This window comes from Natronococcus sp. (assembly GCF_047921035.1).
Classification (GTDB): Archaea; Halobacteriota; Halobacteria; order Halobacteriales; family Natrialbaceae; genus Natronococcus.
The window spans coordinates 14,594-60,172 of record NZ_JBLRWX010000008.1; the positions used below are offsets into that span (position 1 = coordinate 14,594).

Annotated in this window: 41 protein-coding genes; 19 read left to right on the forward strand and 22 right to left on the reverse strand. The window is 64.7% G+C overall.

Annotation, left to right across the window (positions count from 1 at the left end; genetic code table 11):
- Positions 1-316: 316 nt before the first annotated feature.
- Positions 317-1,393: a DNA primase regulatory subunit PriL gene (priL, locus tag ACNA7R_RS03130; protein WP_416282076.1), complete on the reverse strand. Its 1,077-nt coding sequence runs from the start codon at positions 1,391-1,393 to the stop codon at positions 317-319.
- Positions 1,394-1,558: 165 nt separating this feature from the next.
- Here priL and ACNA7R_RS03135 point away from each other — a divergent pair, with 165 nt between their 5' ends.
- Positions 1,559-2,419: an alpha/beta fold hydrolase gene (locus tag ACNA7R_RS03135; RefSeq protein ID WP_416282077.1), complete on the forward strand. Its 861-nt coding sequence runs from the start codon at positions 1,559-1,561 to the stop codon at positions 2,417-2,419.
- A gap of 15 nt (positions 2,420-2,434) precedes the next feature.
- Here ACNA7R_RS03135 and ACNA7R_RS03140 read toward each other — a convergent pair whose 3' ends face one another.
- From ACNA7R_RS03140 to ACNA7R_RS03160, 5 genes are all read right to left on the reverse strand, one after another.
- Complete coding sequence (locus ACNA7R_RS03140) at positions 2,435-2,749, reverse strand: HalOD1 output domain-containing protein (protein ID WP_416282078.1); 315 nt, start codon at positions 2,747-2,749, stop codon at positions 2,435-2,437.
- Between the two features lie 134 nt (positions 2,750-2,883).
- Positions 2,884-3,627, reverse strand: coding sequence for a DNA polymerase sliding clamp (locus ACNA7R_RS03145; RefSeq protein WP_416282079.1), 744 nt, complete (start codon positions 3,625-3,627; stop codon positions 2,884-2,886).
- 152 nt (positions 3,628-3,779) lie between these two features.
- Positions 3,780-4,775, reverse strand: a complete 996-nt coding sequence (locus ACNA7R_RS03150) for a response regulator (RefSeq protein WP_416282080.1) — start codon at positions 4,773-4,775, stop codon at positions 3,780-3,782.
- A 126-nt stretch (positions 4,776-4,901) separates the two neighbouring features.
- A complete protein-coding gene (locus ACNA7R_RS03155) occupies positions 4,902-6,014 on the reverse strand; it encodes an ATP-binding protein (RefSeq protein ID WP_416282081.1) in 1,113 nt (370 codons plus the stop codon).
- A 50-nt stretch (positions 6,015-6,064) separates the two neighbouring features.
- Entirely contained in the window at positions 6,065-6,967 is a 903-nt protein-coding gene (locus ACNA7R_RS03160) for a winged helix-turn-helix transcriptional regulator (protein ID WP_416282082.1), read from the reverse strand.
- A 193-nt stretch (positions 6,968-7,160) separates the two neighbouring features.
- Here ACNA7R_RS03160 and ACNA7R_RS03165 point away from each other — a divergent pair, with 193 nt between their 5' ends.
- Positions 7,161-8,423, forward strand: coding sequence for a DUF2334 domain-containing protein (locus tag ACNA7R_RS03165; protein WP_416282083.1), 1,263 nt, complete (start codon positions 7,161-7,163; stop codon positions 8,421-8,423).
- Complete coding sequence (locus tag ACNA7R_RS03170) at positions 8,420-9,964, forward strand: glycosyltransferase family 2 protein (protein WP_416282084.1); 1,545 nt, start codon at positions 8,420-8,422, stop codon at positions 9,962-9,964. Before ACNA7R_RS03165 ends, ACNA7R_RS03170 begins: the two co-directional genes overlap by 4 nt.
- 235 nt (positions 9,965-10,199) lie before the next feature.
- Here ACNA7R_RS03170 and ACNA7R_RS03175 read toward each other — a convergent pair whose 3' ends face one another.
- Together ACNA7R_RS03175 and ACNA7R_RS03180 are read right to left on the reverse strand one after the other, a co-directional pair.
- Positions 10,200-10,688: a hypothetical protein gene (locus tag ACNA7R_RS03175; protein ID WP_416282085.1), complete on the reverse strand. Its 489-nt coding sequence runs from the start codon at positions 10,686-10,688 to the stop codon at positions 10,200-10,202.
- Positions 10,688-10,981 (reverse strand): UPF0175 family protein, encoded by a 294-nt coding sequence (locus ACNA7R_RS03180; RefSeq protein ID WP_416282086.1) that lies wholly within the window; start codon positions 10,979-10,981, stop codon positions 10,688-10,690. The genes ACNA7R_RS03175 and ACNA7R_RS03180 overlap by 1 nt, the downstream gene beginning before the upstream one ends.
- Before the next feature lie 208 nt (positions 10,982-11,189).
- Here ACNA7R_RS03180 and ACNA7R_RS03185 point away from each other — a divergent pair, with 208 nt between their 5' ends.
- Positions 11,190-11,975 carry a 23S rRNA (uridine(2552)-2'-O)-methyltransferase gene (locus ACNA7R_RS03185; RefSeq protein WP_416282087.1) on the forward strand — a complete coding sequence of 262 codons (786 nt, stop codon included), beginning with the start codon at positions 11,190-11,192 and terminating at the stop codon, positions 11,973-11,975.
- On the opposite strand, the gene ACNA7R_RS03190 is transcribed toward ACNA7R_RS03185, so the two are convergent.
- From ACNA7R_RS03190 to ACNA7R_RS03200, 3 genes are read right to left on the reverse strand one after another with little or no spacing between them, the layout of a single operon-like run.
- On the reverse strand, positions 11,976-12,230 hold the full coding sequence (locus ACNA7R_RS03190) for a hypothetical protein (RefSeq protein WP_416282088.1): 255 nt from the start codon (positions 12,228-12,230) through the stop codon (positions 11,976-11,978). It lies immediately after the preceding gene.
- Positions 12,231-12,285: 55 nt separating this feature from the next.
- Positions 12,286-12,474: a CopG family transcriptional regulator gene (locus ACNA7R_RS03195; RefSeq protein WP_416282089.1), complete on the reverse strand. Its 189-nt coding sequence runs from the start codon at positions 12,472-12,474 to the stop codon at positions 12,286-12,288.
- Positions 12,475-12,523: 49 nt separating this feature from the next.
- On the reverse strand, positions 12,524-14,899 hold the full coding sequence (locus ACNA7R_RS03200) for a twin-arginine translocase subunit TatC (RefSeq protein WP_416282090.1): 2,376 nt from the start codon (positions 14,897-14,899) through the stop codon (positions 12,524-12,526).
- Positions 14,900-15,042: 143 nt separating this feature from the next.
- On the opposite strand from ACNA7R_RS03200, the gene ACNA7R_RS03205 reads away from it, so the two are divergent.
- On the forward strand, positions 15,043-16,059 hold the full coding sequence (locus ACNA7R_RS03205; protein WP_416282091.1) for a twin-arginine translocase subunit TatC: 1,017 nt from the start codon (positions 15,043-15,045) through the stop codon (positions 16,057-16,059).
- A 348-nt stretch (positions 16,060-16,407) separates the two neighbouring features.
- Complete coding sequence (locus ACNA7R_RS03210; protein WP_416282092.1) at positions 16,408-18,180, forward strand: nitrite/sulfite reductase; 1,773 nt, start codon at positions 16,408-16,410, stop codon at positions 18,178-18,180.
- A gap of 38 nt (positions 18,181-18,218) precedes the next feature.
- On the opposite strand, the gene ACNA7R_RS03215 is transcribed toward ACNA7R_RS03210, so the two are convergent.
- The 3 genes from ACNA7R_RS03215 to larE all read right to left on the reverse strand — a co-directional run bounded on the left by ACNA7R_RS03215 (position 18,219) and on the right by larE (position 20,938).
- Positions 18,219-18,578: a hypothetical protein gene (locus ACNA7R_RS03215; protein WP_416282093.1), complete on the reverse strand. Its 360-nt coding sequence runs from the start codon at positions 18,576-18,578 to the stop codon at positions 18,219-18,221.
- A 153-nt stretch (positions 18,579-18,731) separates the two neighbouring features.
- The gene (locus tag ACNA7R_RS03220; protein WP_416282094.1) at positions 18,732-19,976 is read right to left on the reverse strand and encodes a glycosyltransferase; all 1,245 of its coding nucleotides are present in this window, start codon (positions 19,974-19,976) and stop codon (positions 18,732-18,734) included.
- 98 nt (positions 19,977-20,074) lie between these two features.
- Complete coding sequence (gene larE / locus ACNA7R_RS03225) at positions 20,075-20,938, reverse strand: ATP-dependent sacrificial sulfur transferase LarE (RefSeq protein ID WP_416282095.1); 864 nt, start codon at positions 20,936-20,938, stop codon at positions 20,075-20,077.
- A 146-nt stretch (positions 20,939-21,084) separates the two neighbouring features.
- On the opposite strand from larE, the gene ACNA7R_RS03230 reads away from it, so the two are divergent.
- Together ACNA7R_RS03230 and ACNA7R_RS03235 are read left to right on the forward strand one after the other, a co-directional pair.
- Positions 21,085-21,654: a DUF6789 family protein gene (locus ACNA7R_RS03230; protein ID WP_416282096.1), complete on the forward strand. Its 570-nt coding sequence runs from the start codon at positions 21,085-21,087 to the stop codon at positions 21,652-21,654.
- Between the two features lie 132 nt (positions 21,655-21,786).
- Positions 21,787-22,629 carry an ABC transporter permease gene (locus ACNA7R_RS03235; RefSeq protein ID WP_416282097.1) on the forward strand — a complete coding sequence of 281 codons (843 nt, stop codon included), beginning with the start codon at positions 21,787-21,789 and terminating at the stop codon, positions 22,627-22,629.
- Here ACNA7R_RS03235 and ACNA7R_RS03240 read toward each other — a convergent pair.
- Positions 22,626-23,720: a glutamate-cysteine ligase family protein gene (locus ACNA7R_RS03240; RefSeq protein ID WP_416282098.1), complete on the reverse strand. Its 1,095-nt coding sequence runs from the start codon at positions 23,718-23,720 to the stop codon at positions 22,626-22,628. The genes ACNA7R_RS03235 and ACNA7R_RS03240 overlap by 4 nt on opposite strands.
- Positions 23,721-24,234: 514 nt before the next feature.
- On the opposite strand from ACNA7R_RS03240, the gene ACNA7R_RS03245 reads away from it, so the two are divergent.
- Both ACNA7R_RS03245 and ACNA7R_RS03250 read left to right on the forward strand, forming a co-directional pair.
- The gene (locus ACNA7R_RS03245) at positions 24,235-25,173 is read left to right on the forward strand and encodes a metallophosphoesterase family protein (RefSeq protein ID WP_416282099.1); all 939 of its coding nucleotides are present in this window, start codon (positions 24,235-24,237) and stop codon (positions 25,171-25,173) included.
- A gap of 96 nt (positions 25,174-25,269) precedes the next feature.
- A complete protein-coding gene (locus ACNA7R_RS03250) occupies positions 25,270-25,434 on the forward strand; it encodes a hypothetical protein (protein ID WP_416282101.1) in 165 nt (54 codons plus the stop codon).
- A 6-nt stretch (positions 25,435-25,440) separates the two neighbouring features.
- Here the strand turns inward: ACNA7R_RS03250 and ACNA7R_RS03255 are convergent, their stop codons facing one another.
- The 4 genes from ACNA7R_RS03255 to ACNA7R_RS03270 form a co-directional block, all read right to left on the reverse strand.
- Positions 25,441-25,674: a hypothetical protein gene (locus ACNA7R_RS03255; RefSeq protein WP_416282103.1), complete on the reverse strand. Its 234-nt coding sequence runs from the start codon at positions 25,672-25,674 to the stop codon at positions 25,441-25,443.
- A gap of 74 nt (positions 25,675-25,748) precedes the next feature.
- Positions 25,749-26,561 (reverse strand): TrmB family transcriptional regulator, encoded by an 813-nt coding sequence (locus ACNA7R_RS03260; protein ID WP_416282104.1) that lies wholly within the window; start codon positions 26,559-26,561, stop codon positions 25,749-25,751.
- A 261-nt stretch (positions 26,562-26,822) separates the two neighbouring features.
- The gene (locus ACNA7R_RS03265) at positions 26,823-27,290 is read right to left on the reverse strand and encodes a response regulator (RefSeq protein WP_416282105.1); all 468 of its coding nucleotides are present in this window, start codon (positions 27,288-27,290) and stop codon (positions 26,823-26,825) included.
- 37 nt (positions 27,291-27,327) lie between these two features.
- Positions 27,328-27,645 carry a hypothetical protein gene (locus ACNA7R_RS03270; protein WP_416282106.1) on the reverse strand — a complete coding sequence of 106 codons (318 nt, stop codon included), beginning with the start codon at positions 27,643-27,645 and terminating at the stop codon, positions 27,328-27,330.
- 166 nt (positions 27,646-27,811) lie between these two features.
- On the opposite strand from ACNA7R_RS03270, the gene ACNA7R_RS03275 reads away from it, so the two are divergent.
- The 4 genes from ACNA7R_RS03275 to ACNA7R_RS03290 all read left to right on the forward strand — a co-directional run bounded on the left by ACNA7R_RS03275 (position 27,812) and on the right by ACNA7R_RS03290 (position 34,250).
- Positions 27,812-29,815 carry a MutS-related protein gene (locus ACNA7R_RS03275; RefSeq protein WP_416282108.1) on the forward strand — a complete coding sequence of 668 codons (2,004 nt, stop codon included), beginning with the start codon at positions 27,812-27,814 and terminating at the stop codon, positions 29,813-29,815.
- A 162-nt stretch (positions 29,816-29,977) separates the two neighbouring features.
- Positions 29,978-31,663, forward strand: coding sequence for an alkaline phosphatase family protein (locus ACNA7R_RS03280; RefSeq protein ID WP_416282109.1), 1,686 nt, complete (start codon positions 29,978-29,980; stop codon positions 31,661-31,663).
- A gap of 102 nt (positions 31,664-31,765) precedes the next feature.
- A complete protein-coding gene (locus ACNA7R_RS03285; RefSeq protein WP_416282110.1) occupies positions 31,766-32,425 on the forward strand; it encodes a helix-turn-helix domain-containing protein in 660 nt (219 codons plus the stop codon).
- A 202-nt stretch (positions 32,426-32,627) separates the two neighbouring features.
- Positions 32,628-34,250: a right-handed parallel beta-helix repeat-containing protein gene (locus ACNA7R_RS03290; protein WP_416282111.1), complete on the forward strand. Its 1,623-nt coding sequence runs from the start codon at positions 32,628-32,630 to the stop codon at positions 34,248-34,250.
- A 71-nt stretch (positions 34,251-34,321) separates the two neighbouring features.
- On the opposite strand, the gene ACNA7R_RS03295 is transcribed toward ACNA7R_RS03290, so the two are convergent.
- The gene (locus tag ACNA7R_RS03295) at positions 34,322-35,416 is read right to left on the reverse strand and encodes a polysaccharide deacetylase family protein (protein WP_416282112.1); all 1,095 of its coding nucleotides are present in this window, start codon (positions 35,414-35,416) and stop codon (positions 34,322-34,324) included.
- Between the two features lie 267 nt (positions 35,417-35,683).
- Between ACNA7R_RS03295 and ACNA7R_RS03300 the strand changes: the two genes are divergently transcribed.
- Together ACNA7R_RS03300 and ACNA7R_RS03305 are read left to right on the forward strand one after the other, a co-directional pair.
- Complete coding sequence (locus ACNA7R_RS03300; RefSeq protein WP_416282113.1) at positions 35,684-37,324, forward strand: flippase; 1,641 nt, start codon at positions 35,684-35,686, stop codon at positions 37,322-37,324.
- A 132-nt stretch (positions 37,325-37,456) separates the two neighbouring features.
- Positions 37,457-38,431, forward strand: coding sequence for a glycosyltransferase family 2 protein (locus tag ACNA7R_RS03305; RefSeq protein WP_416282114.1), 975 nt, complete (start codon positions 37,457-37,459; stop codon positions 38,429-38,431).
- A 274-nt stretch (positions 38,432-38,705) separates the two neighbouring features.
- On the opposite strand, the gene ACNA7R_RS03310 is transcribed toward ACNA7R_RS03305, so the two are convergent.
- Complete coding sequence (locus ACNA7R_RS03310; protein ID WP_416282115.1) at positions 38,706-40,061, reverse strand: polysaccharide deacetylase family protein; 1,356 nt, start codon at positions 40,059-40,061, stop codon at positions 38,706-38,708.
- 328 nt (positions 40,062-40,389) lie between these two features.
- Here ACNA7R_RS03310 and ACNA7R_RS03315 point away from each other — a divergent pair, with 328 nt between their 5' ends.
- The gene (locus tag ACNA7R_RS03315) at positions 40,390-42,078 is read left to right on the forward strand and encodes a hypothetical protein (protein ID WP_416282116.1); all 1,689 of its coding nucleotides are present in this window, start codon (positions 40,390-40,392) and stop codon (positions 42,076-42,078) included.
- Between the two features lie 221 nt (positions 42,079-42,299).
- Positions 42,300-42,746, forward strand: a complete 447-nt coding sequence (locus ACNA7R_RS03320) for a hypothetical protein (protein WP_416282117.1) — start codon at positions 42,300-42,302, stop codon at positions 42,744-42,746.
- 14 nt (positions 42,747-42,760) lie between these two features.
- On the opposite strand, the gene ACNA7R_RS03325 is transcribed toward ACNA7R_RS03320, so the two are convergent.
- Entirely contained in the window at positions 42,761-43,351 is a 591-nt protein-coding gene (locus tag ACNA7R_RS03325; RefSeq protein WP_416282118.1) for a hypothetical protein, read from the reverse strand.
- Between the two features lie 411 nt (positions 43,352-43,762).
- Here ACNA7R_RS03325 and ACNA7R_RS03330 point away from each other — a divergent pair, with 411 nt between their 5' ends.
- Positions 43,763-44,755, forward strand: a complete 993-nt coding sequence (locus ACNA7R_RS03330) for a DUF1616 domain-containing protein (RefSeq protein ID WP_416282119.1) — start codon at positions 43,763-43,765, stop codon at positions 44,753-44,755.
- Positions 44,756-45,579: the final 824 nt, after the last annotated feature.

Consider the following 45,579-nt stretch of genomic DNA (forward strand, 5'->3'; position numbering starts at 1 on the left):
GCCGACGGCCTCGACGACGACGCGGACGCACAGAACGCGGTCTAGGTGACGACGGCTTCCGTCCTGCACCACCTCCGTAGCCGCCAGCGAGTCGAGATCCTGGCCCCGTGACTACTCCTCCTCGAGTTCGAACAGAACCGAAAGTAGGTCCGGACCGCCAGGAACCTGGAGCCTCATCGTACCGTCACGATCGGTCGATCTCACAGAAGACTGCGTTCGAACCGACGTGTTCGACCGCGGATTCGCCGCCCGGTTTCCATCTCGCCACTCGAGACTGAGGCCCGTTGTCGGTTACCGAAACGGGCGGTTCGGACGATCAGTCTCCGGCCGCCGACTCCTCGCCTCCCTCGCGCCAGTCCTCGAGTTCGTCCTCGTCGGTCTGGTCGATGCGTTTCTCGTAGTAGGCCATCGGGTGGGGAATGCGCTCGCAGAGGTCGTCCTTGTTCACGCAGTCCCCGTAGGACTGCATCGTCGCACAGGAGGGCGGGGAGTACTCCGTCGGTGACGTCTCGCCGCCGATGTGGTCGGTCTGGTAGCGGGTCATCTCCTCGCCGAACGAGGAGTTCACCCGGTAGAGTTCGACGATCTCGTCGGTCGACATCCCGATACTCGTCAGGAAGGCGGTGATCGCGAACCGGGAGTGGTGGGGCAGGTGTTCGCCCTTCTGGATGTCGTCGAGCAGCGCCTTCATACACGGCGGGAACAGGTCGGGGACGACGGTGTCGATCTCGCGGGTGAGATCGAGTTCGGCCAGCACGTCGCGGATCTCCTCGGCCTCGGGCTCGAGGGTCGTCGCGATGGCGTCGGGCACCGCGAAGGGAAGCCCCTCCTCGATCCGCTCGCGGATGGCCTCCCGGAGTAGCGTGTGCAGCTCGTCCTCGTCGATCGGCACCTCCCCGCCCGAGAGCGCCCGGTTGACCAGCCGCCACCGGTCGTCCCTGAGTCCCGCCGCCAGCGGGAGGTAGCGGCCGACGCCGATCCGGTACCCGTCGTCCGTCGACCGGACGGCGTCCTCGAGGCCGAACTCGGCGAGCAGGTCCTCGAGCTCGAGCCCGGTGGAGCTGACGCTTTTGAGCTCGACGGTGTTCTCGATGTCGGCCGTGAACCGCTCGTGGGCGGCCTCGGCCTCGGCGCGGGCGTACTTGCGGATCAGGATCCCCTCGTCGACCAGCGAGACGAGGACGCGGGCGACAGGGTAGGAGAGCAGTTCGGTTCGGGGGTCGCGGTGGGGGTCGCCGATCTCGCCGTCCTCGAGCGCGGTGCTCACGCGTTGGGACGCCCGCTCGACGACCGCCCCGTCCTGTTCGACGATCGTCGCCAGATCGACGGCTTCGGTCGCCACGGCCTCGCGGGCGGCCTCGAGAAACGGGTACCGAGCGTGCAGTCGCTCCATCGGTAACGTAGTGTTACTCGGGGAGGTTAAGCGCCCTGATTGTCCGGCCGTCTCGGCGCTCGGAGCCAAAACGACGTTACTGTCGGTAACACGCCCTTACCGATTTCGAGGGTCGGCTCTGCCTCGAGGGTCGATTTCAAGGGCGTCCGACGCGTCGACACGGGTATGCCACGGGTCACTCGAGACGGCGTGTCGATCTACTACGAACGCGACGAGGGGGAGGGGACGCCGGTCGTCTTCCTGCAGGGACTGGGCTTCGGGCGGTGGATGTGGCGCTGGCAGCGGGAGGCCGTCGCCGGCGACTACGGCGCCATCGCCCCCGACAACCGGGGGACGGGTCGCTCCGAGGCCGGGCTCCCGCCGCTCGTGGGCCGACTGCCGCGAAAACTTCGTGCTCCCCTGATCTTCAAGTTCGCCGGCTACTCGATCGGCGGGCTGGCCGCCGACCTCGAGGCCGTTCTCGACGACGTCGGCATCTACGACGCCCACATCGTCGGGGCGAGCATGGGGGGGATGGTCGCCCAGCGCTACGCGCTCGAGTACTCCCGGGCGAAGACGCTGACGCTGTGCTGTACCACTCACGGCGGAGTCGACGCAGTTCCGATCCCCGACGAGACCCAGGAGCAGATGTTCGACACGCCCGACGGCGCGAGCGAACGGGAGGTCATCCGCCACCGGATGCGACCCGCCTTCAACGAGCGGTTCACCAACCGGAACCCGCACCTGATGGATCGCATCATCGAGTGGCGCTTAGAGCAGGACGCCGGCGCGCCGGCCCGGGAGGCCCAGGCGGCGGCCGCCCTCGAGTTCGACGTCAGCGATCGGCTCGAGCGCATTCGGGTGCCGACGCTGGTCCTGCACGGGACGAACGACCGGGTTCTCCCGGTCGCGAACGGCAAGCTACTCGACGAGAAGATCCCGGACACGCGTCTCGAACTCGTCGAGGGCGGCTCGCACTGTTTCTTCATCGAGGACTCGGAGCTGGTCAACCGGACCCTGCGCTCGTTCCTCGACGAGCACGAGTGAGTCTCTCCGGCAGTGTCAGTCGCCGCCGGCGAACGCGCCGGCGCTCGAGGGGCCGCAGACGCGGATCCGGCCGTCGGTTCGGACGTCGACGTCGAACCCGGCGTAAGAGAACCGAAGGCTGTGGGTTCGCTTTCCTGCCGTTCGACGGGCGTGGGTACACAGCGAGTCGAGCGCGTCCGGATCGATGACGGCGTACAGCGGCTCGAGCTCGAGCGGGTCGACGTCGGCGGCGGCCCCGACTGCGTCGAGGACGGCCTCGCTGGCACTGTCGCTGGCGGGATCGAACGTCGCCTCGTATCGGCTATCGCTGGGGTCGCTGGTGGAGGGCATGCGCGTTCTCTCTACACGAAGGATACTGGTAGGATGACTGCTTACCATATCGACGTTTTAAACCCTAGCTCGAGTGAGATACCGTCGCACGGGAACGAGTAGCTATCGAACGTGATCAAACGAAAACGGCGGCGTCAGTCGCTCTGGATCCGCGGCGCCAGCATGTAGGTGACCTGTCCCTGGCCCTCGGCGAACCCGAAGTAGATCTTGACCGGGAACTCCTCGCCCAGGTCGAGGGTGACCTCGGCGTCGCCGGGGATCGCCTTGTCCATGTCCTTGAGATAGTCGAGCGAGAACAGCGAGTGGGCCGGACCGACCTGCAGGTCGATCAGGTCCTCTTGGGTGAGCTCGAGGTGGACGTCGTCGGTGTCGCCCTCTGCGTCGACGTAAAAGTACTCCTCGCCCTCGTCGACGCCCAGCGCGATGTGGTCGGAGACCATGTCGGCGGCCTTCACCGAGCGGTTGACGTCCTTCCCCTCGAGGACGACCCGCGCGGGCAGGTCCAGTTCCGGGATGTCGGGCTCCTGGCGGATCGAGTCGGGGTCGATCAGCGCCAGGGTGTACTCGAGCCCGTCGATCTGGATGTGGAGCTTGCGGGTCTCCTCGTCGAGTTCGAGCTGGATCAGCTGTCCGGAGTCGGCCATCCCGGCGATGTCCTCGAGTCGGGAGAGATCGACCCCGATCAGCCCGCCGTCGGCCTCGTAGGACTCGAACGCCGCCGCCTCGAGCGAGAGATCGACCATCCCGACGTTCGCGGGATCGACGGCCCGGATTTCGAGCCCCTCCTCCTCGAGATGGATCTTGCACTCGTCGACCAGCACGCTCACCGAATCGAGCGCGCTGGTGAGCGTTTCCGCGCTCACGATGGCCTTGAACATATGGATCGAGGTACGGACGGTCGCCATAAAAATGCACTCTTTACGCGCGAGCGTGACGCGGGCGCGGAGAAGATAACTACGGAACGGACCCGGCATCCCTCCCCGGACGAACCGAACACGTCGACCGTCGGAAATGGCGACGCATCGAGGGTTCAGACGGCGTCGACGTCCGTAATCTCGAGCCGCTTCCCGCCGTCGACTACCGAGAGCGTCCAGCCGTGAGCGTCGGCGATGGCGCCGGCGATCCGGTGCCCGAGGTCGTTCCGGCCGTCGTGTCCACTCTTGCTGTGTGTGAACACTGAGCTAACGGGCGCCGAGGAACCGTCGATCCCCTCGCCCTCGATGAAGAACCCGCCGTCGAGGGCGCCGACCGTTACGCCTCTCGGTCGACTCGCCTCGCCCTCGAGGAGGGCGTCGAACACGCGCTCGAAGAACCGGACGAACCGATCGCGGTCCGCCAGTGCACGCAGCGTCGCCGGAACCCGCATCTCGAGGGTCGCCTCGGCGTCGGGAGGGAGGGGCCAGCCGGCTTCGGCGGCGGCCGCGACCGAAACGGGTTCGAGTTCGTCGGCGACGTCGCCGGCCCGAGCGAGCGCCAGCAGGTCCTCGAGAATCTCCTCCATCCGACCGTGTGCGGTGTCGACCTCCTCGAGAAACGGGCAGCTCTCGCCGTCCTCCCGGGCCAGCGCGAGGAAGCCGGCGGCCGCGGTCAGCGACCCGCGGAGGTCGTGGACGACGACGTCGGCGAACGCCTCGAGAGCCTCGTTCGATCGCTCGCGGCTCCGTCCCTCCCGGCGTCGAACGACCGCTCGCTCGATCCCCTCCGCGAGGCGTTCGTGCCTCCTCGCGTCGTCCTTCCGAACGTAGTCAGTGACGTCGTTCGCGATCGCCTCGCTCGCGACCGCCTCCGATCCCGACCCGGTAAACAGGATCACCGGCTGTTCCGGATCGAACCGGCGGACGGCCTCGAGGAGTTCGATCCCGTTCGGGCCCGGCAGTTCGTACTCGCAGACGAGACAGTCGTACTCCCCGCCACGAACCCGCTCGAGCGCGGCTTCGGGATCGGACGTCGCCTCGACGGTCGTCGCCTCGCTTCCCCGCTCGAGGGCCGCCACCGTGCGGTCGAGCGCCGCCTGGTCGCCGTCCACGCAGAGTACCCGTCTTCGTCCCTCGCTCCCTCCCATCACGCGATCGAACGATCCGGTACGCCTTAACGTTGCGGCGCCGGAGCCGCGCTCGAGTCGGCAGACTGCGGACGGATAGATCCGTTCGCGTTAGCCGGATTCGAGGCGGATCCGAACGGTCGTCCCCGCGCTCCGCTCCGGATCGCTCTCGATGGCGAGGCTCCCGCCGTAGCGATCGACGAACGTCCGCACGAGGTAGAGACCGACGCCGGTTCCCGTCTCGTCCGTGGTGTAGCCGCGTTCGGCGGCCCGCCGGCGGTCGGCCGCCGGGAGTCCCGGCCCGTCGTCGGACACCGCAAACTCCACGCCACCGTCGGGCTCCCGGGTGACGGTTACGGCGACCGTCCCCTCCTCGTCGCCGTGAACGACCGCGTTCGTCAACACGTTCCGGACGACGACGTTGAGGAACCGATCCGCGCGGACCGGAACCCCCTCGTCGGGGCGGTCGAACGTCACCGTACAGCCCTCGTACCGGCTCTCGAGTCGATCGATCTCCTCGTCGATCACGGCCTCGAGATCGACCGACTCGAGGTCGACCTGTGGCTCCTCGAGGGACTCCACCATCGCTCCGACCGACTCGGTGAGCTCGACGATGTGTTCGCCCGCCTCCTCGATCCGGGAGACGGTCCGGGTAGAGTCGGGATCCGTCGCATCGAGCGCCCCGACCCACCCCAGGACGACGGCGGCGTCGTTTCTGATCTCGTGGCGGACCAGCCAGTGTAACACCGCCAGCTCGTTTCGCTGGCGTTCGATCTCGGCGACTCGGCGGCGCCGCTCGATGGCGTAGGTGACGGTCTGCTCGAGCAGCCGCGGCGTCACGCGATCCTTCACGAGGTAGTCCTCCGCACCCCGTTCGACCGCCTCCCGTCCGACCGCGGCGTCGTCGATTCCGGTCAGGACGACGACTGCCGTCTCGTCGACGGTTTCGAGAACGGTATCCAGTGTCTCGAGTCCCGTCGAATCGGGGAGGTTCAGATCGAGCAACACCAGACCGAACGGCTCGCCGTCGCCCTCGAGCGCAGTCCGGGCTTCCTCGAGCGTGCCGACGGTCTCGACGGTCGTGGTCGAACCGCTCGCATCCTCGTCGTTCGGCGCCGACGCCGTTCCCCGCTCCCGGTACAGCATCGTCCGATACAGCCGCGCCTGCAGGTCGTCGTCCTCGACGAGCAGTAGTGTTCGAGAAGAAGACTGTCCAGCGAGCATAGGTAAACACAGGAGAGGGGCTCTCAAAGCTCCTCCGGCCGAACCCGCGTTCAGGACGCGTCCTCGTCGGCGGTCGACTGTCCCGTCTCGCCGTCGACTCGCTCCTCGAGCAGTCGACGCCACGGCTCGCGAGCCTCGATGGCGGCTGCCCGATCGGCCTCGATTCGATCCAGTTCCGCTCTTGCACGACGATACGGCTCCGTCGATTTGACGGCCGACCCGAGGTGGGTCTCGACGAACTCGAGTCTGTGACGACGCGTCTGAACCTCGCGGGCGATCGGCGCCTCGTCGGCGAGTCGACTCAGGTCCTCGATCGCTGCCCGTAGCTCGCGTTCGGTGATCGGTTTTCGCAACAGTCGATCCGCCGGTACCGAGACGTCTGCTGGCGTCACCTGCATCGACGTAAGGATCGCGATCGGCGTTCGCTGATCGGCTCGAGCAATCGACGACGCGACTTCGCCGCCGTTCATCCTCGGCATAGATCGATCGAGGACCGCAACGTCGACGGACTCGTCGAGACCGTCGAGCGCTTCTCGCCCGTCGGTCGCCGTCACGACATCGTAGTCGGCAGTGAGCCACAGGTTATAGAGTTCGAGCAGTCGGCTGTCGTCGTCGGCGAGCAACACGGTCGGGATCCCGGCGCCGGTCACGTGGGTTGTGTCCCACTCCGCCATCGATTCGAGGATCGCGTACAGTTCTCGACCCGATTCGGTGAGTTCGTACTCGACACGGCGGGGCTGTTCCTGGATGACGTCACGCGAGACGATGCCGTGTTCACAGAGATCCTCGAGATTGTTCGAGAGGACCTTACTCGAGATCCCGTCGAGTTTGTGCTTGCAGTCGCCGAACCCGAGTCGTCCTTCGGTCGCCAGCGCGACGATCAGCCGTGGCTTCCACTTGGTTCCCAGGATCGAGCCCGCCACCGACTGTGCCGGATTCGGCGTTTCAGTCATGATTATCGTTTTCCGGACACGTTCTCGTAACGCCTCCGAAACGATAAATCGGACGACAGGGTGGATCACAAGGGGATGGTAACCTCGAGGTAACCCGGAGAGGATACCTTCGACTCGGCGTCGATAGTCGTTCCGAGATTCCCTTCATCCGGCAATGACTGCACATTCGGCCCGTTGCCCTCGGTGTGAGACCATGTCGGTCGTCGACGAGCGAATCGTCGAACACGACTGTGGGCACATTGCCCCGTTCGACGCGTTCGAAGACGCCTGCGAGAAGTGCGGTCGGAAGGCCGACACCGAGACGCTGTCCGAACTCCAGACCGTCCCGCGGTGTACGGAGTGTGGCTACCGCTCACCGTTGGAGCCCGACGCGGAGGCGGCCGGTCCTCTGCCTGCGGTATCCTTTCCGACGCTTCCGACCCCGGAACAGAACCTCAGCTGGATTCCAGCCCGGTTCGTCCCCGAGTCGCGGTTCAGGCGGGGCGTTCTCAGCACCGCACTCATCGCGATGGTGCTCGTCGCCGGCATCGCCGGCGCCGTCTCCGTGACGCCCATGCTCGAGTCGGAACCGGCCGACGAGGCGTCGGTCGGGACGGACGCGAACTGGGAGGAGTACGACTCGATCGTGATCTTCAGAAACGACGACATCCAGCCCTGGTACAACCAGGAGGAGTTGCGCGCGGTCGACGACGTCTTCATCGAACAGGAGGTACCGGTAACGCTCGGTATCATTCCGGATACGAACGGCAGCGGCGCCCTGACCGACGATCCGGAGCTCTGTGACTACCTGCGGTCGCTCGAAGCTGACCACTCTGACCAGTTCGAGATGGCGATCCACGGGACCACCCACGAACCGGTGACCGACTTCTACGGTGCCAGCGAGTTCGGCGGTCTCTCAGAGGCCGAGCAACGCGAGCGACTGGCCGAGGGGGAGGCGCTGCTGGCCGACTGCGTCGACTCGCCGTCGTCGACGTTCGTCCCGCCGATGAACACCTACGACACGACGACCGTCGAGGTGCTCGCCGAGTCGAACTACACCGCCGTCTCCGGAGGCCAGTGGTTTACCGACCAGTACTACGAGACCGACAACGGGACGTACTTCGGAGCTGGCGGACTCACCCACGTTCCCGAAACCCAGTCGTTCGAAGACTGGAGCGCCTACGAGGAGGCCGGCGGAGATGATGACGACGTGCCGTTTCACGACCTCGAGACGCTGACCGACTCGTTCGACGCGTCCCACGAGCGAAACGGGGTTCACGTCGTCATGATCCACTACCAGTACTTCACGACCGACGAGCGACTCGAGAAACTCGAGTCGCTGATCGAGCACATGAAAGGCGAGAACGTCGGCTTCCTGACGATCGAACAGTTCGCCGAGGGCCTCGAGGACGGAACTGTCGAGGAAACGGATGACGGCTGGCGCGTGCTCGAGCCGGTCTCGGCGGAGGATCGATGAGCGTCGAGCGACCGGTCGGTAGCGCGCTCCGCCTCGGACGGACGGTTGGGCGTGGTCTCCGGGCCGTAAAGTGGCGCTCGGTCGCGCTGTTTCTCTCTGCCCTGGTGCCGTTCGGGCTGTTGATCAACGTGATGAGCGTGGGGACGCTGTACGCGATCGCGCTGCTGGGGGTGCTTTTCGTGTTGTACCTCCTCTGGAGCTACTACGTCGTCGAGCACAACCCCCGGTACGAATCCTGGTTCGGCATACGAACGCTGATCGCTGGCGGGGTCGGCTACTTCGCGGTGATCCTCTGGCAAGGCTGGCTCAACCCGTCACCGATTGCCATCGTCCATCTGGGCGCGATCGTGTTGATCTTCGCGTACTACTGGTTCATCGCGTTCATCGCATTCTTCCACGACCAGATCGGCCGTTCGAAGTATACGCCGAGCCCGCCGTATCCGGACGTAACCGTTCTGATTCCCGCGTACAACGAGGCTGGATACATCGGGCGGACGATCCAGGCGCTGCTCGACGCCGACTACCCTGAAGACCGCCTCGAGATCGTCGCGATCGACGACGGCTCGACCGACGACACCCTCGCCGAGGCGAGCGCGTTCGCTGCCGCCTCCGAGCGGGTTTCGGTCGTCAGCAAGGCAAACGGCGGCAAGTACTCGGCGCTGAACTACGGGTTGCTGTTTGCCGACGGCGACGTCATCGTCACCGTCGACGCCGACAGCATTGTCGATCGAAACGCCCTGAAACGGATCGTCGCTCCACTCGGGGCCGACTCCGATATCGGTGCCGTTGCGAGCAACGTCACCATCTGGAACCGCGATTCGCTCGTCACGCGCTGTCAACAGCTCGAGTACACTATCGGCGTCAACATCTACCGGCGGGCGCTGGATTACTTCGGGATCGTGATGGTCGTCCCCGGCTGTCTGGGCGCCTACCGCCGGGAGGTGCTCGAGGAGGTGTTCGCCTACGATCCCGATACGCTTACCGAGGACTTCGACGTCACAATGAAGGTGCTCCGGGCCGGTCACCGCGTCTCGGTCAGCGACGCCCGCGTCTACACGGAGGCGCCCGCGACCTGGCGGGATCTCTACCGCCAGCGCCTGCGCTGGTACCGCGGCAACTACATGACCGTGCTCAAACACTGGTCGGTCGTTACCGATCCCTCCTACGGCTACCTCAGCCGGATCGCGCTGCCGTTCCGTCTGGTCGAGATGTTCTTCCTTCCGCTGGCGAGTTTCGTCATTCTCGCGTACATCGGCTGGCTCGTCCTCGCGGGCCACGTGATGACCGTCCTCGCGGTGTTCGTCTTCTTCACAAGCATCATCTTCCTGATCGCCGCCCTGGGGATCCAGATCGAGGGCGAGGACTGGCGGCTGCTCGTCTACGCGCCGCTGCTCGTCGTCGGCTACAAGCAGTTCCACGACGCGCTCAACGTCCGGTGTCTGGTCGACGTCCTGAGCCGTCGGGATCTCGTCTGGACGCGGGCGAACCGAATCGAACAGGACTCGAGCGCGGAGGCGGAGTCCGCGCCGTCGGCCGACTGACCTTCCGGCTCTCCGTCGTCCCGTTCGTCTCGAGCCGTCCGATCGGATCTGGCGATCGAACCCATGACGCGGAAAGACCACTACTACAACTACTCCTCCCGTCTGGTTCATCTACTAACTGAACGCGTCTCCATCCGACCGAGGACGCTGATTCATACGGATTGCTGTAACGATTTACCGGCGCAACCGCCGCACGGGTCGCGGTTGCACCGGTAATGACTTACAGTAAACCGTATCAGTCCCCCAGTTCTCGGAGCTTCTTCTGCACTTGCGTGTAGACTTTCGGATGCAGGTTCATTCCCTCGTCCACGAGGTCGTACAGGACATCGGTTGCCTCATCCGCCGTCAAATCACCTTTGTTCGCACACCTGAGCAACAGCGTCGTCACCCACCAGCACTCGACGCCGTGACTCCGGGCGACCTCGATCAGTCCTTTGTCGTTAGCGAGAAGAATCTCCTCGTCGGTCTCTGCCAACAGGATCACCGACGCGTCGGCCACCGCAATTCCCTCCATCGACGCCACCTCGTCGGCTGCGTCCGGCGTTCCGTGAACGGCTACATCCGCCAGAAACTCGTCGAGCGTCGCGGTACCACGCTTCCCCTCGGTGAGGACTTCCTCCCGGACGTCTTCCGTCGTTCGAATATCGTCGAAGGCAGTCGAGACGAGGTCGAGTCGCCCGACCCACGCGAGCGGAATCAGCGCGGAGGAATCGACGACGACCATTAGATGCGCTCGAGATCGCGCTCGAGGTCGTCCGTCGTGTACCCGACGTCGATCCCCTCTTCGGCTGCGAGGGTCAGCATCTCGATGTACGGGACGTCCGCCAGCTCCGCTGCCTTCCGCAGCGTGATGCGGTGGTCGCGGAGCTGGTCGAGTGCCCGCTCCTTGCGCCAGTCGGAGAGGCCCTGTCGGATCAGGCGGCGAAGTACCTCCGACCGATCGGCGCTCAACTCCGTCTCGAGTTCGGCGAGGGCCTCTTCGTCGTCCTCCGGGATGCGTGTGGTGACCGTTTTCATCGTTACGATCCACTACGTTACGATACGTAATAGACGTAACGGAGAAGATCTGCGCTTCCGCTTAGCGATGAAACGCGTATACAGCGCCCGACGGCTGACCGATACTATCCGATGTGCCTTTCCGGGTCGGGGGCGTCTCATTTCGTATGAACGCACATTCGCCGACCGTTCCCACGCAGAACGTCTCACGGAGTTCGGTGAAGAACCCATGACGCGGAAAGACCACTACTACAACAAGGCGAAACAGGAGGGGTACCGCAGCCGAGCGGCCTACAAGCTCAAGCAGCTCGACGATCTCGAGAACGTCATCTCCGGCGGCGACACCGTCGTCGACCTGGGGGCGGCACCCGGCGGCTGGCTCGAGGTCGCCGCCGAGCGCGTCGGCCCGCAGGGACGGGTCATCGGCGTCGACCTCCAGCGGATCAAAGACCTCGAGATGCCCGGCGGCACCGATCGAATCGAGACGATCCGCGGCGACATGACCGAGGACCGAACCCGAGACCGGGTTACCGACGCCGCGGGCGGTCCCGTCGACGTCGTCGTCTCGGACATGGCGCCCAACATGTCCGGCGAGTACTCGCTCGACCAGGCCCGGTCGCTACACCTCGCTCGCCAGGCGTTCGAGACGGCTCTCGACCTGCTCGACAGCGGCGGCAACTTCCTCGTGAAGGTGTTCGAAGGTCCCGACGTCGACGCGTTCCGGGCCGACCTCGAGGACGAGTTCCAGTACGTCCGGGCGACGGCGCCCGACGCCTCCCGCGAATCGTCCTCGGAGCTGTACTTCATCGCCAAGGGGCGGCTGACGGGGCCGGTCCGAGAGGGCGACGAACTCGAGGTCGAGATCGTCGACGTTGGCAGCGAGGGCGACGGCATCGCGTCGGTCGAGGGCTACCGGCTGTTCGTTCCCGAGACCGAGAAGGGGGATACCGTCGAGGTTCGCGTCGACGACGTCAAGCCCAACTTCGGGTTCGCCGAACGGATCGATCGGGACTGACTACTCTCGCTCGTAGCTGATCCGAACCGTCGTCACCGACTCCTCGGCCGTGGCGACGTACAGCTCCTCGAGGTCGTCGAACACCGCGGGCGGCAGCTCCCCCTCCCCGTCGGCGTGCTCGGCTTTCGCGACGGCGAGTTCGTCGTAGAGGTGGGCTGTCGCCTCGTGAAGCGCGCGCTGGACCGCCTCCGTCGCCGGAAGTTCGACGGTTCCGTCGGGCGTGTCGGATTCCTGTTCAGTCGTGGAGGGCGTCATGGAACAGGGTACACCGCCGAGCCCCCATAAGCAATCTGGTCCCGGGGATCGGTAATTACGACTGCTCGCGCTCGTCAGACTCGAGGCGGCCCTGTCGGTCGTCGATCTCGTCCAGGATATCGAGGGTCTTGCGGACGGAGGCGCGGATCGCGTCGCTGCGGTTGACGAACTTGCCGTCGTCGCCGACGTGGTCGTCGAGGTCGTCGAGCAACTCCTGTGGAATTTCGACGCTGATCTTGGGCATGGACGATCGTTCGCAGGGAACTCCCTTAAGCCGTCGGCGACCGGTCCGACTACTCGGGTGTCGGCGTCGCCTCGGGTTCGGGGTCGGGACTGCCGCCACCGCCGCCGCCGAAGAAGCGGCCGCCGCCGGTGAGCACGTACAACACGGCGAGTCCGAGCATGTAGGTCAGCGCGATCGGGATCGCGACCAGCAACATCGTGAGGATCCCCTTCGGGCTGAAGAACGCGGCGGCAGTGAAGATCGCGACGACGATGGGGCGCCACCGCCTGAGCATCGTTCGGTAGCTGACGATGCCGCCGACGTGGAACAGCGCCATCGTGACGATGATATTAAAGAGGAACCCGACGCCGAGCGTCGTGTAGATCACGAGCCACGAGAAGCTGTTGATCCGGTAGGAGACCTGCATCCCGTTCGTGACGGCGTCGGTGATCAGGTACGAGATCACTGCGGGCGCGATCCAGTAGAACCCGATGAACAGGCCGATCGCGAACCCGCCGATCATCGCGCCGCCCCAGAGGAGCATCACCCGCGGGTCGCCCCGGACGAGACCGCGCTCCCTGGCGGCTGGCCAGGCCCAGTACAGGATCAGCGGGGCGACGGCGATGATCGCCAGGATCGTACTGACCTTCACCATGAAGATCAGCACCTCGACGGGGTGGAGGGCGATAACCAGCCCCGCCTCGTTCAGGATCTCCGTGATCTCCGCCGTCGAATCGGCGGCGGCGATCTCCTCCTCGCTCATCTCCGTGACCTGGGCGAGGGCCGCGTCCGGCACCCGTTCGACGAACTGGGTGAGGACGACGCCGAACCCGCCCTGATAGAGCGCGACGAACGTCCCGCCGAGGACGACCATGAACACGCCGACGATGTAGAACATCTTCGAGGTGAGACTGTTGAAAATAAAGGCGAGGTCGTAGGCGTAGCCGCCGATGTCGTCCTCGGTCGTCTCCTCCTCGGTGAAGGCGTCGAGCATTCCCGCGGCCGTACTCGAGAACAGCCCCTCGTCCTCTCCCTCGTCCGCTGGGGCAGCGCCGCCACCGGCCGCGCTGCCGGCACCCGCGCCGACGTTCGAGTCGGCGCCCGGGCCGTCGTCGGACTGCTGCCGTTGTCGCTGTTGTTTCTGCAGGCCGTCGTACCGATCGAGGATCGCCTGGGCCTTCTCCCGGTTGTCGTCGTACATCGCCTGCCGGGACTGCTCGAGGGCCTCCTCCTCTTCCATCTCGAGGAAGACCGTCGCGGGAACTTCATCGATGTCCTCGGCTCCGAGCGTCTCGAAGTCGACGTCCTCGGCGGTTTCGGCGGTCCGGATATCGTCCTCGCGCGGGTAGACGGGCGACTGCAGGACCTTCACCGTGTAGGCGAGCAGGATGAGTCCGCCGACGGTCGCGGCGACGATCGCGGCGATCGCGAGCAGACCGAGCGCGCCGTAGTCGACGTACAGCTCCCAGAAGCCGACCGTTCCGCCCTCGGGCTGGAGCCACGCCGGCAGGTTCGGATACACTTCCTGGTTGACGAACGCGAACCCGCCCCGGACGATGAAGATAACCGACCCGATGGCCACGAGCACCATGAGTCCGACGAACTGGACGAGTCGCCGTTTCATCAGGCCGGTCCCGGTGTCGAGTTCGGCTGCTCCCCGACGGCGGACGTTGGTGACGACCTTCGCCAGCCCGAGGCTGAAGACGTACAGCGCGAACAGCGGCATCGCCCACATGATCAGCGTGAACGGGTCCGGCGGGGAGAACATCGCGCCGAAGACCGTGATGGCGACCGCGGCGTGGCGCCACTTGTCACGGAACAGCTCGTAGGAGACGATCTCCGTGTACGCGAGGACGCCCATAAACAGCGGCATCTGGGCCGCGAGACCGAACGAAAGCGTCAGCAGCGCGATGAACTCGGTGAACTCGGTAATCCCCCAGCTGGGGTTGACGCCGGCGTCGAACGCGACGGCGCCGAGGAAGTCGAACGCGAACGGGAAGAAGATCGCGTAGGCGTAGAAGATCCCGACCCAGAACAGCACGAACGAGGTTATCGCGAAGCCGACCATGTGTAGCCGGGAGATCGGTACCGTCGACCGGAACCCGCGCTCGCGAAGCTTCTGGCGCGAGAAGTACAGCAAGGCCGGAATCGCGACGATGATTCCCACCAGCATCCCGATCTTCGCCTGCAGGAGGATGACCTCGAAGGGGGTTCGGGTAATGATCTCGGTCGCGTCGGCGACGACCTGGTTCATCTCCGAGGTCGCGGTCCGCTCGAGGAAGTCCCAGATCCAGACCCGAAGCGCGTAGAAGGATCCGAGGAAGCCGAGGACGAAGACGATAAACACCTTCTGGAGGTGCGTCTGGAGGCTCGAGAGCATCGCGCCGATCGTCTCCCGGCCGGTGTTGATAGCGCGGACCGTGTCCTCGTCGACGGCAGAACTCATTTACTGGTGGATTGTAGCTGACATCCGGTTATCAACCTTTCGTGTACGAAACGGCCGTCTCGGGAAACGACGGCGGCCTGTCTGCGGTTTCGGGTGGCCGTAAGAAAAGGCCTATAACTGGCGGGGTATCTATATCCCGATAGATGTCGGACGAGTCGGCGACCGATGGGGACGGCGAACCCCCCGAAGAGCCGCTGGACGACCCCGAGGACGGTGCCTCGAGCGACGCGGAGCCCGACGCCGACACAGCTGACGCCGTCGACGACACCACAGCCGACGACGAGGAGCCCGACGCTGACGCCGACGGTGCGCTCGAGGCGGCCGACGACGAGGAGCCCGAACTCGAGACCGACGGTGAGGGCGTCGTCGGCGACCACCCGGAGGGGTCCGAGCCGACCTACCCCGATCCGGAGGAGGACGTCGGCGGAATCTCGACGCCGCCGGACGACGAGGAGATGCCGCTGGCCGATCACATCGAGGAGATGGTGCTCCGGCTGGCGGTCGTCTTGCTCATCGGTGCGGCCGGGACCGCGATCGGGCTGCTGTGGGCCTCCCAGGCGATCGATCACATCTGGGGCAACGTCTTCCCCTCCCAGTTCGACGAGGTGCCCCCGCCACACATCTACCACCCGCTCGAGCTGTGGCTGACCCGGATCAAGCTCTCGGCGCTGCTCGGAATCATGGTCGCGCTGCCGATGTTCGTCTACCAGTGTTACCTGTTCATGCGACCGGGGCTGTACCCCAACGAGCGCAAGTACTATCTCGCGGCGGTCCCGACCAGCGTCGTGCTCGCGGCGCTGGGGATGATCTTTTCGTACCTGCTGGTGTTGCCCATCCTCTTCCAGTACTTCACGTTCTACGCCGAGGGGAGCGCGGGCATCGCCTACGCGCTCGGGGATACGTTCAACCTGATCATCACGTTGACCGGCTTCCTCGCGATCGTCTTCCAGATTCCGCTGTTCATGATGCTGGCGATCATGATGGGCGTGACGACCCGGAAGTGGCTCGCGGACAAGCGCCTGTACTTCTGGGCCGGCTTCGCGGGGCTGGCATTCCTGTTTACCGTGGACCCGACGATGATGGCGCCCATCCTCGTCGCAATCACGATGATCCTGCTGTTCGAGGGGACGCTGTTGCTGTTGAAGTGGACGGGCAGGTAGCCCGTTTCCGCCGACTCTCCTCCTGGCGAACGTTCGAGAGTCGGACACGATCGTTCCCGATTCTCCCTCGCGCTCCGATTCCGCCGTGGAGCGCTCCGCCCGTTTATCCCGGCCGATCGTCGTTGAGAATCGCCGCTCGAGCGGGGGCTTCGTCCTCGGATATCTCCTTATACAGATTGGAGGTGATTGGAGATCCGACGTCCGCCGCCGAAATCCGAACAAAACTACGATATTGTAAACGATCACAGTTATACGAGTTAGGAACGTGTGGATAAAACGTGAATTCAGTCATGTTCGAGGAGAAAATTTGCGAGTTCGAGTACGATCGTCCGACCGAGGTGGTCGGCGGTGGCGCATAAGAAAGAGGAGCAGAAGGCGGACTGTTACGGCGACGAGGTTCGCCAGCACATCCTCGAGTTCGCCGAGAACGGCGGCTACGAGGCGATTCCGGACGACGAACGCGAGGAGTGGTTCACCCGCTTCAAGTTCTGGGGACTGTTCCACCAGCGCGACGGGCAGGAGTCGTACTTCATGATGCGGCTGACCAACGCCAGCGGCGTCCTCGAGCCGGGACAGCTTCGGGCGATCGCCAAGGTCGCCCGCGACTACGCGACGGGTCCCGTCGAGAACCCCGAGTTCGGCAACGGCTGGATCGATCTGACGACACGGCAGTCGGTCCAGCTCCACTGGCTGAAACTCGAGGACGTCCCCGAGATCTGGGAGCGACTCGAGTCGGTCGGCGTCTCCTCCCGGTCGGCGGGCGGGGACACGATGCGTAACATTTCGGGGAGTGCTCTCCACGGCAAGGTCGAGGAGTACGTCGACTCGGGGCCGCTACTCGAGCGGTTCCAGGAGGAACTGCGCGGGGACGACGCCCTCGCGAACATGCCCCGGAAGTTCAACATCAGCGTGACGGGCTCGAAATCCGGCTGTGCCCAGGACACGCTCAACGACATCGGCTTCGAGCCGGCGCGCAAGGAGATCCAGGGGAAGGTCGTCAAGGGGTTCAACGTCCGTGTCGGCGGCGGTCTCGGCGGTCGCCAGCCCCGCGCCGCGAGCCCGCTCGACATTTTCGTCCGCCCCGAGAATGCCTACGAGGTCGGCCGCGGGTTCGTCGAACTCTACCACGACCACGGCAACCGCCAGAACCGCTCGAAGAACCGCACGCGCTTTTTCGTCGAGGACTGGGGCGAGGAGAAGATCCGCGAGACGCTCCAGGCGGAGTACGTCGATTTCGAACTCGAGAGCGCAGGCGAGAGCTTCCGCGAGGAGTACACCTACAACGCCGGAAAACCCGCCGACGCCGGCAAGCGCGACCACGTCGGCGTCCACGAGCAGAAGGGCGAGGGGATGTACTACGTCGGCCTGACGGTCCCGGTCGGGCGCATGCCCGCCGAGGACGCCCTCGAGCTCGCCGACCTGGCCGACGAGTACGGCTCCGGCGAGCTGCGCCTGACTCGTCGCCAGAACCCCGTCATCGTGGACGTGAGCGAGGACGTTCTCGAGGCGCTGCTAGGGGAGGGGCTGCTCTCCGAGTACCGCCCCGAGCCGAGTCCCTTCGAGCGCGGCGCGATGGCCTGTACCGGCACCGAGTTCTGTTCGATTGCCCTGACCGAGACGAAAGCCCGGATGGCGCGGACGCTGCGCTGGCTCAACAGGAACGTCGACCTCCCCGACGACGTCGGGACGATCAAGATACACTACTCGGGCTGTACGGCCGACTGCGGGCAGGCGATGACCGCCGACATCGGTTTGCAGGGGATGCGCGCCCGCAAGGACGGCGAGATGGTCGAGGCGTTCGACATCGGCGTCGGCGGCGGCGTCGGCGAGGACCCCTCGTTCGTCGAGTGGGTCCAGCAGCGGGTGCCCGCCGACGAGACCCCCGGCGCGATCAGGAACCTGCTCGAGGCGTTCGCCGCCCACCGCGAGGCGGGACAGACGTTCCGCCAGTGGGTCGAGGCGACCGGAACCGAGGCGCTGATCGAGTGCTGCGAGCCCGAGGAGACCGACTTCGAGGCGCCGTACATGGCAGACGCCAAGCAGTCCTGGTACCCGTTCGCCGAGACCGAGTCGCTGGCGGAGGCGACCGCGAAGAGTTCGATGGTCCCGTCGGACGACTGACCGACGCTGCTTTTCCGTTTCCTCCCGCGAGCCGTCGGCTACCGGTGATCGGCCGTTCGCCGGTGTGCGTACTCGAGCGCCTCCTCGAGGGTTCCCGGCCCGTCGTAGCGCGCGGAAAACAGCTGCATGAACTCCACGGCGATCCGGTTGCAGCGATCGAACGTCAACACCGTTCTGATCGATTTCGCCTCCGAGAGCTCCAGCCCCGGGTAGCTCGTCGCCGTGAGCGCGTAGCCGGGGTGGGAGTCGCCCTCGAGCGAGGCGGGGGCGACCTTCACCCGCAGGTCGTCGGACTCGTGGCGGTAGGTCAGGTACCGAAGTTCCCGGTCGCTGTCGGCCGCGCTGTAGTTTCGATCGGTTTCGATCCTCCACGGGGGCGGCACGTCCTCGTCGTCCATCGGCAGTTGCTACCCGCCGAAAGGCTACGTCCGTATCGACTTGTGCAATATTTCCGAACGTCTGAATAGAAGTAACTAACCTTTCGAGTTTCGCGGCTCGAACTCGATTATACACTGAACGAACGGGTAACAGACCTCGAACTCAGTGGACGATCAGCGATCGATCTCCTCCGCGAGCAGCGAGAGGTACTCCTCGAGCAGCCGGGGGAGGAGGAACCGTTCGCGGACGGTCTCCCGGCCCCGTTCCCCGAGTCGGGCCCGAAGTTCGTCGTCCTCGAGGAGCCGAACGAGTCGATCCGCCGTCGCGTCGACGTCGTCGGGCTCGACGAGGTAGCCGTTCTCACCGTCCTCGATCTGGAGCGGGATGCCGCCGACGTTCGCGCCGACGACCGGGGTTTCCTTCCACAGCGTCTCCGAGACGGTCAGCGCGAACCCCTCCCGGAGAGACTTCTGGACGACGGCGTCGGCGCTTCGCTGCAGGAGGTTGATGCCGACGTCCGGCAAGTTTGTCAGGAGGTAGACGTCCTCGTCCGCCTCGGTTTCGGCCGCGACCTCGCGGTAGATCTCGATCCCCTCGGGGTCGTCGTCGGGCATCCCCCCGGCCAGCACGAGCTGGGCGTCGGGGATCGTCTCGCGGACGTCCCGGTAGGCCTCGACCACCCCGAGCGGGTCCTTCCAGGGGTCGAACCGCGACACCTGCACCAGCAGCGGTCTGTCGGTATCGAAGGGGTACTCGTTCGGGTCGCTCCCCTCGAGCCCGTCCGGAAGCTCCTCGAGCGACCGGTTCTTCTCGGTGAACGGGTCGATCGCGGGGTGGACGACCGCGGTCTCCTCGCCGGGGAGCGCCTCGGCGTACGCCGGGTGGGAGACGATGGTGCGGTCGATCGGATCCAGTCGGGTGCGGACGAACTCGAGGTAGGTATCGGCCCCCGTCGTCAGGTCGATGTGACAGCGCCAGAGCAGGCTCGCGTCGGGGTACCGATCGGCGAGGACGGGGGCCATTCCGAGGGACTGCGGATCGTGGAGGACGATCGCGTCGTACCGTTCCTCGAGCGCGGTCGCGTTCTCGCGGGTGACACGCCGGTAGGTGTCGCGCATCCCGTCGGTGAGTTCGGTGTGGTCGCCCTGCAGGCCGTTGTGGAGCCTCTTGGTGACGTCGTAGAACTCGTCGGGGGCGTCCATCACGTACCAGTCGACGTCGACGCCGACGTCCCTCGAGAGGGGGACCAGCGCGTGCAGGATCTCGGCGACGCCGCCGCCGTCGGCGGTCGTGTTGACGTGGGCGATTCGCTCGCCGTCGAGTCGATCGGCCCGGTCGCGGATCTCGCTGTGTCGGTCGGGGTCGAGAACATCGTCGTACGCCGCCAGCCGTCGCCCCGTCGTTTCTACGGAGTACATTCGTCGTGTGGATAGTTCACACGGCCTATCGGATTACTGTTTTTCACGTTCTCGAGACGGTCGGGCGCCACTGGCCGGTCGGTGTCGGCGCCGAGTCGTTACGTTTCCGTAGCGAAGACGTCGTTAGCGGGCTCCTCTCCGTCGGTGTCGTTCTCTGACCCGGGACTGACGCTTCCGGTCCGGTAGCCGTGCAGATCGAGGGTGACGTGGTCGAACCCGAGCTCGGAGAGTTCCTCGCGGACGGTCTCGACGAACGCGGTCTCGAGCGCGCGCTCGAGTTCGTCCGGCGCGACCTCGATGCGGGCCAGCCCGTCGTGGTCCCGGACACGGAACTGGTCGAACCCCCACTGGCGAAGCAGGGCCTCGGCGCGCTCGACGCGGGTGAGTCGCTCCTCGGTGACCTCCAGTCCCGTCGGGATGCGCGAGGAGAGACAGGCCATCGAGGGTTTGTCTGCGACCGAGAGGCCGTAGCGGTCGGCGATCTCCCGGACCTCCGCCTTGTCGATATCGTGGGCCAGAAGCGGTGAGTGGACCTCGAGTTCCTCGACCGCCTGCAGGCCGGGTCTGTGGCCGGCGCCCGGATCGTCGGCGTTGGTCCCGTCACAGACCGTTTCGATCCCGAACTCGCGGGCGGTCTCGATCATCTCGCCCAGTCGCATCGTCCGGCAGTGGTAACACCGATCGTCGTCGTTCTCGACGAAGGCGTCGCTCTCGAGTTCGGAGAACTCGACGAGTTCGTGGCGGATGCCGATCTCGCTTGCGACCCGCGTTGCGTCCTCGAGTTCGGCCTCCGGTAACGTCTCGCTTCTGGCGGTGCAGGCGACCGCGTCCTCGCCGAGGGCGTCGTGGGCGAGCGCGGCCACGACGCTCGAGTCGACCCCGCCGGAGAACGCGATCAACACGCCGTCGCGCTCGGCGAGGTCGGCGCGTGCGGCCTCGAGTTTCGCCTCGAGCGTTGTCATGGCCCGTCGTTCGAACCGGACGGGCAAAAGCGCGTTGTCGTTCGGACGGCCCGTCGTTTCGCCTCGAGGGTTCGTCCTCGCGCCGGGCCGTCCACTGCACGCCGGGTCGTTAAGTTCCTGTTCGCGGTAGATACCACGAGAGCACCATGACCGTCTCCGAACGCATTCGACGACTGCGGTCGAAAAAGGGTTCCTCCGACGTCACCGGCGCGACGGCCGAGGAGTCTCGCGCCGAGCACGCCGCGCGCGCGGCGGTTCGCGGGATCCAAGCGGGATTCGTCGCGACGCTGATCATGACGGCGTTCCGACTACCGATCCTGCGGTCGCTGCCGCCGTCGGCGAACTTCTGGTCGACGTACGTCAGCGGCGGCGATCCCGAGGATCACCCGGTTATCGGGTTGATTCTCCACCTCGTGTACGGGATCCAGGGCGGAGTCATCTTCGGGGCGCTGTTCGCCCTGTTCGATGCCGACCGCTCGATCGAGCCCGAACAGCGCGGGCTCGTCTGGGGATCGGTGTTTGGAATGGGGCTGTCGGCCTTTGGCTCCCAGATCATGCTCAAGGAGCTACTGGATATCCGACTCGACTCCGACGAGCTCGCGCTGTTCCACGCCGCCCACCTCGTCTACGGCATCTCGCTGGGCGCCTGGGTCGGCTCGCGAACCGAGGGCGTCGAAGACCCAGAGGACGAGTACGAGTACGACGACGGAAACTGACGGTCGGCCTCGCCGACTCGTTCCGGTCGCTGTTATCCTCGAACGTCGAGTTACCAATCCTTGCTAGCCGTATTACGGTCGCCCCGATCGAAACATAACAACCAGTAACCCCGTCGGCGGCCCAGCGACGGTATGGAACTGGGCCTCGTCGCCGGCGTCGTCCTGATTGGCTTCGTTCACGGCGTCCTGCCGGATCACGGCTGGCCGATCGCGGCGACGTACGCCCTCAACCGGAACCGACGCTGGCTCGCGGGGTTGCTGGCCGCGTCGATTCTCGGCGTCGGCCACCTGATCAGCAGCGTCGTGCTCGTGCTCGCGTACTTCTGGTTTAGCGCGTTCGCCGAGTTCGCCGAGGGACCGTGGCTCCGGTACGTCGCCGGGACCCTACTGATCCTGCTGGGGATCCACGAGTACCGCTACGGCGGACACGGAACGCACGAGCACGGCGAAGACCATGATCACGATCACGACGACAGCCACGGTCACGATCATGACGAGGGACACGACCACGACGCCCCGCACGATCACGGCGCGGCTCGCGGCCACCACACTAACGGCGGCGTCGACACCCTCGAGTCGGGACATCACGCTCACCACGACCACCACGGGACCGATCCCGGCCTCCTCGAGCGAGTCCGCGCCGCGCTTCCCGGGGGCGGGGGCCACCAGCACCTGAGCGAGGAACACGCCGAGCGAGGGCTGGTCGCGCTCGGGACGACCGCGCTGTTGCTCGGCTTCGCCCACGAGGAGCCGATCCAGATCCTGGCGATCTGCGTCGGAACGGAGGCCTGCCTCGAACTCATGCTCGTCTACTCGCTGGCCGTCATCGTCGCGATCATCGCGCCGACGATGCTGTTGATCGCGGGCTACGAGCACTACCGCGAGCGCATCGAGCAACTCACGCCGTACCTGCCGACGATCACCGCCGTCGTCCTGGTCGGCATGGGGCTGGCGTTTATTGCGGGCGTCCTCTAGTCGATCGCCGCGGCCAACCGCTCGATGTCGGACTCGAGCCGACTCGCGTACTCGAGGCGGAGTTCGCGGGCGTCGCTTTTGGTTACGTACTGTCGGCCGTCGATCTGGGTCGCGATCGGGTGGTAGTCGGCGATCGAGAACCCCATTCGGTCGAGGTAGTTCGCGACGGGAGTCGACTCGAGACCGGTTCGGATCGCCTCGCCGGCGAGGTCGAACGCGGTCTCGTAGTCGGGGAGTCGGACCCCCTCGCTGGTGACGTGGCCGGCCGCGCTCCCGCCGCCGTCGTCGTCGATCTGCACGTTGGTTCCGTGGATCGTCTCCATCACCGCGTACAGCTCCTCGGTGAGCCGGAGCAGCTGGCTCGGCAACGCGGCGTCGGGCGAGCGCCACTCGACGGTCGGCATCTCGTCGCGCAGCCGTACCGGGGTCCAGACGACGTCGTCGACCGAGAAGTTGTCGTCGACCGCCGCCTGCTCGATGCCGGCCTCGAGCGCTTCGCGTTCGAACTCCTCGAAACACCGGTCGAGTCGGCGCGACCACTCGCCGACGTTCTCGACGTAGTTCCAGAGCTGGCCGTGTCTGGGAAACTCCGCGTACCCTCGCTTGCGGTAACAGTGTGCCCGGGCGCTGTTCGCGACCCGTTCGCCCTGGTAGTACGGCGAGGAGCTGACGAGCGCCAGCGCCGGATCCAGCGCGATGAGGGTGTTGAGCTGATCCGTGACGTTGCGTTTCTCGAAGTGGACGTGGGTCCCGGCGCAGTAGTTCGCGTAGTCGAAGTTCTCGCCGATGACCGCCTTCTGGATCCGCCCGCGCTCGTCGGGTCGGCGCTCGATCCCGTCGCAGTTGATCGGCGTTCCGAGCGGGACGAGCCCTTTGTCGGTTCGGTCGGCCTCCGCGAGCACTTCCTCGAGCTGTTCGACGAACGTCGTCCGAAGCTCCGCCATCGACCCGCAAGGAGGCGTCTTCAGCTCGAATAGCGGTTCGACGAACTCCCGTTCGGTGTATTCGGAGACGTCCGCGAGCGATTCCGGCGGGGTGAGTTCGCCGTCGTCGTCGATCACCCAGTACTCGACCTCGAGACTCGTATTCATTCTCAGTTGAGAGGGACAGGTAGCTGCTCGGTTCGTGCGGTTAGAACGCCCTCGATACAGACCCTTCTTCAGTGGAACGAGGGCGCGTCTCGCGGAAGCAGTCGTGCCTGCACCAGCCTGCCGTATACCCCGCGACTGCGTCAGGCGGTTCGACGGAACTCGCGGAAGCCGGCTACGGCCCGACGGTCGAACTTGGAGTTCCACCGGGGGCCGCTCCGAAAACCCTCGTCGGGTGCGCCGTCGGTACGGGGCCGATACACGACACGGTCCTCGGCGCCGCTCCCGACTGTGCGGACCCGTTCCTCGCGCCGACCGAAACGTCCCGCTCGAGCGATACCGTCGGGGCGCCGTGGCGGCCGGCGAGTACGCCGCCCCTGCCAGGGAGGAGCGACTCGCGGCTCTCGCCGTCGTCCGTGAGATCCTGAACGAACTGGCGTGGGCGGAGCGACCGTCCGTCGGAACACGGCGACTGACGGGAGGAGTATTACCCGCTCCCGCGGTGAGTGGGAAGACGATGGCGGCCCCCCTCCACTCCGGGCAACTCCTCGCGCGCCTCGAGCGACCGACGGCGGCCGAGCCAACCCGAATTGCCGTGCTCTCGGACGTCCACCTCGCGACGGACGCGACGGGAACCTGGAAGGTGTTCCATCGGACCGAGCGACACCTCCGGGCAGCCGTCGAGGCGGCGAACGATCGGGACCCGGACGGCGTCGTCGTCGCCGGCGATCTGACGCGAAACGGGGTACCGGCGGAGTTCGACCTGTTCGACGACCTCGTCGACTTCGAGTCGCCCGCGGTCGCGGTGCCCGGCAACCACGACTTCCCCACGACGTTCGACGAGCGCGAGTCGCTGCCGATCCCCGCGTTCGAGGATCGGTACACCCCTGGCGGACTGCCGTTTCGGGTCCGCTTCGGCGATCTCGCGGTGTTCGGCCTCGACAGCCACGCGGCAACCCCCGGCTCGCCCGCCGAGACCTGGGACGGTCGCGTCAGCGCCGAACAGCTGATGTGGCTCGACGAGGCGCTGGCCGAGACCGACGCCGACCGTTCGATCGTCGTCGTCCACCACAATCTGCCCGCGACCGGGAATCTCTACGAGCGCTACCGTGCGGAACTCCCGGTCGCCGGCGAGGTCCCCGGCTTCTCCAACCCGGAGCCGCTGGTCGAGGTCCTCGTCCGTCACGACGTCGCGCTCGTCGTCACCGGTCACCTCCACTTCCCCGCTATCGAGCGCGCCGACGGCGTCACCGAGCTGACGGTCCCCGCAGTCTCCTCGTTCCCGCACGCGCTGTTGGTGCTCGAGGTCGACGAGCACGGAACGGTCGTCCGGCTCGTCCCCCTCACCGACGGCGGGGGGATGGTCGAGTCGATCGCCCACGGCTACGAGAAGGACCGCGTCCTGCTGTCGGCCGCCCAGCTCGCGACGTTTCCGCTCGTCGACGATTTCGCGTAGCGATTCGGGCCGGGCGCGTTCTCGATCGACGCCGTCGATTCGAACCCGTTGCTCACGCAGGCGAGGGCGATGGCTCGAGGCGTCGTGAACCCGTGCGTGACCGACTACGAGATGCACGAACCCGACTTTTCGGGGACGACGACCGACGAGTGGGACGATCCGCAGCTCGAGGACCTCGCCGACGAGCTGCGGTCCGACGTCGAGGAGCTGATCGACGAGCTGGCGAACGACAACTTCGAGGAGGCCGACTTCGGCGAGTAGTCCGGGTTACGCGGGTTTCGAGGCCGAGGCGTCCGAGGAGTCGTCTTTCATGAGCAGGCCGACGATCCCCTGTGCGACCATCCCGATGACGACCCACTTCCAGGCCAGCACCGCGACGCCGAGCATCAGGCCGGCCCGAACGTAGTTCCCGCGCTCGAGGGCCCGCTTCGCGCTTCCGAGCACCGAAACGACCGTAAGCGACCGCGTCGCCGTCGAACCGAGGAGCTTCTTGAGTACCATGCACTCCCTTGCAGCGTCGGTCGGATAACGACCGTCCCGGAGCGCGCAAGTCCTTACGTGTCCCGTTCCGAACGTTACTTCCCGGGATCTTCGACGGGAGGCAGTCCAGCCGTCAACAGCCGTCGGAGAAGCACCACGACGCCGTTCTGTAGTCCCTTGGCGAAGACCGCCTGCTCCGCCGGCTCGTCGGCCTCGGCCTTCGGATAGTACGATCCGATCAGAAGGGTCTCCCGATCGACGAGCAGAATTCGACTGATCGCGACCTCGTCGACTTTCGGCCCCGTGAGCCAGTCCAGCCCCGTTTCGAACACGCGACTCTCCGGAAGCGCCCGCTCGAGCGACTGCGTGATCGAGTCGGTCTGGCCTCCGAGGACGACCGAAAGCTCGCGATCGGCCGCCGCCCGAAGGGTGTCGAACAGCGACTCGGAGAGGATCCCCTCGTCGACGACGAGGAGCGCGACCTCCGAGTCGGCCCCGCGGATCAACTCGAGCGTTCGCGACTCGATCGCGTCGTGGCCCCGCAGCGACCACACCTCTTGGACGGAGCTGTCGTCCTCGATCTCCTCGGTCTTCGTGTTTTGGAGATGGGTCTCGAGCGTGTCTACCCGATCGTTGTACCGTTGCCGAAGGATCTGCGTCGCCTCGTCGGTTCCGACGGCGCGGTAGACCTGTGGGCTCGAGTGTTGCACTTCGACCAGGCCCTGTGACTCGAGGACGCGAATCGCGTCGTACACCCTCGTTCGCGGGACCTCGGAGATCTCGTGGATCTCCTTTGCCGTCCCGGAGGGAAGTTTGTTCAACGCCATGAAGCAGCGCGCTTCGTACTCCTGTAGCCCGAGGTCCTGCAACAGGCTAATCGCTTCGTCCGTTGTTTCGTCCTGAGTCATGGCCCAACCACGAATTCGGATAACCGAACATCCTCTATACGGCGCACGGATGGAAAAGAATTTAGGTTCGGTACCGTTCCGACGGTGCCGGCCCTAAGCGAATTTCACTCGGATAATCACAGAAGCTACTTGGGTACACGCCCGAAAGAGGGGAGTGGCGAGTCCCCGCTCTAGCCCAACCACGACGGGGGCTCGCCGATACGTTTCTCGCGAGACGGAGCGGCTCCTGGCGATCCGACAGCGACGACGAACGTAGTCGATTCACTGCTCCGGCGGGAACCGCGTCCGCCCGAACCAGAACCGATCGATCGCCTCGACGGTCGAGACGAACTCGTCGGGATCGACGGGTTTCCTCAGGTAGGCGTTGGCGCTCGCGGCGTAACACCTCGAGACGTCGTCCTCGTCGGCCGAACTCGTCAGCATCAACACCGGCAGTCGCCGCAGCGATCGGTCGGTTCTGATTCGCTCGAGGAGTTCACAGCCGTCGCAACCGGGGAGATTCAGATCCAGAAGGACGAGATCCGGCGGCGGAACTCCCGTGCACTCGTCGGTTCGAGAGAGAACCGCCAGCGCGTCGTCTCCCGTGTTGACGGCGTGGAGTTTCGTCTCGACGGTCGTTCGCGCCCTTTCGAACGCCTCCCGGGTCAACCGGACGTCACCGGGGTTGTCGTCGACCAGAAGCACGTCGATCGGTTCGTCGACGTCCCGGTGGTGGCTGTCAGTCTGCATCGTGGCTGTGAGGGAGTCGAAACATTCGTCGACCTGTTTATCGATGTGGGCCGACCAGGAGTTCCGGTTGATGATCGGCGAGCAGCGCCAGAACCGGTTCGATCTCTCCGAACTGCGGCCCCTTTTCGACGCTCTCCCTCTCCGGGCTCCACCGAACGAACCCGTAATCTTCCAGCTTCGGGAGGTGGATGTGACGTCGCTCGAGGAGAACGGCGTCCGGAATCGCCCGTTCTCCCGTCGGCCAGCCGCCGTCGCCCTCGAGCGGGAGCGGTTCGTCCAAGAGCGCGAACAGGATCCGTCGCCGTTGTTCGCTCGCTAGCGCCTCGAATACCCTGTCGGAACTCTCTTTTCTCATCGACCGTAGTTGGAGCCGAGAGCTGTTCATCCCCCCACATTTTCACGGAACTGCGGGTTTTGATTAATTGGGTGACACTCGTTCTCCCCCGAAGCCGTCGGCGACCCGACCGGGACCGCGGACGGGAGCTTTTTCTCGCTTCGCTCTGATACGCCGCTCGAGAACGATGGACCTCGAGTCGATTCCGGGCGTCGGCGAGAAGACCGCCCGGTCGCTGTCGGCCCTCGACGATCCCGAGCGAGCGCTGCGGACGGGCGACGTCGCGGCGATCGCGGCCGCACCCGGCATCTCGCAGGGGCGGGCCGCCCGCATCGCGCGCGGCGCGATCCGCCACGAGCACGACGATCCGGGCGCGTTCCTCGCGACCGACCGGGCCCGCGAGGTCTACCGGAGCGTGCTCGGGCTGCTCAAGGAGCGGACCGTCACCGACTACGCGGCCCAGCGCCTCGAGACGCTGTACCCGAGTTCGCGGCGCTCGCGCATCGAGGAGGTCCAGGCTTTCGCGAGCGACGCGATCGAGCACGACCCCGATCCCGAGGTGCTCGAGGCTCTCGAGGGCGTCGAACCGCTTCGCGAACCCGGCGACGTCCGGGTTCGCGAGCGCTGCCTGGCGACGACCGACGCGGAACGCTACGCCGAGGCCCAGGAGGCGATCCCGGAACTGCCGGTCGAGATCGTCGAGGACGCACAGGGACTGGCCGAACTCGCCCGGGGGTACGCGACGGTGATCGCGATCGACGAGTCCTTCGCCGGGATCGCCGTCGAGGGCGACGTCCGGGTCGAGCCGAACGCGCTCGAGAACCCCGCCGAGATCGTCCCCGAGCGGTCGCTGGCGTTCTTCGCGCGCAACCGAAACCGACTCCGGGCCGCCGTCGAGGTCGACCGCACCGCCGACCTCGGGGCGGACTGCGACCTCGACGCGCTCGAGGACGGACTCTCCCGGCTCGACGAGGACGGGACGGTCGCGGGCGATGCGGAACTCGACAGACTGACCGCGGCCGCGGCCGACGTCGACGCCGCGGTGGGGACGGCGGAGAACGTCGCGAACGACCACCTGCGGGAGGCGATCCGCGAGCAGGACGTCACTATCGAGGGTTCGGATCTGCTCTCGCTGGTCGAACGCGGGGCGGGCCTCGACTCGCTTCTGTCCCGGGAGCTGGCGGACGAGCACGCCGCGGCGGTCGAGGCCGCCCGCGATCACGTCGTCGACGCGCTCGCCCTCGAGTCCGGCGAGGCCGAGTTGGCCCGCCGAATCTTCACCGACGAGCCGACGTTTCCGGTCGAACGCGACGAGGATGCGCTCGGCCGGCTTCGGACCGAGCTGACGGCGGCCAAGGAGCGACGCGCGAACCGGCTCAAACGGGAGCTCGCCGCGGATCTCGCCGACCGCCGCGAGGGGGCTCGCCGGCTCGTCCGGGACGCCCTCGAGCTCGACGTCGAACTCGCCATCGCCCGCTTCGCCCGCGAGTTCGAGTGTACGATGCCGACGGTCGTCGACGAGGAGGTCGGGTTCGCCATCGAGGGGGGTCGCTCGCCGCTGCTCGACGAGCCCGTCGAGGCGATCGATCCCGTCGACTACGGGGTTTCCGGCGTCGCTCTGCTCTCGGGCGTCAACAGCGGCGGAAAGACCTCGACGCTGGATCTCGTGGCGAGCGTCGTCGTGCTCGCACACATGGGACTCCCGGTTCCCGCGGAGCGCGCCCGGGTTCAGCGGTTCGACGACCTCCACTACCACGCCAAGACCCAGGGAACGCTCGACGCCGGCGCCTTCGAGTCGACGGTCCGGGAGTTCGCGGAGCTGGCCCAGAGCGGCGAGGGCTCGCTCGTGCTCGTCGACGAACTCGAGAGCATCACCGAGCCCGGCGCCAGCGCGAAGATCATCGCCGGGATCCTCGAGGCGCTCTCCGAAAACGGCGCGACCGCGGTGTTCGTCTCCCACCTCGCCGGCGAGATTCGGGAGATGGCCGGCTTCGAGGTGACCGTCGACGGCATCGAGGCCGTCGGGCTGGTCGACGGCGAACTCGAGGTGAACCGATCCCCGGTCAAGGACCGATTAGCCCGCTCGACGCCGGAGCTGATCGTCGAAAAACTCGCCGACGAGTCCGACCCCGAATCGGTTGCGGTCCGAGAGGACGACTTCTATAACAGGCTGTTAGAAAAGTTCGATTAACGAACTGTTCTAAAATAAACATTGTATCTCAAACACGACTTTCGGGCCGTGAGACGCTGTTAACCAGGGGATAATAAGGTGCTCCGGGTCCACGTCTCGAACCGAAACGGTTGGTGCGGAACGCCGTCGATCTACTGTGAACGAACACACCGACACTAGAATATGGAACGGAGCGCGCCGTCTCAGGACGACGAAGTGGTATCGGACGACGAATCTACCGGCATGAACACGCTCTTGATCGGGATCGACGCGGGCAGTCTCTCCGTCTTCGACGACCTCGACGAGGACGAGGAGATCCCGACGATCCATCGACTCTGTACCGACGGAACGAGCGCACCCCTCGAGTCACAGATCCCGCCGTGGACGCCTAGCGCCTGGCCCTCGATGTATACTGGGGCCAATCCGGGCAAGCACGGGGCGTTCGGCTTCGTCGGCTACGACGGCTACGACTGGCACGTCACCAGCAGCGACGACGTCAACGAGCACACCGTCTGGTCGCTGCTCGACCGCCACGGCTACTCGAGCGTCGTCGTCAACGCGCCGATCACGCACCCGCCCGAGGAGTTCGACGGGGCGTTGCTTCCCGGCTTCATCGGCCCGGAAAACCCGGACTGTCACCCGGAAGGGCTGCTCGAGGAGGTTCGGGAGGCGATCGGCGACTACCGGATCTATCCGTCGTACTCCCGGGACGACGACACGCTTCCCGACTCCGAGAAAATGAAGGAGTACCGAAACCTGATCCGCATGCGCGGTGCGGCGTTTCGGTATCTGGCGGAGGAGTACGACCCCGACTTCGGGTTCGTCCAGTTCCAGAAGACGGACACGGTCTTCCACGAGTTCTTCGGCGACGAGGAGAAGGTTCGTTCAGTGTACGAGACAACCGACGACGAGATCGCCGCGATCTTAGAGCGGTTCGACCCCGACCACGTCTTCGTCGCCAGCGATCACGGGATGGGCGAGTACGACGGCTACGAGTTCCGGGTCAACGAGTTCCTCCAGGACCGGGGCTACGTCGAGACGACGACCAGCGGGAAGGGGATGCCCTCGTGGACGCCGATGCGCCGCAAGCTCCGGGAGGGCGAGGAGTCCGACACCTGGGAACCCACCTTCACCGAGCGCGCCGCGGCCGTCGCCGCCGAGCGGTTCGGGATCACGGCCCGTGACGTCGGTGCGACCTTGGAGCGCGTCGGCCTGGCCGAAACCGTCAAGAAGTTCGCGCCGGGCGGCGTCGCACGGACCGCGAACGAGCAGGTCGACTTCGAGAACTCGCAGGCGTACGTTCGGGCTCGCACGGAACTCGGCGTTCGGATCAACCTCGAGGGACGCGACCCCGAAGGCGTCGTCGCACAGGACGACTACGAGCAGGTCCGCGAGCAACTCATCCGCGAACTCGAGGACGTCGAGACGCCGGACGGCGACCCGGTCTTCGAGACCGTTGCGCCCCGCGAACGGTACTTCCACGGCGAGTACGCCGAGGACGCCGTCGACATCGTGACTGTCCCCGCCGAGTTCGATCACGCCATCTCCGAGCAGATCGGCGAGGGCTACTTCGGCCCGGCCGAACCCTGGAACCACAAGCTCGACGGCGTGTTCGCGGCTGCGGGCGAGGGCGTCGACGAGGACGAACCGCTCGAGCGTGCCCACCTGTTCGACGTCGCGCCGACGATCATGGCCTCGTTCGGACTTCCGTACAGCGACCGCATGGACGGGAGCGTGATTCCGGTCGTCGAACCGACCGAGTCGACGTCGTATCCCGCCTACGCCGACGAGACGGAAGCGAAAACCGATCGACCCGAGGCCGACGAGGAAGTAACCGATCGACTGGCCGATCTCGGTTACATGAACTGACCGGCGACCCTCTCATTGTATCCGATCGTGAAACACTGCTTAGAGACACTATAAGGAAAACCGACACCGGATAACTCCGGGTACTGTGAGGACGAGTCGCTGATGGGGTTCGTACTGGAGGCCGAACTCACTCACGAGGATCTCGTCCTGGGGCCGACGATCGAGGCGGTCTCGGAGACGACGATCAGATACGAGTACGCCGACGCGCGGGGAACGGACAGATACCTCTTCGTCTCGGCGTTCGGAACCGACCACGAGACCGTCGACCGTGCGATCGACGCCGACCACACGGTAACCGACCCGGTTCGTATCGCCGAGTTTCCGAACCGAGCGATCTACCGCGTGACGTTCGCCTCCGCGCTGGACCCGATCCCGGAGCAGTGTTCGGAGAGCGGCCTGTTCGTGTTCAAACTCACGTCCAACGAGCGGGGCTGGGTGGTCCGGCTCTACCTCCCCGACCGCGAGACGCTGAGCGCGTTCCGGGAACGCTGTCTCGAGCGCGGTATCGACTTCCACATCCGCCAGCTCCAGGAGTCGAATCCGGACGACGAAACGTATGTCCTGACCGAACGGCAACACGAGATGCTCCTGCTGGCGTACTACGCCGGCTACTACGATATCCCGCGGCGCGTCTCCCAGGGGGACCTCGCGGAGCGACTCGACGTCTCGACGTCGGCCGTTTCGCAGCGACTCCGCCGTGCGGTCGCCGAACTTATCGCGACGACGCTCGAGACGAACCGGACGCCCGAGCGACTCGAGTAGAACCGTTCGTTTCTGCTCCGTAGCGGTCGGACCGCCGATTCGCACGTAGGCGGAGTGTCGTTCCCGAGGAGCCGACTGCCCGCGGTTCAGAATTATTACGATATCTGAAGATATGTATTTACGAGATTTTGTATTACTTAAAGGCTGGATATTCAAAGCAGAATATACTGAACCGGAGAAATTAATGAATACGTGACTGTCGATGGAGAACGGAAGTGACGCGAGCGAACAGGTAGTACCGAACGATTCGATCGATCGAACGACAGGCGAGCGAGAGGCGAGTACGGGGCGCGGGCCGGATAGACGATCGTTCCTCCGGGGTACCGCAGTGGGAGGGGCGTCGGTGTTCGGGTTGTTTACCGTCGGCGCCACCTCCGGCGCCGCGTCTCGAGCGGGGTACGACGACGTCGTCGACGTCGTCGAGGCGGGAGCCGACGACACCGGATCGGAGTCGATCACGCCCGTCCTCGAGGAGCTTCGGGCCGACGACACCGCCTTCGTCTTCCCGGAGGGGCGTTACTACATGGACCGTCAGTTTCGATACACCGGGTTCGAGAACGTCGGCTTCTTCGGCGAGGGAGCGACCCTCGTCCCGGCCGATTATCACGCGTTCGACGGTCCCCAGCGGCGTCTGTTCCGTCTGGGCGTCTCCTACAGCCCCGGCGAACGACTCGCGTTCGAGGGGTTCGACGTCGACCAGACCGCCCCGGACACGGGGATCAGGGTGATCGAGGCCGGCGTCTCCGATCGGCTCGAGGTTCGCGACGTGACGATCCGAGGGGTACACGACAGCGGAACGTCGGGTCCTGGGATGTTCGCACTGACCAGCCCGGACGGAACGGGCGTCGTCGAACGGTTTCGAGCGCCCGACGGCGGCACACACATCGACGAGACGGTCAACGCCGGCAACGGCTGGCGCGGCCCGATCGGTATCGAGGCGAACACGAACGTCGGTCGCCTCGAGTTCAGAGACTGCGTGCTCGGCGGGTTTCCGGACAACGGTCTGTACGCGACCAACGAGGACGGAACCTACGTCGTCGACGGCGGGACCTTCAGGAACAGCAACGGCGCGAACGTCCGCGTCGGCGGAGTCGGCAGCGAGATCCGAGGGGTTACGGTCGAAATCGACGAGACTGGACCGCACGACCGCTCGCAGCGACCGATTCGTCTCGAGACCGGTGAGGACCTGCTCGTCAGCGACGCCGAGATCTCGATCACGTCGCCCCAACCCACGAGCCACGCGCTGTCAGTGTTGAACTCCTGTGAGAGCGCGCACATCGAGGACGTCGACATCGAGATCGAAGGCGACGCCGTCAACCACGGGATCGTTATCTCTCCCGAAGCGGGCGAGACGGAGGTGTTCGATACGTCCGTCACCCACGAGACGGCCGGCGGCTATCCGTTCTGGATCAGAGGGTCGGACAGCCGCGATCGGGTTCTCGCCGCTCGTCTCAGTATCGACGGCGAAGCCGGCGACGCCGCCGGGTTCCGCGAGGGGATCCGCTGTGAACGACATAACTGCCGATTCACCGAACTCGAGGTCGAGCAGCCGGGTCGCGAGGGGGTTGAACGCGACGCGCTCGCTGTGCTCGGCGAGGACACGACCGTCTACCGGGCGACGCTCGAGGCGAGTCGACACCCCTACGTCGACCGCGGAGCCGACAACCTGCTCCGGAACGCCGAACTCGAGTCGGACGGCGACAACGCCGGCGTCCACCTTGCGCCGGACGCGACCGGCTCGACGCTCAAGGTCAACCGGATCCACGGCGGGATTCGGGATCGCGGCGCGGGCACGACGCACACCTGGAGCAACGAGCACGTCTGAGAGCGTCCCAGCACGTCTGGAAGAGTCGTTCCCGATCCGGAAGATCACCGACTCGAGCGCGGGTCGAGCGGTTAGGCCGAATCGGACGCTGCGGCCGTGATCGCGTCCGTCAGCGTGACGACCGTCAGGTCACGCTCCTCGACCCACTCGAGCATCTCCCGAATGCCGTCCTCGTCGACCTCGTCTTTGAACGTGTGGGCGCCAACGATGCCGATGGCATCCTGGGCGGCGACCTCGTCGAGCTGTGACTGGATGTCGAGGGGATCGGTGAACTCGATGAAGTAGTCGCGGTTGGTGTCGAACGGGTCGAACTCGTCGCGCTCGTTGAGCATCGAACCCGGGTTGACGTTCGCGATGCCGTCGTAGTACTCGCTGGCGAACTCGATCGTCCACTCGTCGCAGATGTCGTACGGCGCCAGCAGCGTATCGACCTCGAATCCCCACTCCTCGAGTTGGGCCTTCGAGTCGCCGAGGAACTCGTGCATGAGCTCTTCGGGATAGCGCTCGACGGTCTCGGCGGCGGCGAAGGACTCGCCGACGGGTTCGTCGAACTCCAGGTAGCCGCCAGTCCCGTCGGTACCGGAGTCGACGACGGTTCGAACGACCGAGTTCTCTCCATCGGTGACCTCGATCGCGTACCCGTGGTGGAACCCGTGGTTTCGCTCCTCGGGATACACGCGGACGTCGTCGGGGTCGACGTCCTCGACGAGTTCGAACTCGCCCAGTGCGGTGTGTGCGGTCGTGTGGGAGTTGATCTCCCAGCCGGCCTCGGCGAGCTCCTCGAGGTGTTCGAGGTCCATCCAGTCGTTGTCGTCGAAGTCCTCTTCGCCGACCCACTCGGTGACGATGCCCGCACTTGCGGGGGCGTCGAACTCCTGGTGGACCGGGAACGCCTGTTCGTAGTCCTGCATCGGCCCGTCGTCGTACGTAAACACCACGGCACCGCCGTCGATATCCGGAACCTCCGCTTCTTCCTCCTCTTCGTCGTCCGTTTCGCCGTTCTCAGCTGGCTGATCCGCGTCGTCCCCGTTGGACTCGTTTCCGTCGTCCCCGTTCCGATCGTCGTCTTCGTCCCCGCTCAGGCTGTCGAGACAGCCCGCGGTCGCCCCGAGCGTCCCAGCACCGATGGTGCCGAGGAGCGCTCGGCGCGTCGCTTTCTCGTTCATCGATGTACCCTGATAGTTCCAGTAACCTATTTATCTCTCGGTTAACTGCAGTGTCGGTTCGCTCGCTGTCCGACGCCCGATATGTTCGGACGGCGCGAGGGAGTCCGATGCCCCTCGAGTCCCGTACCCGCCGTTCTCGTCCGATAACTGAGGGGATCTTAATGCGGTTATAATAAGGCCTTCCCGACCCAGAGCTTCGAACACTGTGGGTATCACTCGACTGCTAGCGGTGGGAGCTATTCGGCGGTATCTCTCCCGGTGGGATCCGTGAATCGAAGCCTCTCCAGCGGCGTTCTCTCGGTCGTTAGCGCGAAAGTCGTCGTTCTTCTCGTGGGACTCGTTTCGACCCCGATTCTGTTCCGTCTGCTCGGTCCGGCGGGATTCGGCGACTACTCCTTTCTGATGTCGGTGTTCGCGATCTACATGATCTTCGTGAGTTCCGGGATCGCCGACGGCGTCCGAAAGTTCCTCGCAGAGGATCGGTCGATGTCCGACTGGGAGCCGTACGTCGTCGGCTACTACTTTCGACTCGCGGTGCTGTTTACGCTTACGGGTGCGTTCGTCATGTTTCTCGTTTCCCGTAACGGAGTCGTCGCGGCGCTGTTCGGCGAGGAGTACACGATCTACTTCTACGGGCTGGCGCTGCTGGGGATCTCCGTCCAGTTCCAGACGTACTCGCGAAAGACGCTCATGGGATTCGGCCTCGAGCGATACTCCGAACCCCTCAACGTGCTCGATAAGGTGGCGTTTGTCGTCGTCTCGATTCCGCTCGTCTACCTCGGATTCGGCGTTCCGGGCGCCCTGGCCGGCCACGCGGTCGCGAGTATCGTCTGTGGCGTCGTCGGCCTGACGCTGATCCACCACCGCGTGTCGCTCTCGAGCGTGTTTCGGATCCCTCCACGGGAGTTTCCGCGAAAGAAGATGCTGACGTTCAATTCGATGAGCATCGTTCTCCTCTTTTTACTCACCTCGCTCTATCACATCGACATCGTCATGCTCCAGCAGTTCCGCGAGAGCGCGGCGGTGGGGAACTACCGGGCAGCGCTGATCCTGGCGGAGTTTCTCTGGTTCGTTCCGATAGCCCTTCAGACCGTCTACGTCCACTCGACGTCCGAGCTGTGGTCCAGAGACCGGATCGACGAGATCACCGCTCTCGCGTCGAAGACGACCCGTTACACGTTCTTACTGACCGCGGTCATGGCCGTCGGGCTCGCGGCGCTGGCCGACGTCGCTGTCCCGATATACTTCGGCCCGGATGCCACGCCGGCGATCGAACCGCTCCTGTTGCTGTTGCCCGGCGCCCTCGGCTTCGCCCTCGCTCGGCCCGTCCTCGCGATCTCGCAGGGCGAGGGAACGCTTCGGTATCCGGTTCTCGCGACGGCCGGCGCCGCGGGGATCAACGTGGTGCTCAACTACCTGCTGATTCCGCGTTACGGCATGCACGGCGCGGCGTTTGCGACCACGATCGGCTACGGCTCGATGTTCGTCTTCCACTGGCTCTCGGCACAGCGAATCGGCTTCGATCCGCTCGCCGACGCACGGTTCGGTCGAGTAGCGGCGACGACCGCGCTCGCTGCGGTGCCGATCTTCGCCCTCGCGACGGTCGTCGTCAACCCGTGGCTGGCGCTCCTTCTCGTACCGCCGTTCGGGCTCGTCGTCTACCTCTCGTTTGCCGTCCTCACTGGTGCGATGGAGCCCGCGGAGCCGTTCGAGGTTCTCGCCGAATTTCCGGCCCCGATCGGTCCCCGGGCCGAGCCGATCCGCCGACGACTCGAGGGCGTCAGCGGCGACCTGACCGTGGTGGGCTGGTTCCAGAGCATGCTGTTTCTGGCCGGTATGACGCTGCTGCTGTCGGGCGTCCTCCTCGCGATGTTCGGTCCGGATACCGGAGTGCCGGTCTTCGGGTAGCGTTTCCGCTCGGCTGCTGCAGTTGATCCGGGTGAGGATCCGACCGAAACCGGTGGCTCGAGCCGTCTCGCCCCGGCCGAAACGCGGTTAGCCCATCGATAATAAAGCGCTGGTAGGCCCGTGTCGAACGAAATGGCACTGGTTAGCGTCATTATTCCGACGTACAACCGGGAGGCGACGGTATCGAGAGCGATCGACAGCGCCCTCGAACAGACTCACGACGACCTCGAGGTACTCGTCGTCGACGACGGCTCGACCGACGACACCGCCGCGGTTCTCGAATCCTACGACGACGATCGGGTGCGGCCGATCTATCACGAGACGAACCAGGGAGCAAACGTCGCGCGGAACACGGGCATCGAACGCGCCCGGGGGAAGTACGTCGCCTTCCTCGACTCCGACGACGAGTGGCGTCCGGAGAAACTCGAGGCCCAGCTCGAGGTCCTCGAGCAGCGATCGGAGGAGTGGGTCGCAGCGTACTGCGGGTTCGCGTTCGAACTCACCAGCGTCTCCGACCGGCTTCGCGGCCTGGCCGCCAGCGTCCTCTCTCGAGCGGACGATCAACCCCGAATGGAAGGCGGAGAGGAACTTATCGGCGAGATCCTCGCCGACAACGTCCACACGGGCGCCGGCTCGACGCTGATCGTTCGAACCGACGTCGCGAGGGAGGTCGGCGGTTTCGACGAGACGCTCGATCGGTTCCAGGACCCCGAGTTCGTCCTGCGAATCCTCGAGGTCGGCAAGCTCGCCTACGTCAACGAACCGCTCGTCGTCCGCGAGGAGACGGGGATCCCGCCGGCGGACACGATCAGACGGGCCGACGAACAGTACCTGTCGCTGTACGCCGACGAGGTCGACCGGTTCGAAGCGGAGGGGTACGAGATCCGCTCGAGCCACGACCTCGTGCTCGCGAAGAGCTACTTCAGCGAGGGTCGTCCGCTTCGGGGCTGCTGGCATCTCCTCCGCGCAGGTCCCGAACTTCGTCACGTGCCGGGCGTCCTCTGGTCGGCCGTCTCCGGTGCTCGACGACGTCCGGCTCCGTTCCTCGCTACCGGCTTCGTCCTTCTCGTCGCCCTGATCGGCGGGTGGATCGGACTCCGTTCCTGATCGGGGACACGACTCCCCTCGTCCGTCGAAACCGCGGTACGATTCTTTAGCTCCCGAGAACTACCCGTCCGCGTAGCGTGACGGTCGGCATCGATCGAACCGTACACGAAGAGACCGATCCTCGAGAACCAGCCGGTAGGGCGCTCCGCTGCTGTCTTCGAATCGGTTACGGCCCCGCGATACCGATCGGTCACTGTTTCGAGACGCGTCGGTAGCTGTCCGTTCGGTATCGAGAGAACCGCAGAAAGAAGCGATCGGAGACGGTTACCGTCGATTAGTGTCCGTTCCGACGCATCGTCCAGAGATCATCGAAGTCGATGACCTCGACGTCGGACTCGTTGATGTACTCGAGCAGTTCCTCGTAGTCGTCGAGGTCCATCGTGTTATCGAGTTCGAACTGGTGGAAGTTCAGGATCGTACACTGGTTGTGTTGGGCCGCGGCGTCGACACATTGCATCGCGATGTCGAGGTCGTGACCGATCGTCCGGGGCAACACCAGCGGGTCGAAGCCGTGGACGCCGGTGAGGTTCGGGCTACCCGCCTGGTTGAATCCGCCCGCGTAGTAGTAGTTCGAGGCGATGTCGAGGACTCGCTGGTCGAAGTCGTTGTGCGGGAAGACGATGTAGTGACCGCCCTCGAGTTCGGCGTTGACGGCCCAGTTCTTGTCCGTACGCAGCGTGTCGTCGAGTTCCTCGTCGCTGAGATCCGTGAACTGTGTGTGGGTTCCGTGCGCGATGATCTGGTCGCCGGCCTCCTGGCGCTCCTCGAGCTGGTTGATCGTCATAATACCTTCGCGCTGATCTCTGGTCCACTGACGAACGACCGCCAGGACGGCGTTGACGTCGTACTCGTCGTGTAGCTCGCCGGCCGGCTCGTAGAAGTCCTCGAACCCGTCGTCCCAGTTGAGGATGACGTACCCCTGGTCGGGCTTCTCGTGGGTACGAAGGTCGTCGAACCACACTTCGGCTTCGTCGCCGGTGTTGTGGACGACGAGACGGATCTCGTCGATCGCGTCCTGTTCGACCGGCGTCGTACTCTCGTCGGCGAACCCGGGACACATCCGGAACCAGCCGGGGTTCTCGTCGCCGTAGGAGACCGAGGGCACCATGTAACTCGCGTACCCGCCGTAGATATCCCGCAGCTGGATCTCGAGGGCGATGTTGTGGGGCGTGGTCGTCTGGACGGCCACCGAGAGGTCGAGGTTCTCCATGTCGGTCGCCTCGTCTAGCTCCGTCCCGACGGCGGCGTTGTCCTCGTCCTCGGCCATCAGGCGAATACTCTGGTCGCCGTCGAAGGAGAACTCGTCGTCCATCTCGGCTTCTCCCTCGAGAACCGTCCAGTCGTCGCCGGTCTCGAAGTCGTTGAGCTGCTCGCCGGGCTGTCTGAACTCCTCGCGACTGTTGTACTCGGTTTCGACCTGAAGTTCGGGTGAGTCGTACTCGTCGCCGTTCTCCCCGTTTCCGTTACCGTCGTCGCCGTTACCGTCGTCGTCGCCGTTGCCGCCGTCGTCGTCACCGTTGCCGTCGTCCTCGTCCGAGAGGAAGTCGGTGCAGCCAGCCATGGCCGCCGCGAAGGCCGTTGCGCTGGAGGCTGCGAGAAACCGTCGTCTGGTGTTCCGTCGTTGGGTCATTGCTGGCTCCGGCTAGCGATAGCAGCGGTATTATTATGGAGCCAATAGCCCCCCGTAATCGTTCGGTTGGGGATCTTATATGAGAGTTAGCTCCGGAGAATACTGCTGGTAGAGGTCCCATGTAGGCCGATTCCGCCTCGGCGCGGCGCTGTTTATTGGTGCCACGCATCTCATTCACTTTGCGACCCGCTTAGTGGAACTATAGTTAATGGTGGCTCGCTCCCAATGTAGTGTAGTTCGACGTGTGCGTGCTACCGACGGCCCGATCGGCATACGGGGTTGTCGGTTCCCGATTCACGCCACAGTCACGCAGTGAGGTAGTCTCGAGATGAATACGGAACTCTTCGGCGTATTTGGCGGCACAGAAGCGTTCACCCGGTTTCGGTCGATGGACGAGTTCGACGACGTGCTCGTCGGACCGTCGATAACCGTCGGGATCAGAGACTTCGGGCTCGGCACCCCTGGCTGGACCGCGACTTACGAGGGAGAAACCGGTTGCTGTGCGATCTGGGGCGAGGTGTACGTACCCGGTCAAGAAACGAACGCTGCCCGCTGGTTCCTCGAGGCCTACGAACGCGACGGCACCGAGGCGCTGGCCGGGCTCAACGGCTCCTATCTCGCGGTCCTCGATACGCCCGACGAGACGTTCGTCGCGACCGATTCGATCCGTTCGCGGGAGTGTTTCTACACCGACGCCCCGGGAGTTCGCGTGTTCGGTACCGACTCCGCAACGGTCGCGAAAACGATTCCCGACCCTTCCTTCCGACGGGACGGCATCCTCGAGTTTCTCCATCTGGGCGTTACGCTCGGCGAGAAGACGAGCCTCGAACAGCTCTCGCGACTCCCGATCGACAGCCAGCTGCGGGCGTCGTCGGTTACCGACCTCGAGCGATTCGTCTACGATACCCGGGAATTCGACTACGCCGGAACGCTCGCGAACCGGCTCGAGCGAGCGATCGACCGTCGATCGATCCTCCCCGGACGGAAGGGGCTGCTTCTCTCCGCGGGATACGACTCTCGAACGCTGCTCGCCCAGCTTCCCGAGATCGAACACTGTTATACGGTCGGCAACTCGACGGCCCAGGAGGTCGTCGGCGCCAAACGCCTCGCGGCGCAGTACGGTGCCGATCACACCGCGTTCGGACCCGACGAGCGCTACCTCTACGCCGACGGATCGAAGGTACAGTACTCCCAGGGAGTCAAGGAGTCGCTACATATCCATCACGCGGGGTACACCGACGAAATCGACGTCGATACGATCTATCACGGTCTGCTGTGCGATACGTTCTTCCGCGGTCACTTCACCGCTCACGTCGACCTCGAGGTGTTCGGGAAACGGGTTCCGTTCGAACGGCTCGATCCCGACCCCGACCCGATCGACGTGCTTCTCTCTCGGTTCGGTTATAACCGATCCACGAGCCAGGAACTGGCCGAACGAACCGCGTTCGACGTCGATCCCGAATCGTTCGCCAGACAGGCCGTCCGAACGGAGTTCGAATCGGTCCTCGATCGCTCCGATTCGATCCAGAACGCACTCAACTGCTGTGGGATCGCCAACCAGCCGTCGATGCCGTTCCACACCCAGCTTGCCGATAACTTCTTCGCGTCGTTTCTGGCCACGGACACGGAACTGCTCGACTGGCACCTCCACGCGCCCCCGGCGGAACGGTCCACGGATACGTTTCTCGAGGCCTGTAAACAGATCGACCCGGAGATGCTTCGGCATCGGCCACCGGACCGGCCGCACAACGTTACGTTGTTCAACGAGATGGAGCGGTTCGTACGCCGCAAGACCCCGTTTTTCGACTCCTTCGAATCCCCCTGGCCGGACCGGAAACAGCTCTTTACCAGGTACAACTTCGACCAGCGACTGTTGCCCGAGTTCGAACACGTTCACGACCTGCCCGCCAGACACAAGCTTCGTCTTAACGACTTTCTGGGCTGGGTCGAAAGCTGGGACGACACCGCGGATCAGCATCTACGGTGGATCGAGCAGAACTCGTCTCTCGCCCAATAGTTCCGCTCGTAATAGGGGTTTTTCTCAGTCTGTAAAATGTTTATCCTCGGTTTGAACGCGTGAACAAACGGCTGCAACAAATTTATCGCATGCTATCGAGAGCATATTTATAGTACCAGACGTGTGTGATTGACAATATGCGTCTGACGCCGTTTCGAAAGAACTCCTCCTCGGACTCGAGTGGCGACGAGTCCACCGTTCAAGCGTCGACGTCTGTTAGAGTGCTCGAATACAACGAGTCGTCGATCGTCTCCGAAGACCGTGAGACCGATCCGACAACCGGAGCGCCAGCCGAACTCGAATGGAACGTCGTCTCTCTGCTCGAATCACGTAACGGACCCGTAACGATCGACGAGATCGTCGATCAGCTCTACGACGCCAGCGGTAGCGACGACGTCGAAGCCTGGGGCGACGTTCACGAGCGCCTCTCGCAGACCGACCTGCCCGCACTCGACGCCTCGGGAGTGGTCGAGTACCGTCCCGAACGTGGAACCGTTAGCCTCGCTGACAATCCTTCCACCGATCGGTGGCGCTATCCGCTTGCGTTCGTCTTCGCGGTGTCACTGGCGCTGCTCGTCTCGCCGATCGTCTTCGAGATCACGGCGGCGGTTTCGATCGTTGGCCTTCTGGCTGCCTGTCTCGGGGCCGTCGCTACGATCTATCGATAACATCGACGAAACGCCTATCTGACGTACTGACCGATCGTTAGCGTCGTAAACATCAACAGGATCAGTGCGCTCAGTCCGATACCCGTGATGATCGAGAGCAGTGGCAGTTCGAAGATCGCTCCCAGAAGCAGGATCGCCCCTGCACCGGCGGCACCGATGTAGTAATCGTCCCAGTCGGTCCCTCGCTCGTTTCCACCGGAGGTAGCCGTGTTCGTGTTCGAATCAGCGTTGAGGTAGTAATCGAGCTGTCGGGCGAGCGGCCGCCGTTCGACGACGCCACGGTTCTGTTGATAGTCGATGATACCGGCTTTGTCCAGTTTCGGAAGGTGGGACTGGTACAACGGAATGTACACGCGCTGGCGCTGGTCGGAGCTCAGCTCTTCGACCGTCGTATCGTTTTCCCAGGCGGCTACCTGTTCGGCTACGTCACGCATCCGTACGGAGCCATCCGTCTCCTGGAGATACTCGAGAACCATCCGTCGGCGCTCGTTCTGAAGAATATGGAAAATCTCGTCGACTGGAAGTTCCCCATCGTCGGAGACGATATCCGCTTCCCGGTCCTCACCCCGTCTTTGTTCCTCTGTAACGGTCTCTGTCGAACTCATCGCGTTGATCAGTCCGACTCATGGACCAGTATTAAAGCATGAAAATCGTCCATGGATGAACGGTTTTACTTCAGCGAAATCCGTACTAATCTACCCGTTCAGACCGTTTCATATCGTGCACTGTCCGGTTACAGGTCCCGAGACACGTTTTTTCCGCATAACTGAGATATAAAGAATCGCGTCCGGAACGATTACAGACTGCTCCGTTCGATTCGTATCGCGCGGTTTCGAAACTCGGTCCGGAACGAAAACCCACCCGACTTTTCATCGCTGTCGTCACCGTTCGTCTCCGAACCGACTCCGAATCCTGTCAGCCGATATATCTGATTGGCCGACGAGCGGCCGAGGCAGTTTCCCACCGGCGCGGTTATATGACCGATAACTAAACGCTCGAGAGCCACACAGCCGGTAATGAGTGACTCCGACTGGTGGTTTTTCGATCTTGCGCTCGTTATCGCAGTAACCGGTCTCGCTACGTTCGGTCTGTTTACGCCGATTTCGGGACCGATTCGCGTTCTCTTGGGTCTCCCGCTGTTGCTCTTTCTTCCCGGCTACGCGTTTATCTCGGTGCTGTATCCGGACGCGTCGAACGCGGAGTATCAGGCGTTCGACGACGAGACGCAGGGTTCGACTCGATCCACGCTGAACAACGGCGGACTCCAGCCGATCGAGCGGTTCGTACTTTCGCTCGTTGCGAGCATCGCGATCGTTCCCGCGGTCGCGCTCGTCTCGACCGTAACGCCGTGGGGAATCGCGATCCTCCCGGTGCTCGCTGGAACGGCCTTCGTGACGATCGCTCTCTCGCTGGCGGGGATCGTCCAGCGGTACCGATGTCCCCCCGATCGTCGGTTCACCCCCTCGATTTCGGGGGCTCCGCTGTTGTTTTCGAACACCGGAGACTCGTTCGGCCGATCCGATCCGAGCGCCAGGCCGTACAACGTGATGTTTCTCGCCGCGTTGCTCGTCCTGGCGGTCGTCGCCGGGTTCGCCGTCGCGAGTCCGCCCGACCACGACAGTTACACCGAGTTCTACCTCGAGACGGAGGAAGTCGACGGCGACACCGAGTACCTCTACGACGAGACGCTCTCCGCGGGCGAGTCTCAGTCGGTAACTGTCTTCATCGCCAACGAGGAACACGAGGAACGGTCGTACGAGACCGTCGTCGCACTACAGGACGTAAGCTACGACAACGACAGCGTCTCGGTCAACGATCAGGACGTCCTCACGACCGACTCCGCGACCGTCGCCCACGGCGAAACCCACGAGCAACCCCTCGAGTTCGAGCCGACGATAACCGGTGACGACGTCCGTCTGGTCCTCTATCTCTACGAGGGCGAGGCGCCGGACGATCCGGACGGGGAGAGCGCGTATCGAACGATCAAGCTCCCGGTGACGGTTTCGTAAGTCGCGGTGTTGCGGTTCTCGTTTCGGGACCGCGACTCTGTGCCGGGCGTCTCCGTACTTGATTCTCGAGCCCAGTATTCGGATCTCCGTCGGCTGATTTATGGATCGCTCTCGCCAGCAGGACGCTGTCGGTGCGACCGTGTTCCGTTCGTCGCGACGACCGCCATTGGTGACAGTCCGGTATCGACGAAACGAGGAACCGTCGACAACACCCGCGTTCGAGTGGTTTCTGCAGTACGGGTGCGTGGCGCTCCCCACGCTCGAGCCCGCACGGAATCTCCAGGTTTCCGTGACGATCGACAGGCGCCCGAACGCGGAGCACTTCGGAAGCCGAATACGCTGGTACCCCACCGAACCCGCTCCCAGCCAGGATCGTGGCGGGGTCGACGGAGACGTTGCGGCAAAGCGTCCCTCGGAGCCCACCCTCGAGCAACAAACGGTACCAATCCGGAGAGACGGGTACGTCGACTCCAACGGAGCGACACGATCCGACCGTCGACGAACCGTTGCTCGTCTCGAGCCGGACCGGGAGTGAGCCTGCCGGAAACGAGTGTCCGTCTCGGCGCTAAGCTACCGAACGGTGGTTCCGACGTTGAGTTACGTGGAGTCCTTCATCAGCGTTCAGCTGCTGTCGCCGATGCGATCTGCTGTACTGATAGCCCGGAGCGACCGGGGGACGGCTCGCGGTCGTGTCGGAACTGACGGCCAGGCGTCCGTCTGATACGGTTTACTGTAAGTCATTACCGGCGCAACCGCCGCACGGGTCGCGGTTGCGCCGGTAAATCGTTACAGCAATCCGTATGAAGCACGGATCGTTTTCGAAC

Bases quoted from the DNA above. Each gene is read 5' to 3' on its own strand.
- priL (WP_416282076.1), bottom strand. From the start codon at position 1,393: ATGGAGCGACTGCACGCTCGGTACCCGTTTCTCGAGGCCGCCCGCGAG.
- ACNA7R_RS03135 (WP_416282077.1), top strand. From the start codon at position 1,559: ATGCCACGGGTCACTCGAGACGGCGTGTCGATCTACTACGAACGCGAC.
- ACNA7R_RS03140 (WP_416282078.1), bottom strand. From the start codon at position 2,749: ATGCCCTCCACCAGCGACCCCAGCGATAGCCGATACGAGGCGACGTTC.
- ACNA7R_RS03145 (WP_416282079.1), bottom strand. From the start codon at position 3,627: ATGTTCAAGGCCATCGTGAGCGCGGAAACGCTCACCAGCGCGCTCGAT.
- ACNA7R_RS03155 (WP_416282081.1), bottom strand. From the start codon at position 6,014: ATGCTCGCTGGACAGTCTTCTTCTCGAACACTACTGCTCGTCGAGGAC.
- ACNA7R_RS03160 (WP_416282082.1), bottom strand. From the start codon at position 6,967: ATGACTGAAACGCCGAATCCGGCACAGTCGGTGGCGGGCTCGATCCTG.
- ACNA7R_RS03165 (WP_416282083.1), top strand. From the start codon at position 7,161: ATGTCGGTCGTCGACGAGCGAATCGTCGAACACGACTGTGGGCACATT.
- ACNA7R_RS03170 (WP_416282084.1), top strand. From the start codon at position 8,420: ATGAGCGTCGAGCGACCGGTCGGTAGCGCGCTCCGCCTCGGACGGACG.
- ACNA7R_RS03175 (WP_416282085.1), bottom strand. From the start codon at position 10,688: ATGGTCGTCGTCGATTCCTCCGCGCTGATTCCGCTCGCGTGGGTCGGG.
- ACNA7R_RS03180 (WP_416282086.1), bottom strand. From the start codon at position 10,981: ATGAAAACGGTCACCACACGCATCCCGGAGGACGACGAAGAGGCCCTC.
- ACNA7R_RS03185 (WP_416282087.1), top strand. From the start codon at position 11,190: ATGACGCGGAAAGACCACTACTACAACAAGGCGAAACAGGAGGGGTAC.
- ACNA7R_RS03190 (WP_416282088.1), bottom strand. From the start codon at position 12,230: ATGACGCCCTCCACGACTGAACAGGAATCCGACACGCCCGACGGAACC.
- ACNA7R_RS03195 (WP_416282089.1), bottom strand. From the start codon at position 12,474: ATGCCCAAGATCAGCGTCGAAATTCCACAGGAGTTGCTCGACGACCTC.
- ACNA7R_RS03200 (WP_416282090.1), bottom strand. From the start codon at position 14,899: ATGAGTTCTGCCGTCGACGAGGACACGGTCCGCGCTATCAACACCGGC.
- ACNA7R_RS03205 (WP_416282091.1), top strand. From the start codon at position 15,043: ATGTCGGACGAGTCGGCGACCGATGGGGACGGCGAACCCCCCGAAGAG.
- ACNA7R_RS03215 (WP_416282093.1), bottom strand. From the start codon at position 18,578: ATGGACGACGAGGACGTGCCGCCCCCGTGGAGGATCGAAACCGATCGA.
- ACNA7R_RS03220 (WP_416282094.1), bottom strand. From the start codon at position 19,976: ATGTACTCCGTAGAAACGACGGGGCGACGGCTGGCGGCGTACGACGAT.
- larE (WP_416282095.1), bottom strand. From the start codon at position 20,938: ATGACAACGCTCGAGGCGAAACTCGAGGCCGCACGCGCCGACCTCGCC.
- ACNA7R_RS03230 (WP_416282096.1), top strand. From the start codon at position 21,085: ATGACCGTCTCCGAACGCATTCGACGACTGCGGTCGAAAAAGGGTTCC.
- ACNA7R_RS03235 (WP_416282097.1), top strand. From the start codon at position 21,787: ATGGAACTGGGCCTCGTCGCCGGCGTCGTCCTGATTGGCTTCGTTCAC.
- ACNA7R_RS03240 (WP_416282098.1), bottom strand. From the start codon at position 23,720: ATGAATACGAGTCTCGAGGTCGAGTACTGGGTGATCGACGACGACGGC.
- ACNA7R_RS03245 (WP_416282099.1), top strand. From the start codon at position 24,235: ATGGCGGCCCCCCTCCACTCCGGGCAACTCCTCGCGCGCCTCGAGCGA.
- ACNA7R_RS03255 (WP_416282103.1), bottom strand. From the start codon at position 25,674: ATGGTACTCAAGAAGCTCCTCGGTTCGACGGCGACGCGGTCGCTTACG.
- ACNA7R_RS03260 (WP_416282104.1), bottom strand. From the start codon at position 26,561: ATGACTCAGGACGAAACAACGGACGAAGCGATTAGCCTGTTGCAGGAC.
- ACNA7R_RS03265 (WP_416282105.1), bottom strand. From the start codon at position 27,290: ATGCAGACTGACAGCCACCACCGGGACGTCGACGAACCGATCGACGTG.
- ACNA7R_RS03270 (WP_416282106.1), bottom strand. From the start codon at position 27,645: ATGAGAAAAGAGAGTTCCGACAGGGTATTCGAGGCGCTAGCGAGCGAA.
- ACNA7R_RS03275 (WP_416282108.1), top strand. From the start codon at position 27,812: ATGGACCTCGAGTCGATTCCGGGCGTCGGCGAGAAGACCGCCCGGTCG.
- ACNA7R_RS03280 (WP_416282109.1), top strand. From the start codon at position 29,978: ATGGAACGGAGCGCGCCGTCTCAGGACGACGAAGTGGTATCGGACGAC.
- ACNA7R_RS03285 (WP_416282110.1), top strand. From the start codon at position 31,766: ATGGGGTTCGTACTGGAGGCCGAACTCACTCACGAGGATCTCGTCCTG.
- ACNA7R_RS03290 (WP_416282111.1), top strand. From the start codon at position 32,628: ATGGAGAACGGAAGTGACGCGAGCGAACAGGTAGTACCGAACGATTCG.
- ACNA7R_RS03295 (WP_416282112.1), bottom strand. From the start codon at position 35,416: ATGAACGAGAAAGCGACGCGCCGAGCGCTCCTCGGCACCATCGGTGCT.
- ACNA7R_RS03305 (WP_416282114.1), top strand. From the start codon at position 37,457: ATGGCACTGGTTAGCGTCATTATTCCGACGTACAACCGGGAGGCGACG.
- ACNA7R_RS03310 (WP_416282115.1), bottom strand. From the start codon at position 40,061: ATGACCCAACGACGGAACACCAGACGACGGTTTCTCGCAGCCTCCAGC.
- ACNA7R_RS03315 (WP_416282116.1), top strand. From the start codon at position 40,390: ATGAATACGGAACTCTTCGGCGTATTTGGCGGCACAGAAGCGTTCACC.
- ACNA7R_RS03325 (WP_416282118.1), bottom strand. From the start codon at position 43,351: ATGAGTTCGACAGAGACCGTTACAGAGGAACAAAGACGGGGTGAGGAC.
- ACNA7R_RS03330 (WP_416282119.1), top strand. From the start codon at position 43,763: ATGAGTGACTCCGACTGGTGGTTTTTCGATCTTGCGCTCGTTATCGCA.